Genomic DNA, 57,671 nt, shown 5'->3' on the forward strand with positions numbered 1-57,671 from the left:
CCGAGTGGATAGTGGTAACTGCGCAACCGAGGAGATTTTCCAGCTCCAGAGTCTCGATCAAATCCGAGTTCCAGATCAATGAGCGGTCGCGAACCGCAACATCCTCAAAAGACTTCAGTACTTTGTCCATGCGCTTGCAGCCCTCGTCCAGGACTTCACCGGTGCGGAAGACCGCAGCGTATTGCTGCATGGTATGTTGCATATCATCCCGTATCTGCGCCGTAGACTTGCTGCCATCGGCGTAGAGCAGGCGTTCCAAACGCTCTAGCGCCGGGTCTGCGCTGCCCTCAGGCAGACGCTGGTGCGGTTTGCCGCGACCACCAATGACCTCAGCGGCCCGATGCGCTGCAGCGCGGCCAAAGACGACCAGATCAAGCAGGGAGTTGGAACCCAAGCGGTTTGCACCGTGCACAGAGACACAAGCAGCTTCACCAATCGCCATTAGCCCTGGCACCACCGCATCAGGGTTATCGCCGTCACGGCGCACTACCTCGCCGTAGTGGTTGGTAGGAATACCGCCCATATTGTAGTGGACAGTAGGGATAACCGGTATGGGCTCCTTGGTAACATCAACCCCGGCAAATATGCGGGCCAGATCTGAGATACCAGGTAGGCGTTCGTGGATAACATCCTCGTCAAGGTGCTCAACATGCAGATATATGTGGTCCCCTTTAGCTCCCACGCCCCGGCCTTCGCGGATCTCCATGGTCATTGACCGTGATACCACGTCACGCGAAGCGAGATCTTGGGCATTCGGCGCATACCGCGGCATGAACCTCTCACCCTTGGAGTTGGTCAAGTAACCACCCTCGCCGCGGACCCCCTCACTAATCAAGCAGCCGGCACCATAGATTCCGGTGGGGTGAAACTGGACAAACTCCATGTCCTGCAATGGCAGCCCGGCGCGCAGCACCATACCGTTACCATCTCCAGTGCAGGTGTGCGCTGAGGTGCAGGAGAAGTAAGCACGCCCGTAACCGCCGGTGGCGAGGACCACCTGATGGGCACGGAAGATGTGCACTGTCCCGGTCTCCATATCCAGCGTTACAACGCCGCGGCAGACGCCATCATCCATGATCAAGTCGATGGCAAAGTGCTCAATATAGAACTCGGCCCTGTGCTTGAGGGCCTGCTGATAAAGGGTGTGAAGGATTGCGTGACCTGTCCTATCCGCGGCTGCACAGGTGCGCTGCGCAGTGCCCTGGCCAAAATGGGTTGTCATGCCGCCGAACGGGCGCTGGTAAATCTTACCATCATCAGTGCGCGAAAAAGGCACGCCATAATGCTCAAGCTCAATTATCGCGGGGGCTGCCTCGCGACACATGTACTCAATGGCGTCCTGATCCCCGAGCCAATCGGAGCCTTTCACCGTGTCATACATATGCCAGCGCCAGTCGTCCTCGCCCATGTTCCCCAGCGCAGCGGAAACCCCGCCCTGAGCTGCGACAGTGTGGCTACGAGTGGGAAAGACCTTGGTCACACAGGCAGTATTTAGGCCTTGCTCGGCCATACCGAAGGTGGCGCGGAGACCGGCCCCGCCAGCCCCGACAACGACTACATCGTAGGCGTGCTCAACCGTGTTTATCGCGTGAGTCATGTGCGCTTTAGCTCCCCAGTGCTATTCGAACTACCGCCAGGCTACCGGCTATGGTCAGCAAGAAACAGCCAAAGTGAACCAGGAGTATGCTGGCGGCCTTCAGTCCCTCGGTTTCGACGTAGTCTTCAATAATCACCTGGACACCTACCGCGGTATGGAAGAGCAACACCGCTAGGGTAGCGATCATGAGTACGCTGTTGATCGGATTTGCGATCCAGGCATGGGCTGTGGCGTGATCCGCGCCGGCCAAAAGCGCGACAAAGACGCCCAACCAGAGCAATAACGGGATCAGCAGTACTGCGCTAACGCGCTGGCGCCACCAAGCGATAAAGCCGTTCTTGGCAGAACCGAGACCAAGCGCCCGGTTTACTGCAGTTTGATAGCTACGCATGCTCAACCGACCTCCATTCCAGCGTAGGCTATGCCCCAAATCACTCCGGTCAGGACAAAGCTCATGACTATTACTAGCCAGCCACCCCGATATACCGAAGAGATTTCCAGGCAGCGCCCGGTGTCCCATACCAGGTGACGAATGCCATTACAAAAATGGTAAGCGCTCATCCAGGTGATACCCAGCAGGATCAGCTGGCCCAACCAACTACCCAACAGCTCCTTAGCCAGGGCGTAGGCCTCGGGACCCGCGGCAATGGTCATCAGCCACACCACAAGCAGTACCGCTCCAATACCCAGCGCCGCACCTGTACCGCGGTGAACGATAGAGAGCAACGAGGTGAGTTGGGGGCGGTAGATGAACAGGTGAGGTGAGAGCGGCCGGTCTTTGTTGTTCATGTCTCCTCCGCTTAATGCCCAGCCCCGGGCCGGGCCGGTTTACGGTTGTCTGGCTGTACCGCGTGGCTGTTTCTGAGTCTTTAGTTGCGCTGCACGATAATAATGTTTGTTTGACTCTATAAGCAATAGGCGGAATGGGTTTTCCCATAGTAGCCTCGAAAAACTCCCCACTTAGCCTAGCTGCCTCGGTGTGGAGGACGCCGTGAACCCATCCCTAGAGGCCTCATGGCGCCATCCCTGGCGCCAAGACCTCCACACCGAGGCAGCTAGGCTAAGTGGGGAGTTTTTCGAGGCACCACCACCAGAACCGCCTAGCAATCTCCAGCTGAACGCCCCTCCGGGCGCATCGCCGGAAACATGATTACATCACGTATCGACTCACAGCCGCAGAGCAGCATCGCCAATCTATCAATGCCGATCCCTTCCCCAGCAGTTGGCGGCATGCCATATTCTAATGCTCTTATGTAATCAGCATCGTAATGCATTGCCTCATGGTCACCCGCCGCCAATTCTGCAGCTTGCGCCTTAAAGCGCTCGGCTTGATCCTCGGGGTCATTGAGCTCTGCAAAGCCGTTGGCTATCTCCCGACCCGCCACAATCAACTCAAAGCGTTCGGTAAAGAACGGATCATCATCGCGGGGTCGCGCCAGCGGCGAAACCTCCTTAGGGTAATCGGTAACAAAGGCCGGGCCGACAAGGTTTCCCTCAGCCGTCTCCTCAAAGAGATTGGTTATAATGCGGCCCAACCCATCGGTCGGCTTCACCTCAATCCCGCAGGCCTGGGCGGCAGCAGCAGCACGCTCCCGGTCTTTCAAGTCCTCTACACCCAGCTGCGGGTTATAACGCAGGATTGCTTCACTGAGAGTCAGCCGCTCGAAACTGGCAGCAAAGTCGATCTCTTGCCCCTGCCAACTGATAGTTGAGCTGCCCACAACTTCGAGCGCTAAATGGCGCAGCAACCTCTCGGTCAGGGCCATCAAGTCACGATGATCGGCATAGGCCTGGTAAAGCTCAAGCATGGTAAATTCGGGGTTGTGTCGAGTAGAGACCCCCTCATTACGGAAGTTGCGATTTATCTCATAGACGCTCTCAAAACCACCAACTATCAGCCGTTTTAAGTAGAGCTCTGGAGCTATGCGCAGGTAAAGGTCCCGCCCCAAGGCGTTGTGGTGGGTAATGAAGGGACGCGCCGCAGCACCACCGGGGATGGGGTGCATCATCGGTGTCTCCACCTCCATAAAGCCCTGCCCGTCTAGGTAACGCCGCAAAGCCGCAACGATGCGAGTCCGCAAGATAAAGACCTGGCGGCTGGTGTCATTGACCATTAGATCGACATAGCGCTGCCGATAGCGGGTCTCGGCATCGGTAAGCCCGTGCCATTTCTCCGGCAATGGCCGCAGTGACTTGGTCAGCAAACGGATCTCATCGCAGTGGATCGACAACTCACCCTTTTGGGTCCGGAACAGGACCCCGCTAGCCCCAACAATATCGCCTAAATCCCAGCCTTTAAATTCCTTGTACAGCCCCTCAGGCAGATCATCCCGGCGGACATAGAGTTGGATTTGACCGCTCATATCCTTGATGTGGGCAAAACTTGCCTTGCCCATCACCCGCTGAGTCATCATCCTCCCAGCGACCGTCACCCTTACACCGGCCTGCTTAAGGCACTCGGCGTCATAATCGCCATAAGCCTCATGCAGATCTCCGGCTAGGCTGTCCCGGCGAAAGTCGTTAGGAAAGGCAATGCCTCTTTCCCGGAGTTCACCCAACTTGCTACGGCGTTGAGCGATAAGCTTATTTTCATCAGCGCTAGGGTTCTGTTGAGAATCTGTCATATATCAGCTCAAAGCTCCATTTAAAAACCGGTTAGACACCGGCCTTGAGGCTGGCTTGGATGAAGGGATCCAAATGGCCGTCCAACACTGCCTGCGTATTGCCTATTTCTACCCCAGTGCGCAGGTCTTTAATCCTAGACTGGTCCAGGACGTAGGAACGAATCTGGCTCCCCCAACCAATATCCGCTTTACTATCTTCCTGCTCCTCGGCCTTGGCACGGCGTCTCTGCATCTCAAGCTCATAGAGCTTAGCGCGCAGCTGACTCATTGCAGTTGCACGGTTTTTGTGTTGCGAGCGGTCATTCTGCGACTGGACAACAATACCGGTTGGCTGGTGGGTTATACGTACCGCTGACTCGGTAGTATTGACGTGCTGACCACCGGCTCCTGAGGCACGAAAGACATCAACACGCAGATCAGATGGATCAATCTCGATGTCGACATCATCATCGATCTCGGGCGATACGAACACCGACGCAAACGAGGTGTGGCGCCGATTACCGGAGTCAAAAGGCGATTTGCGAACCAGCCGATGCACACCGGTCTCGGTCCTCAGCCAGCCAAAGGCGTACTCGCCACTGAACTTGATGGTCGCGCTTTTAATCCCCGCTTCCTGACCCGCAGTTACCTCGATTATCTCAGTGTCAAAGCCACGACTCTCGCCCCAGCGCAGGTACATGCGCAGGAGCATCTCTGCCCAATCCTGCGCTTCGGTGCCGCCCGAACCGGCCTGAATATCAAGGAAGGCGTTGCAGTTATCCATCTCACCGGAGAACATCCGCTCCAGCTCCATGGTCTCAACCCGGGTGGTGACGCGCTCTACATCGGCGGCTATGGCCTCAAAGGTCTCAGCATCGCCCTCATCATGCGCCATTGCCAGCATCTCTGCGGCATCATCGAGTACCGCGGCCACCTCATCAATATTCTTTATGACCTTCTGTAGTTGAGACCTCTCCTGACTTAACTTCTGAGCCCGCTCCGGCTCCGCCCATACCTCGGGCATCTCCAACTCGCGGTTGACTTCCTCTAACCGCTCACGCTTTTGAGTTTCGTCAAAGATACCCCCTCAGGGCTTGAAAACGCCCTTGGAGGTCATTGATCTTTTCTAAAAGCGGATTGATCTCCATGATTGCTTACCTCTTGCCTCGACAACAGCACTCCTCGCGTGGAGCGCCGCGCATACTACAATATTTGCACACCTAATTGTGAGGTTCTCGCCCTGGGGCAGTTACTAAAGGCCCTCTCGGCGACCAACCAGCCCCGCTGCAGAGAAACTGCAAACCCTTACGCAGGAGTCCTTAATAGCGGCTTCCCTGAAGCCATTCAGCTGCCCCGGTGAGGAGGTCTTGGCGCCATGGATGGCGCCTTGAAGCCTCCAGGGATGGATTCACGGAGTCCTCCTCACCGGGGCAGCTGAATGGCTTCAGGGAAGCTTTCAAGGCACCCTAACCTTGCAGAGAGATTTTTTCTATGCACTTATCGGTATAGAATAAAAGGCATAGGATCCCGCAATGAGGCGCTTCTAACATTGCCAACAAGACAGATCAGCCCAGACTGGGAAGCCGTTGTAAACGCCATTGAGGACCCCGTATTCGTCCATGACGTCGAATACCGTCTAGTAGGTGCCAACAGCGCCTACCTCGAACAGGCCAACCTTAGCAGAGAGCAGGCCTTAGGGCGCCCCTACTGGGAAGTTTTCCCACAGCGCAACGGCCCCCTGCCCTCATGCCAAGAGGCTATGGCAGAACAGGATTCTCTGGCAACCAAGCAAGAACGCCTCGACTGCGGCCTTCACTCTACCGATAGGATAAAAAATCACCAAAATGGCCGAGTTTTCCTCTCGCGGGCATACCCACTAGCGGACCAACAAGGCAATTACAACTATTCAGTCCATGTACTGGATGACATCACCGAACGCGAAAACGCTCGCCACTCCCTGCAAGAACGAGACTGGCAATTCCAGCAGCTACTTGCCAACACTAGTGAAGGGATAATTATCACCGACAGCGAGGGCATTATTATATACGCCAACGCCGCTGCGGGCGAATTTTTCGGCAACTCGGCAAGCGCCCTTATCGGTGAAACATTCGCCAGCGAGACCGGCAAGGTCCAACCGCAACAGATCGAGCTGCAAACCCCTGGCTCTGGCACCAGAACGGTTGAGATCCGCGGTCGAGCAATTGAGTGGGAAGGCAAAAAGGCGTGGATGACCAACCTCCACGACGTAACCAACCGCGAATCGCTGCGCCTGTTATTCCAAGATCGCATCTCCCAAGCACTGCGCGCACTCCCCAGCGAGCAAAACAAGCTGGCGGTACTATTGATCGATATCAATGATTTTAAGAGCATCAATGACAGTTTCGGCCAGCTCGTTGGCGATCTCGCCCTCAGACAGGTTGCAGACCGCTTAACTAGGGTGAAAAGTCCCCTTGGATTGGCGCCAATCGACTATATTGCCTCGCGCTTAGGCGGCGATGAGTTCGGCGTACTAATTCCCCACATCCAGGACGTTGGTGACCTGTCAGCAATAACCGAGCAGTTTGCACGCGCAGTAGAAACGCCAATAACAGTTGACGATAACGAGTTGCATGTCTCTGTCCGCATTGGCGTTAGCGTCTACCCGAATACGGCCAGCAGCGCCGCGGAGCTCATGCAACAGGCCGATACAGCGATGTATCAAGCCAAACGCGAGCAGTCCCGCCACCGCACCTTCAGCGAAGACCTGACAGTGGAGGCGCGCGAACGCTTGGAGCTTGGTGGCCACTTGCGTCAAGCCCTAGCCAACTCCGAACTGCACCTCGAATACCAGTTACAAGTAGACATGCAAAGCGGCTGCTGGGTAGGTAGTGAAGCCCTGTTGCGCTGGAATCATCCGCAGCGTGGCAGGATATCTCCAGGCCACTTCATCCCCATTGCCGAGCGCATCGGACTGATCGACCAACTCGGCCAGTGGGTGCTGGAACAGGCCTGTCAGCAGGCCCACGCATGGCGCTGCGCCGGTTTGGACATGGCGAGCATATCGGTGAACATATCAGCACCACAGATGACCCGCGGTGACCTGCCTGAGCAGGTAGAGAGGGCCCTTGAAAAAAGCGGCTTACCTGCGAGTGCGCTTAAACTTGAGATAACCGAGAGCATCTTAATGGAGCAGGACTCTTGGGTAGTTGACCAATTACAGAGGCTTCGGGCCCAGGGGGTAAAGGTATCGCTCGACGACTTTGGCACCGGCTACTCCTCGCTGAGCTATCTAAAAGACCTGCCTGTAGATCAACTCAAAATCGACCGTTCGTTCATAAATGGCTTAGACACTGATCAGCAACTACTGAAGATAAACCGCGTTATCATAAATCTCGCAAGTAGTCTTGGCTTCTCATTGATCGCCGAAGGCATAGAGACCGAGGAGCAGGCCAGGATACTATTGGCTGAAGGCTGCCGTTATGGGCAGGGTTTTTTCTACGCCCGCCCCTGCCCCACTCATGATATAGAGAAAATGCTCAAGGAACTGCTGCATGCAACGCATTCCCGAACCTGAGTTAATGGACGAGGAAAAACAGGCCCTAGCTTATGCCCAGGCCGATTTCGAAGAACCCAACAACCAGTTTGTTGAGACCTTCTTGAGCCTCTTTGGCCAGCCCAGCGGAACAATGCTCGACTTAGGCTGCGGGCCGGCCGATATCCCGCTGCGCTTTGCCCGCCAAGCGACCGAACTGCATATCATCGCGGTAGATGGCGCACCAGCCATGATTAAGTTAGCTAACCATACGCTGAGCCAAGATGCGGATGCCAAGGCTCGCATAGAGACGGTGTGCGCCAGCATTCAAGAACTACGATTACCGCCCCAGTCTTGCGACGCGGTAATCAGCAACAGTCTCTTACACCACCTGCATGAACCCTTAGCGTTCTGGGATACCATTCGCCATTGTGGTCGTACCGGGGCTGCGGTCTTGGTTATGGATCTCAGCCGCCCACAAGGCCGAGCCGAGGCGCAGGATATAGTAGACACTTACGCTGTTGACGAGCCCGCGGTACTGCGTAAAGATTTCTTCAATTCGCTGTTGGCGGCCTTTACCCCCGAAGAGGTGGAGCAGCAACTTACTGCGACTGGGCTTTGCGAACTGAGCGTAAAGCAGGCCAGTGATAGGCACTGGATAGCTTATGGAGTACTGCAATAAATGCCCCTAAAACTTCCCCTGAGTCAATCAGCTGCCCCGGTATGGAGGACGCCGTGAATCCATCCCTGGAGGCTTCATGGCGCCATCCCTGGCGCCAAGACCTCCATACCGGGGCAGCTGATTGACTCAGGGGAAGTTTTAGAGGCATCTCAAGGCAGGCGCCTTAAAATAGGTTTAGACTCATTGTCTTCCGAACAACAGCATTGTATGAGGAGTATAGATAATGCCGACATACGATTACCGCTGCCCTAGTAACGGTGAGGTTATAGAGGTGCGTCACTCAATGGATGAGCAGTTGACCACTTGGGGGGAGCTCTGCCAAGCCGCTGAACGCGACCTAGGCGACACCCCGGCGGATGCCCCGGTAGAGCGGCTTTTGTCCGCAGCATCGGTACTTAGCAGCGGCGCCCGCACCGAAACTGAACAGCCAGCGTGCTGCAGCCCCGAGGGAATGTGTGGCTGTCGCTAATGAGCCGCCCAGGGATGAGCAGGATTAGAGCGCTAATCATCGCACTAGGGGTTTGGCTGCTCGGCGGGCTGAGCACAACAAGCGCTCACCCGCACTCCTGGATTGATCTACGGGTCATCGTGAAATTCAATGAAAATGGCGAAATAACGGCCCTAGAACAGCGCTGGCTGATGGATCCTTTTGCCAGCGCACTCTGGCTTGATGGCATGGACAGAGACATGCCTGAGGCGGCGCGCGAGGAGAAGCTCGATCAAGCTGCCGCAGAGGCTCTGGAGAGGGTATCCAGGCACGACTATTTCACTAAAGTTAAGCACGGCGACGAAGAGATCCCTCACGCCAAAGCCAGGAACCCTAAACTTGAATCCGACCAGCGGCAACGTTTGCAGCTCCAATTCGAACTCGTCCTAGAAGAGCCAGTAGACCCCGGTAAGGCACCGTTACGTTACGCCGTATATGACCCGACCTATTACATCGAGATTCTTCATGCCGAGTCCGATTCGATTAGGCTGCAAGGCGGTGGACTGCACTGCGATCTGCATATCGACTCGCCCTCCCCCGATCCCCAGAAGGTAGCCTACGCTGCATCTTTAGGAGTTGATGTGCAGCCTGATAGAGACCTCGGCCAACACTTCGCAGAGTGGGCAGAGATATCATGCGCGCAGTGATACTTGCCATCCTGCTCCTGCCGGCACTTGCTTGGGCCTCGCCCTTGTTTGAAGAGAGGCCAACCCAATCACCTGATGATGATGCTGCTAGCGAGCAGCGGGAGCAGGACGCTGCGCCACGCCCTGACCAATCATCAGGCCAGCAACTGATCTCCTGGATAATTGTTCAGCAGCGCAAGCTCCACCGCCAGCTGGCTGAGGGGATTGAGCAGTTGCGCGACGCACCGACTGCAGCTGCGGCCGCCACACTTATCCTGACCAGTTTCCTGTATGGCGTTTTCCATGCCGTCGGACCTGGGCACGGCAAAGCGGTGATAACCACTTACCTGTTAACTCACCGTCAGCACCTGCGCCGCGGGATTGCGATGTCTTTCTTGGCCGCCCTGTTTCAAGGGTTAACCGCTATAGTTGCGGTAGGCCTAGTCCTATTCGTAGCCGGCCGAGCTGCAGGGGACGCCCTTGGCCAGACAGCCACGCTGGAGCAGGTGAGCTTTGCCCTCTTAACCTTGCTGGGGCTATGGCTAAGCGGCCGGGCGCTGCGCTCGCTCTGGCACCTGCGCGGGAAATCGACCGCAGATAAATCCCGTTCCACACCGGCCTGCTGTTCGGGCCATAACCACCACATTGACCCGCACTCAGCCGCTGTAACCGGCAACCGAGCAACTATGGCAGCAACCGTGCTTGCAGTAGGTGCAAGGCCGTGTGCTGGAGCTATATTAGTGCTGGTGGTGGGCCAATTAATGGGCATCTGGGCCGCCGGGGTGGCTGCTGTGATTGCTATGTCGGTGGGTACCGGTCTTACTGTCGCGGTGCTCGCCTCATTGGCCGTATTGGCCAGACAGTGGGTTAGTAGCTACGCTAAAGAGAGCAGCGCGAAGGTTGCAGTTATCGCCCACGGATTTGCTCTGGCAGGAGGACTGCTTATCCTCGGTCTAGGTCTAATCCTGCTAACCGGTAGTTTCACTATACCCGCGCCACAGCATCCGCTAGGGAATTTCTAAAACTGCCTCAGTCACAACTATCCAACAGCCCGTTGAAGTCGCATATACAAAACAAGGGAGGAACGATGTCTGCTGACCTCGCCACCGGCCGGCAAAAACTCGCCTGGGCCCGTGCTCACATGCCCGTCCACAACGCCTTACGCGAGCGCCTCAGCAAAGAGCGCCCCCTAGCTGGCGAGTGCATTGCCGTCTGCTCGCACATCGAAGCTAAGACCGGGGTGCTTCTAGAGACCTTGGCCAGGGCAGGGGCAAGTGTTGTATTTACCGGCAGTGAGCCTGGCTCCAGTCAAGATGATGTGGTTGCCGCCTTGAACGAGCAGGATGGCATAACTGGTTACGCCGAGCGCGGCATTAGTGAGGAGCGCCTCGCCGAACTGCATAGCCAAGCCCTTGTCCACGCCCCGACAATGATCCTCGATGACGCCGCGGAATTGACCGCCCGCATGGTCAACGAACGGCCCGATCTGCTCAGTGGTGTAAAAGGGGTCTGTGAGCAGACTACAACCGGGGTACAGCGAATTCAGGCAATGCTCGGCGACGGCGCCCTCTCCTTCCCAGCTTACGCGGTCAACCACACACCGATGAAGCACGAATTCGATAACATCCACGGCACCGGCGAATCGGCACTGACCAATCTACTGCTTACCACTAACCTGCTGTTAGCCGGCAAGCAGGTGGTGGTAGCCGGCTATGGCGACTGCGGAGTGGGGGTTGCGCACAAGGCGCGCGCGCTCGGCGCTCAAGTCACCATCACCGAGATTGAACCCCGTGCCGCTCTGCGCGCCCACATGAACGGCTTTGCCGTACTCCCGATGCTCGAGGCTGCAGCGATAGGTGATTTTTTTATCACTGTTACCGGCAACCGCGACGTCATCCGCCGCGAACACATTGAAAGGATGCAAGATGGCGCCATTCTAGCCAACGCCGGTCACTTTAATGTCGAGATCAATTCCGCCGATTTGGCCGATCTAGCCGTGGCAAGGCGTCAAGCGCGCCCCGGCATAGAGGCGTTTGAGCTGGCCGATGGGCGGCAGATCAACCTGGTTTGTGAGGGCCGTCTGGTCAACCTTGCCGCCCCAACAGCGATGGGCCACCCCGCAGAGGTAATGGATCAGACCTTTGCCATGCAACTGATGGCAGCACTCCACCTGTTTACCAACCACTCCAGCCTGAAGCCGGGGGTGCATCCGGTACCTGATGACGTCGATCGACAGGTCGCTGAGATCAAGCTCGAAACGCTCGGCATCCAGACCGATCAGCTAACCACTGAACAGCAGCGTTTCCTCGACTCATGGCGTGCCAGTGACCTGCTCGACCCCGACTGACAGGGGGGAGCGGGGGCTCACTCACCGCGGTAATCAGCGATCAGCCGGTTAACCATCTCGCGGGTTTCACTCGGCTGATCAACTTGCTCAAGCGGAGTCCACGAGTAGTCCGGTTCTAAGCGGTATGAGCCCTTATAGGCGTGCGGCGGACCATCGCGCCAGTCTTCCGGCGCCAGCATAGAAAAGTAGAGCTCGCCGTCATCGCGCTCATAGAGATGATAGACGCTACCCGGGCGACGCTGAAAGTTGCACTTCGCCCGGTGCAGATCCATGTCGCGCTGGCTCTCCTCTAGGACCTCGCGGGCCTGCTCCTGCAAGGCGCGGATCTGATCGGCTATAACCGATAGCTTGGCGCTGGTGCGATTATTAACCGCCTGGTCAGCCTCCTGGATCTCGCGCGCAGTATCGACTAGATCAATCGGCGCAGACAGGCGGCTGACCGGATAGGGTGAACTTCTATCTGGACCTTGGTGGCGGTCGGGATTGTCGTCGCGTTTATATTCTGCCATAGACCGGGATTCTACGAATTATGGCCGAGCGTGGCAACATTCACTCGCAATATGTACGGCGCGTATCGCGTCTCGATAAATTCCCCCTGGGGCATCCCTGGGGCATTAGTGGACCTGGAGTTGAGGACGCCGTAAATCCATCCTTGGGGGCTTCATGGCGCCATCCCTGGCGCCAAGACCTCAACTCCAGGCCCGCTAATGCCCCAGGGTAATTTTGCCAGGTCTCCTGCAGCCTTAATCAATCCTAATCGCCGCTCGAGCTCCCCTCGCCAAGCTCTAAAACCCTCTCCCGCAAGGCGTTGGCAATCCGCTGTTCGCGAGTATCGCCCTCACCCTCCTCCTCCAAGGTGTGCGGCATCACCGGTGCCCCAAAGCGAATACGTAATTTACCGGGTCGCGGCCAGCGCCGTCCGATGGGCATGGCTTGCTCCGTGCCCTCTATCCAGACCGGTACCACCGGCACTGGGTGGGCCTGGAGAAGCAACCCAACACCAGGTTGGAATTGCAGCACCTCATTGCTCGGAGCACGCCGCCCCTCAGGGAACCAGACCAGGCCATAGCCGCGCTGCAGCGCTGCAGCGCCCAAAGCCAAACTGGTCCGCGCACCAGCTCGCGGGTCAACCGGCAGAACCTGGGTACTGCGGCTAAAGTAACGCACCCCAGCATTCTTAAATAAAATGCCGGTAAAACCACCCCAGTAGATTCGCTCTAGGCGGGCATACGGCAAAGTCGAACCCAAAGCCGGGGAATCCATGATGCTACGGTGGTTAGGCGCCAACAGCACCGGATCAAAGAGCGGTATCTGATCAACGCCCTCAACCTCCAATGGGCAGTACCAGCGGAAGAACAGCCGATCGACACCCAAAATGACACGACCAACCAGACGCTCGGAGAGTGTGCGTGAACTCAACCAGCGCTTATGTTCATCGGTAAGCGCATCATCCGGATTAGCCAACTGCTCGACAAGTGGTAACGCCCCATCATCTTCGTCACTACCGGCCTCGGCGGCATCCGCGGCTTCGCGCAGCAGATCACGCACCGTCTGCACCCGGGAGATTACCTCCTCGCCAATAATTACCCCGCCCTGCTCACGCAACTCCAGAGTCAAGTCAACCCAACCTAGCGAATCTATCCCCAAGTCGAGTCGCAAATCGGTATCAGGGGTTAAGCGCACCGCGCTAAAGCGCTTCGCTAACACATCCCAAACCCGCCGAGCAGGGGTGATCTGCAGCAGCTGCTGATCCTCAACTGCCATGCTTTCGATAGCTACCGGTTGCTGCTCCTGCTTGACCTCGCCACTTTCTATCCGTTCGTAAAGCTCGCGCAGCTTGTGGCGGCGCATCTTACCCAAGCGTGTGCGCGGCAACGGATCGGGGCTAATCCGATAATCGCTGATTTGATGGTGGCTCGGCAACTGCTCCTTTCGCTCCTGCAACGCCTCATTGACCTGCTGACGCGCAGTGCCACTATCCATACCGCGCAAGGCCTCGGGGTCAGCAAAGAGCACAGCCACCAATCTGCCATTTTGCTCCAGGACACCGGCATCACGAATCGCCTGCGCTGAACAGAGGACCTTCTCAACCCGCTCCGGATCGATATTCTCCCCGCCGCCGAGGACGATCATCTCCGAGGCCCGCCCCTCCAGATGCAAGTAGCCCTCATCATCGAACCAGCCCAGATCGCCAGTGCGGTAGAAACCGTCCTTAGTGAAGGCCTTATCCGTCTTCTCCGGTAAGTTGTGATAGCCGATAAAGACGTTCGGACCGCGCGCCTGGACCTCCCCTAGCCCGGGTCGAGCATCTTCCGCTTGCTCATCCTGACCCTCGAGCTCGCCGATCCGCAACTCAACCCCGGGTAGCGGCAAACCGGCACTGTCGAGCTTGGCTTGCCCAGGGGGATTGTAGGCCAATATCGGCGAGGTCTCGGTCAAGCCGTAACCGGTCGCCACCTCCCAGCCCAAGCTGCGCAAGCTCTCACCCAGCTCAGGGTCAAGCGGGGCGCCACCCGATACCACCATCCTCACCGACGGTGCCATACGCTTTTGCAAGCCCCGGAATAAGTATTTCCCAATCCGCCAACCGAAACGCTCGCGGGCGTAGCGCGAAGTGCTCTGCATCGCAGCAAAAATCTTCTGCGCCCGCGCCCCGCGCTCAGCAACACGAGTCTGGATCGCGCTATTGAGCGCCTCGTAGAGCCGTGGCACGCCGAGGATGATACTCGCATCCCCCTCTTTTAAGGCGCGCACTATCTGCGGCCCGAGAACGGAATATGGCAGCACGATAGTCGCCCCCAGGGTTAAGGGTGTGAACAGACCTATCGAGAAGGGGTAGACGTGATGGTAGGGCAACGGCACAAAGACCCGATCATCGCGAAAGGCGATTTGCTGCGAGATCAGCGCCGTTAAATTAGCGGCTATATTGCCGTGGGTCAGCAAAACCCCCTTCGGTGCCCCAGTGGTGCCAGAGGTGTAGAAAAGAGTTGCCAAGTCATCGGCGTGGACTTGCGCCGGGGCCGGCTTATTGGCGCGCCGCCAGGCATGCCAACTGTTACTTCCTTGCGGCTCAGCGTCCAACCGAATAGCCTTAGGCGGATTCTGCAAGTCGAGTTGCGCTAAGCGCTGCGCCGGCTCCCCGGCGGTAAAGACATAGCGCACGCCGCTATCGCTGATAGCATGGGCAAGCTCGGCACTCGGCATCTGGGTGTCATAAGGCGTTACTATGGCGCCCGCCTCAATTATGCCTAAACAGGCTACTATCCACTCGGCGGTGTTGGGTGCTAACAACCCTACCGGGTCGCCCTTTTCCACCCCATTCGCTGCCAGCCCGGCGCCTAGCTCACGGGCCGCCTGGGCTAGCTCAGCGTAATTCCAAGTAACCAAGCTCTCGCGAGTGAGCATGCGCACCGCATCGCGATCGCCTTCCTGTTCAAGCCGGCGGACCAGATCTTGCAGTGTATTTAGCTGTGCCACCACATCAACCTCCACTGCTGAGCTGACGGTCGAGTCAGCGTCGCTTTCCTGTTAGTATGTAGCGATTCCTTAAGCAACCACTCATAGAGCATGGCTGATAGCGTAGACACTCCACGTATACGAGAAATTCCATATAACTATACCTCTTTCTCTGATCGCGAGATCGTCTCCCGGTTTCTCGGCGCTGAGACCTGGGAGCTCCTCAATGAGCTGCGCGGCGAGCGGCGCACCGGCATATCTGCGCGCATGCTCTTCGAGGTGCTCGGCGATCTCTGGGTCGTCTCGCGTAACCCCTACATCCAAGACGACCTGATCACTACGCCGAAGCGTCTTCGCGCTTTGGCCAGCTCTATGCACCATCGCATCGACGAGATTATCGCCCGTGCCGATGGGAACGAAAAGGCATTGCGCCTGGCCGAAAAGGCCCGTACTGCTGTTAACGAGTTCACCGCACACTACCAGCAAGTAAAACGCCGACGCCAGCGTATACGCAGCCGTCTAGGCAGATATGCCCGCCGCGACAATATATGCTTCGACGGCTTATCGCGCGTCTCCCACGCCACAGATGCTACCGACTGGCGGGTGGAGATACCCTTTGTCGTTCTCACCCCGGACAGTGAGGAAGAGATAGCCCCGCTGGTCGCCACTTGTATTGAGGAGGGGTTGACAGTCATCCCGCGCGGCGGCGGCACCGGCTATACCGGGGGAGCGGTACCGCTCGACTCAAACTCAGCGGTCCTTAACACCGAGAAGCTCGATCATATCTCGGCGGTGGAGCGAGTGGAACTACCCGGCGTAGAGCAGCCGGTAACTACGGTCCAGGTCGGGGCTGGGGCAGTTACCCGCCGGGTCAGCGAACGTGCTGAAGAGTCAGGCTTGGTCTTTGCAGTCGACCCTACTTCGCAAGAGGCGTCGACTATCGGCGGCAACATATCCATGAACGCCGGCGGCAAAAAGGCCGTGCTGTGGGGGACCACGCTCGATAACGTCGCCTCCTACCGCATGGTAACTGCTGAGGCGAAGTGGATTGAGGTCGAGCGCATCAATCACAACCTGGGCAAGCTCGACGAGCAAGATCAGGTTGAGTTCCGTATCACCCACTACGACACCGATGGCAAGACTCAGCTAGGCGAGCCCGAAACCCTGACTTTCGCGGGCTCATCTTTTCGCAAGACCGGGCTCGGCAAGGACGTAACCGACAAGCACTTAGGCGGTCTGCCTGGAGTGCAAAAAGAAGGCTGCGATGGGTTAATAACCTCGGCACGCTTCGTCCTCCACCGTATGCCGAGCCATATGCGCACCGTCTGTCTGGAGTTTTACGGCACCGATCTACACCAAGCAGTGCCAGCGATTACCGAGATCCGCGATGACCTTATCGCTGATCAGCAAGTCGCCCTAGCCGGCTTGGAACACCTCGACGAGCGCTACATTCAGGCCGTCGATTACAGCCCCAAGGCCAACCGCCGCGAACAGCCGAAGATGCTGCTGCTCGCCGATCTCGCTGGTGACGATCCAGATGCCGTGGCCGCCGCCGCCGACCGGGCCGTCGAGATGGCCCGCAAGCGTGACGGCGAAGGCTTCATAGCCGTCTCTCCGGAAGCGCGCCGGCGCTTCTGGTCGGAGCGCTCGCGTACTGCAGCGATCGCCGCCCATACCAACGCCTTCAAGATCAATGAGGACGTGGTAATCCCCCTGGAGAGGCTAGCTGAGTACACCGAGGGGATTGAGCGGATCAACATAGAGCACTCGATCCGCAACAAACTGGCCATGATCGATAAGATCATCGACTATCTTGACGGTCCCATGCCGGAGATCCGTGAGGCCCCCGACTTCGAAGAGAGCGAGGAAGGCGAACGGATTATAGCTGACAAGAAAGAATCGGCTAACGCTCATTTGCGCAAGGTTCGTGAGCGGTGGCAAAACCTGCTCGACGCCATGGATGAACCGGCGACGGAGCGCGAAGATCTGCTCGACGATAAGGCACGCGCTGACCTGCGTGATGGCGACAGGATTCTCGATCTGCTGTTGCGCCGTAGCCTGCGCGTCTCCTTCCGCGAGGAAGCGGAGCGCCCCATCGATGAAACCTTTAACGGCCGTGACCTGCAGCCAGTCCGGGCACGTTTTGCCAAGATCCATGATCGGGTACTGCGTAGCCGCCTGTTCGTGGCCCTGCACATGCACGCCGGTGACGGCAACGTCCATACCAACATCCCGGTCAACTCCAACGACTACGCGATGATGCGCGAGGCAGAGGGGATCGTCGACCGGATAATGGATCTGGCTGTCTCGTTAGGCGGGGCCATCACCGGCGAACACGGCGTCGGTCTGACCAAGATCCAGTACCTTGACCCGCAGCAGGTCGAGCGTTTTGCTGAGTACAACGAGCGAGTAGACCCCGAGGGTCGTTTTAACCGTGGCAAGTTGCTGCCTGGCTCCGGTTTGGATAGAGCCTATACGCCGTCGCTTCGCCTAGTAGAGCAGGAAGCTCTGATCCTTGAGGAGAGCGAGCTCGGTGACCTCAACTTCCAGATCAAGGACTGCCTGCGCTGTGGCAAGTGCAAGCCTAAGTGCAATACCCATGTGCCCGGAGCCAACCTGCTCTATTCGCCGCGTAACAAGATACTCGCCGCCGGCCTATTGATTGAGGCCTTCCTCTATGAGGAGCAGACGCGACGTGGGCTATCGCTGCGCCATTTCGAGTCGATGAACGACATCGCAGACCATTGCACCATCTGTCATAAGTGTCTTCAGCCCTGCCCGGTAAACATCGACTTTGGTGACGTTACCATTCGTCTGCGTCAGATCCTTGAAGAGCGCGGTAAACGGCGCAAACGTCTAGCCGCAAAGTTGTCGCTGAAGTTCCTTAACACCCAAGACCCGCGGCTAGTCAAGGCTATGCGGCTGGGCCTAGCCCGCTTTGGCTTCGCTGCCCAAGCCAAGGTCTCCCATTGGCTGCGGCGCCTGGGGGTATTACCGATAACTCGCCGCCCCAGCGCAACTACCGGCACCTCAAATACGGTTACCCAGGCCATAAACTTCGTTGACAAGCCGATGCCCGAGAACCTTCCCCCGCAGACAATGCGCGGGCTTATCGGCGCCGAAGAGAGTGATCAGATCCCCATAATCCGCGACCCGGAACTATCCCAGGCCGATGCCGAAACGGTCTTCTACTTCCCGGGTTGTGGCTCGGAGCGCCTGTTTAGCGACGTCGCCCTTGCCACCCTGGCCATGCTCCATCACTCCGGAGCGGAAGCAGTATTGCCCCCCGGCTATTTATGCTGTGGCTTTCCGCAGAACGCTGGCGGATCGGTCTCCCGCAGTCAGGCGATCAGCACCGCCAACCGAGTCCTGATGCACCGGGTAGCTACTACCCTTAACTACCTCGATATTGAGAAAGTGGTGGTCTCCTGCGGCACCTGCATGGACCAGCTGCAGAAGTACGAACTACAAAAGATATTCCCCGGGAGTCGTCTGCTTGACATCCATGAGTATCTCGCCGAGAAGGGGTACGCGCTTGACGGCAGTCAACAGGTCGAATACCTCTACCACGATCCCTGCCATACCCCCATGCGCACCTATAAGCCTACAGCGACGGCAGCAAAACTCATGGGTCGGCAGGTCACGCTCTCGGATCGCTGTTGCGGCGAGGCTGGCTCATTTGCCACGGCCAGGCCGGACATAGCTGCGCAGGTACGCTTCCGCAAGGAGGCCGAGATTCGCCAGGCCGTAAGGCAAAACCAAGGTCAAGACAAGGCCGAGCCGGGCAGCATGCGCATGCTGACATCCTGTCCGGCGTGCGTGCAGGGACTGTCAAGATACCGTGATGAAACGGGAATCGAGACGGATTATATTTTGATCGAACTCATCGAAAACCTGCTCGGCGATAACTGGCAACAGGAGTTCTTGACCAGACTCCAGCAGGGCAGCTTGCATAAGGTTATTCTGTGACTTTGCAGTCAACCCTATGAGTCCTGCGGAGATTCTATGATTGACATAGTAAATACCATCACAAATCTACTTGATGATCTGCTCTGGCGCACAGGGGCCTGGGTGAACGGCTACGCTAGCGAAGTCGCCCTGGCCCTTGTTGCAACACTGCTAGTCCTTTATGGCGATGATATTAACCGCACCTTCGCCCGCTCAGTGCGCCCCTACCCGTGGATAGTGCGCGTCATATCTTTCGTACTTATGTGTGCATTAGGCTATGGCGCCATTACCGTACTCGTAACCCCCCTAATCGCCGAGGCTATTGTATCTATTGAGGCGCGTTGGGTCGGTCTACTGACCATTATCGCTTTCATCGCTATCGGCACCCTCGCCGAGCGCAAGCGGTATATCTAAGGGCGAGCCTCTGCAAGGGCGCCTTGAATCTATCCGCGGAGTCATCAAACGGTGCGGCGAAAGCGCGCCTCCTGTTGTACTAGAAGGGGTTACCGTCACATCCTATATGTGACGCCACGGAAGGGATCCGGCAACCAAAATGGCAGCCGGGTTACGGGAACAATAAGGAGTCCGCGACAGGGGTGATCCCGGGTCGCGGAAGGTAGCAAAGAAGGTTGTAGCGAAATCCCAGCCGCGCGTCTTGCAAAGCACGGCACAGGATGGTCCAAGTAAAAAAACGGAGGTAAGAGGCTATGACTGATATCCGCACTGGTCTCACTGACGAAGAGTGCCAAGAGATCCATGAGATGAACATGCTCGGCATGCACGCGTACTGGTCGATCGGCCTGATCGCCAACGCGCTGGCCTATGCCTGGCGTCCGTTCCACCAAGGCCGTGCCGGTAACCGCCTTGAGGACCATGCGCCGGATTACGTCCGCTCTGCTCTGACCTCGGTCCAAGAGCAAGCGAGCAGCGTAACGGCCGCTGTTCAACAAACTCCGGTAATCGGCTAACCCCGGTAACGGTAAAGGCAAAACGGCTAAGGAGACTGAACCATGTGGAAACTGTGGAAATTTGTTGACTTTCGCATGACTGCGGTGGGCTTCCACCTGTTCTTTGCGCTGCTGGCGTTTGCAGTGCATTTCGCCTGCATCAGCTCAGAGCGCTTTAACTGGCTTGAAGGTGCACCAGCAGCCGAGTATTACATGGATGAAGATCCCGGCATCTGGAAGCGTACTTCTTACGACGGCTAAGTGACGTCGGAGAGAAGTACATGGACGGGAGGTTTGTGCAATCTTGCTGAGTAAACGGGAGACAGACAGACTGATCTCGTTGAAGGGTTCGCACAAACGGGCCCGCCGGTCCAGGGGGGATCGTTTCGGCTGCAGAAGAGCATCCGGGGCGGTCCCCCTTTTTTGGGTCGGAGCCCCGAAAATGGGAAGCCATGTCAAGATGAGGGGATTCAGCCATGGCAATGCTTGACTTTGAACGAAAGTACCGCGTAAGGGGAGGAACACTCCTCGGCGGCGACCTATTCGATTTTTGGGTAGGTCCGTTTTACGTCGGTTTCTTCGGTGTAACAGCGATCTTCTGTGCCGTATTCGGCTTTTTGATGATCGGGCTGAAGGCGGCGATATCAGAGACGTGGAGTATCTTCCAGCTAGTGTTAGCGCCACCGAACCTAGAGAACGGTTTTGCGCTAGCGCCGCTGGATGAAGGCGGTTTATGGCAGATAGTCACCGCCTGTGCAATAGGTGCGTTTGTGAGCTGGGCGCTACGCGAGGTGGAGATCAGCCGTAAGCTAGGTATCGGCTACCACATTCCGTTTGCGTTCGGTGTAGCGATCAGCTTCTTCGTGCTGGCGCAGTTGGGCCGTCCGCTGCTGCTTGGCGGTTGGGGCCATGCGTTCCCGTACGGGATCATTGCGCACCTGGACTGGGTCAATAACGTCGGTTATCAGAACCTGCACTACCACTATCACTGGGCGCACATGCTCGGTTGCAGTCTGTTCTTTGCGACGTCGTTCGCATTGGCGCTGCACGGTGGTTTGATCCTGTCGGTAACGAACCCGAAGAAGGGCGAGGTGGTGAAGACGGCCGAGCACGAGAACACATTCTTCCGTGATTTTGTCGGCTATTCGATTGGTAGCTTGGGCATTCACCGTTTGGGTCTTGCTCTGGCGCTGAGCACCTCGATCTCGTGTATCTTCGGGATTCTGACGACTGGCCCGTTCTGGTCGCGCGGATGGCCTGAGTGGTGGTACACGTGGTGGCCACAAATCCCAATCTGGAACTGGGGGGTAAGTTAAAATGGCCGAGTACCAAAACGTATTCACCCGTGTACAGGTTCGTGGTCCAGCTGAGCAGGGTCTAGAGGTACCGGGCGGTAGCTGGAATCGGGTCGGACGTCCCCGTTTCTCGTACTTGCTGGGTAAGATTGGTGATGCTCAGGTTGGGCCGATTTACCTGGGAGCGACAGGTGTCGTAGCTAGCTTAGGTTTTTTGATCTTCTGCCTGATGGTGGGTTTCAACTGGCTAGCTGCGGTTGACTGGTCGGTTCGCGAGGTATTTCGCCAATTCTGGTGGTTGGCGGTAGAGGTACCGCCGCCGGAGTATGGACTGCGCATTCCGCCGTTTAACGATGGTGGCTGGTTCCTTTGGGGGCTAGCGATTTGTTCGCTGTCGTTGCTGATGTGGTGGGCTCGCACGTACATTCGTGCCCGTGCCCTTGGGCTTGGCACGCATGTGGCGTGGGCCTTTGCGGCGGCGCTGTGGTTCTACTTCATCATCACCATCATCCGTCCGGTTGCGATCGGCTCTTGGGATGAGTCGCTGCCGATCGGCATGTTTGCTCACCTTGATTGGTTGGTAGCGATTTCGGAGCGTTACGGCAACTTCTACTACAACCCGTTCCACATGCTGTCGATAGCGTTCTGCTTTGGCTCGGCGCTGCTGTTTGCTGCGCACGGTGCGACCATATTGGCGACCGGGCGTTATAACAGTGAGCGTGAGATAGAGCAGATCACTGACCGTGGTACGGGCTCTGAGCGTGCTGCGCTGTTCTGGCGCTGGACGATGGGCTTTAACGCGACCATGGAGTCGATCCACCGCTGGGGCTACTGGATGGCGATTCTTGTCCCGCTTGTGGCCTCGATTGGTCTATTCCTTTCCGGTACGGTGATAGAGAGCTGGTACGAGTGGGGGCTGAAGCATAACTTGGTCCCGATTTATGAAGAGCTCTCCGATCCGGCACGGAATCCGGCTGCACAATAGGGGGTAGGAATTATGGATGGACGTTACCTGACGCGATCGCTAGCGGTAGGGGCGTTGGCAGCCGGCTTCCTGGTAGTTGCTGGTTGTGAGCGTCCGCCGTTTGAGCAAGAGCAGACGGGACCGCGTGGTACAGGCATGTACGTGCTTGATAACCCGCGGATTCTGGAGTCACGGTTGGATCTGCACACGGCGCCGGAGGCGCGGCCGATGGCATCAGAGGACGGTGAGCGAGCTGGGGATGTTCATGAGAACGTCCAGGTGCTTGCCGACCTGAGTGATGAGCAATTCTGGCGCATCAAGGAAGAGATGACGGACTGGGTAGCCGGAGATGAGGGCTGCACCTATTGTCATACGGATGATCTGGCCAGTGATGAGAAGTACCAGTACCGTGTCTCCCGTGACATGATCGAGATGACGCGGTACTTGAACGCCAACTGGGCGGATACCCACCTGACTCACTCGAATGAAGCCGGTGTAACCTGTTACACCTGCCACCGTGGTGAGCCGATACCGCCGGCCTCGTGGCACTCCGAGGAGGAGTCTGGTGAGACGCGGTTCATGACCGGTATGGGTGATCTGCAGCTGCAGAACAAGATCAGCTCCAAGACCGCCTATACGGCATTCCCGCGTGATGCCCTGGACACCTTCTTGGTTGGCCATGAGGGTGAGCTGGCGATCGTCGGTGAGGGTGAAGGTGGCTTGCGCACTGCGACTACGGAGGGTGTAAGCCTGCGTGAGGCCTACGAGGCGGTAGGTCTGATGATGCACCTGAGCTACTCACTCGACGCTGGCTGTACGCTTTGCCACAACGTCAGCCGTTGGGCGAGCTGGGAGGATAGTCCGAAGGAGCGGGAGACCGCTTGGCACGGTATCCGCATGGCTCGTGATATCAACGTCAACTGGATCAACCCGTTGATTGACGAGTATCCTGAGGACGCGGATGTTCTCGGCCCGACCGGTGACGTAGGCAAGGTCAGCTGCCAGACTTGCCACAACAAGGAGCGTCGTCCGCTCTACGGCGAGGAGTTCCTGGAGCTCTATCCGGAGCTCGTCGGCGAGCCGGACCCTGACTTCGACTACCTGCAGTTTGGTGACCTTGGCACCGATCTGCTCAAGGGTGTGAATGACTAAAGGCTAGCTGAGAATCGGTCCTATTGAGGGGGCACCCAGCCCCCTCGGATCCAACATAACGCGAAGCCGATAGACTCTTCATTACCCGAAGAGGTCAGGATATAAAACAACGGCGCCATGCTTGAAAGCATGGCGCCGTTTTTTGTGCGGGGGGGAAGAGGGGGGGGTTAAAACTGCACCGCGAGTTATTCGCTGATCATCTTTTTGGCAACGTCCTGCCACTCAGGATGACCATATTCACTAGCCACCTCGAAAAACTTCTGCCGCTCAGAGTCACTCATTTCCTGAATCATGGCAACGAGAATACCTTCCGCAGGGCGGCTTACACTTGTGTCATCGTTTAACTCAGCTTTTAATAGCCATTTATAACCCGACTCTAGGTCCTGCTCTACAGCCTCGTACCAATCATCCCTAATTTGAATCATCTCTTCTAAATCACGGCCACGGTTAATTTGTAAGTAGGCTTCAGATAACATCAGCTGCGCTCTACCATGGCCCTCCTCCGCTGCTGATTTGAGGTACTCTAGAGCCTTATCAATATCCTGATCGGTACCCAAACCTCTGGAGTAGGCATAGGCGAGATCGAAAATGCTGTCCCTATCGCCCTCCTCCGCCATCTCTAAGCTTTGCTGATAGGCCTCGCTGGGAGAAAGGCGTTCGTCCTCAAAATCACAACCGCTTACGATTACGGCAGATACTGCGCAGAATGCGCAAGCTGCAATTACTCTGGGGCCGCGCTGCTCAATCATTAGTAACTACCTCCCTAACGCTGATTTAAGGTATTATAGCACGGCACTTAATCTTGTTCCTGTCAACTCTATACCCCGTAAAAAGGGTATATCCCAAGGATGCATCCAAAAACTCCCGGCCCCATCTTAGCTACCCCGTTATGGAGGACGCCGTAAATCCATCCCTGAAGGCTTGATGGCCCCTACCTGAAGCCAAGACCTCCATACCGGGGCAGATGGTGGCGCCGGCAAAGTTTTAGAGGCACCCCCTAGCGCCAAGATCACAATACGAAGCAGCTAGTCGGCGGCGGTGGAGTTTTGGAGGTTCATTCGAGGAACGAGAAATAGCATTAGGCGTCTACAATCCGTAAAATCTACCGTAATAATATCGTGACAAGTTGGGATCAATTATGACATCACCTTCACAAGCGCCTAAAAATAAAATTGTCTCCAAGTTTTTCAAGGCCATTACTGCCGGGTTGACGAAACGTTACTCTGCCCCGCCTCAGGGGGTTGAACCGGTGTCCGGTTTCGAGCCGGAGCGCTATCTGGGCAGATGGTACGAGATCAAACGCCTTGATCATAGCTTTGAGAGGAACGCAACGAGGGTCTATGCAGAGTATTCACTACGCGATGACGGTAAGATTAAAGTCGTTAACACTGCTTACAGCACGGCTAAGCAAGATTGGGTCTCCATAGAAGGATATGCACGGTTCCAAGGTGATCCGAACATTGCGAGCCTATCCGTGACCTTTTTCTGGCCGATAACGGCTGGATATCACGTGATAGACCTTGATCACGACAACTATCAATGGGCTTTAGTGACCGGTCCTAGTCGCGATTACTTGTGGATTCTTGCACGTAAAACCACGCTTCCAACTGAAATCACTGAACGTTTGACTAATTATGCAAAAGAGTTAGGCTATGATATCAGCACCCTGATTGATGTGGATCACTCCTAAGCTATATGTTTATCGGCATCAAATAACATGAAAGTACTCATATACAATGAGCTAGAACCGGAATACATTGATGGCTTTGACAAGGTATATAACGCACTCCAATCTGGCAATTTCGCTCAGGCTGATGTTCGCAAGATAGGCGACAATTTATACAGGGCTAGACTCAACCGCAGCGATCGCTTACTCTTCACCCTAAGAAAAGCTGCCGGTGAAAAATGCTGCTTAATCCTCGAACACATCCCCAACCATAACTATGACAAGTCTAGATTTCTTCGGGGCGGGGCTGTAATAGACGAAGATAAAATCCCGCCGGTAAAAAGTCCCGCAGAGACATCGCCTGAGAGTTCGGAACATTTAAACCCGAATAAAGATAGATTTAACCTTCTAGATAAGGTAATAACATTTGATGACCAACAAGAAGATATTTATTACCTTCAACCACCGATCATAATGATCGGCTCAGCCGGCAGCGGTAAAACCGCCCTGGCGATTGAAAAACTAAAAGAAATGCAGGGCGCTATACTTTATATCAGTCAGTCGCCTTTCTTAGTTGAACATTCTCGAAACCTCTACTATTCACATGGATATTACAACCCTAACCAAACGCCCAAGTTCTTATCCTATAAAGAGTTTATAGAATCAATACGTGTACCCGAAGGCACAGAGCTATCTGCAGAAGAGTTTTGTGACTGGTTTTATCGCCAACCTGAGTCAAAAGACCTTAAAAGCCCCCATAAGGTTTTTGAGGAAATACGCGGCGTGATTGCTGGACAAGCCTACTCCTCCCCTTACCTAGATCGGGCTTCGTATAACGGCTTAGGAGTAAGGCAGTCGATATTCAATCACAATGTTAGAGATAAAGTTTATGATGTCTTTGAAAAATACCTCAACTATTTAAAAAAAGAGGGGCGCTATGATCCGATCATTCTAAGTCATCAGTACTTACCAAAAATTAATAAGCAATACGACTTTGTAGTAGTAGATGAGCTGCAGGACCTCACAAACATTCAGATTTTGCTAATCCTTAAATCGCTGAATCGGCCCCATAATTTCTTGTTTTGCGGCGATGCCAACCAGATCGTACACCCTAATCACTTTTCTTGGGCTAACATTAAAAGCCTTATAAGAAGTTTACAGTACCCCATAAGTAGTGGTCGGTTGGTTAACGTTTTGCATAACAACTACCGCAATTCATCAAACATAACAGAAATCGCCAATCGCGTGCTTAAAATCAAACAAAAACGCTTTGGCTCTATAGACAAAGAGAGCAATGTCTTTGTCACCAACGCCAAAAGAGACAGCGGTAAAATACAGCTACTTGAGGATAAACCCCCTGTACGACAAGCTCTCAACGAGTTTACTGGGTTGTCGGCAAATGTAGCGGTAATCGTATTGCACCCATCTCAAAAATATGATGCCAGAGGAAAGTTTGAGACCCCCCTCATATTCTCTATTCAAGAGGCCAAGGGGCTTGAGTACGATAGCATAATCTTTTACAACATAATCAGCGATGAGGCAGAAATCTATGAAGCCATTGCTAGTGGTATTGATAAGCAAGATCTAGATTCGGATAACATTGGTTTTGCAAGAAGCAGAGACAAGACAGACAAATCTATCGAGACCTATAAGTTTTACATTAATGCCTTGTACGTGGGCATAACCAGGGCTGTCAAAAATATTTATTGGGTCGAATGTGACCAAAACCATAAATTTCTTCACTTGCTCGGCTTAGTGGAGCGCCTCGATAACAAGGTAGCGGGTAAAAAAGAGCGATCAACTTTAAAGAAGTGGCGCAGTGAGGCTAAACGTTTGGAGTTGCAAGGACAGGAAGAACAGGCAAACGAAATCCGTCATAAGATTTTACAGCATAACCAAGCACCCTGGCACACAATCAACCGAGAAGAGTTTGAATCACTCCGCGACCAAGTATTCAACAGAGGGATCAACAAATATCGGCTCGAACTCTTCGAGTATTCACTGCTTCACTGCCATCTACCAACGCTATGCGCACTCTCGCGAGAGCGATTCGGCCCTGCCACTCAGAATGAAATTGATGCCGTTCGCCAAGTTCATCGCAATCATTTCATGGGGTATAATCAAAGGAACTATCAGACTGTTATCAAGCAAACAGATAAATTTGGTGTAGACCACCCTACCCGCTACAACTTAACTCCATTGATGATCGCTGCAAGAATGGGCAACTATCAGCTACTCGAGGACCTGATTAACCTTGGCGCTGATCCTGCTGTAGTCGCCGATAATGGCTTTAACCCCGTTCACTTTGCGCTAGAGCAAGCCTACTTAGATACTGATTTTGCCGCCCATAAACTCACACCCGTATATCAGCTCTTAGCTCCACTAAACCTATCTCTTCAAGCAGACAGCAAACTCCTCATGCTTGACCGCCAGCAAATGGAGTTCTTCCTTTTTTACTGGCTAAGCATGCTATTTTATCGGGGCCTCGGTCCGCTTGTTGGCAGCGGGGAGAACGGCTTTACCGCAGACTGGATATCATCAACTTTGGCCCATCTGCCCAACGACATACTCCCCGAATCCTGCAAACAGCCATCATTCATCTTGGATGTTCTGTATGCCAACGAATTCAGGCGCAGCTCTGACAATAGTCTTCGGCTCTTCCGGCGCACTACAGGTAACAGCTTTGTGATCAACCCGGGGGTGCAAGTACGTCCAGGCAAAGGGTGGACACCCTACTACCATCTCTTCCAACCACACGATCTCGACCCTGGTGTGACGCCAGAGAGGATATATCAGGAAAAAATTACTAATAACAAAAAGATAAGAGAACCTATCGACGCCAAGCAACTGTACGAGATACACATGCAGCGCGACCGCAACGTTGGTATATTCCGGAACTGGCTGATTGAACAAACCAGAACCTGGACAATGTGAAATACGCAGGAACCTCCAAAACCTCCCCTGATTTCACCGCAAAGCTTAACCAAAAGAGGCAGCCGGTTCCGGCACGTGAAACAAGAAGCCCTGACCTTGCCGGCAACCTGCGTCCAAAAGCGCCTTGCGCTGCATTTCGGTCTCCACACCCTCAGCTATAATACGTATACCCAAACCTGTTCCTAAGGCTATTATGGCCCGCGCAATAGCAGCAGCATGTCGGTCACCTGGATAATCACGAATAAACGAGCGGTCTATCTTGAGCTTATCAACTGGTAGATCCTTCAAATAGCTTAATGCGGAGTACCCGGTGCCAAAATCGTCTACTGCAACCGCAACCCCTAAGGCGCGCAACTCGCTCAACCCTTTAGTTACACAGTCCATTCTTTCAACCAGCAGGCTTTCGGTTATCTCTAACTCCAATTTATGGGGCGGAAGTCCAGTACGCTCCAGCGCCTCTTTAACCTTCTCAGCCCAGCCCTCCTCTGCCATCTGCGGGGCAGCCACATTGACACTGATGCGGCCAAAATCAATGCCTTGCTGTAACCATATCACTGCCTGCGCACAAGCTGTATCAAGCACCCACTCGCCTAAACGGTCGATCAGACCCGAACGCTCAGCAACAGGAATGAAGCGCGCTGGAGATATCCAACCCTGCTGCGGATCGAACCACCGCGCCAAGGCTTCAACTCCTACCCAAGAGCCACTTTTAAGATCAACCTGCGGTTGGTAGTGCAGTAGAAGCCGATTATTGGCTAGGGCACGACGTAAATCAGCCGCCAATTTCAGCCTTTCATGGGCCCTGTCAGTTAACTCGGCGCTGAAGAACCGATACCTGACACCCTCCCTTTTAGCCTCATGCATTGCGGTATCGGCTTGCTCAAGCAGCCTGGTTACAAGGTTCTCCTCGCTCCCGCTGGTTGGATAGACGCTTATCCCGACACGGGCTACGAGGCATATCTCTTGGTCGCCGACAAATAACGGCTCCTCAACCCAATTTACTAACCGCTCCACCAACTCAACCGAATCGTCAGCAACACCAAGCCAGGGCAATAAAATGCCAAACTCGTCGCCACCTAAGCGTGCAACCGTATCGCCAACCCGCAGAACTTGCTTCAAGCGCCTACCTAGATTGATCAACACCTGATCGCCAAAGTCTTTACCGAGACTGTCGTTTATCGCCCTGAAGTCGCGCAAATCCAACACTAAAACGGCTAATGCTGCCTTATCTCGCTTGCGTCTCTCTACTGCTTGCGCTAGCCGATCGTGCAGTAGGAGCCGATTAGGCAGTTCAGTTAAGGGGTCGGTATGTAAAAGCTCTTCCAACTGACTTCGGTAGTAGATCAACTCTGACCGATCAGTCCGGTTCTGCTCTTCGAGTTCTACTCTCTCGGTAATGTCGTTGATGTACCCGAGCCCGGCAACCACATCTCCTCGGCCATTGCGTTCGAACACCGATGTCTCTTGCACCCAGCGATATGCGCTATCGGCAGCTTTTACCCGATACGGGGTATAATCAAAATAGCTATCCACTGCAACGCTGAGCGCTCTACTATCTTCGCGTATCAAGCGCGGATAGTCTTCTGGGTGAACAAGCTCAGCAAACGGCCGCCCTATGAGCTGCTCAGGAGAGTAGCCAAGAACCCTTTGCACATTGGGAGAGACATATCTCACAGGCCACTCACCGCTTTTTTGATCCCAGGCAAAAACCACGGTCGGACCACCTGCAAAGCGCCTTAGTTCAAGCTGACGCTTGGCACTTTGCAAACGCAGCTCCAGCTCATCTACTACCAAGGCTGCAAAATCTTGCAAACTTTGTAGGCATATAGCATCGGATTTACGCGCTTGCGGGTCCTGGATTGACAGAACCCCAATATGATAGCCAGATGGGGTGGTCAGCGGCACACCAGCGTAAAACCTTATGCCCCGCTCAGAGGTAACCAACGGATTATCGTGGAAGCGCTCATCAGCGGTTGCGTCCTCGACAATAAGCGGCTCTCCAGAGGCAACAACATGCCCACAAAAGGATATATCTCGCGGGGTTTGGCAGTCATCTAGGCCGCGATAGGACTTGAACCACTGACGGTCATTATCGACCAATGTGATTGTGGCTATCGGCAGATCAAAAAAATTGCACAACAGGGTAGTAATGCGCTCAAAGGCATCTTCCGGGGGCGTATCGAGCAGCCCGTATTCGTGCAAAGCGGCAAGACGCTCGTCTTCGTTCTCTGGAATGGGGGCAGGACGCATTTCTTGGTCCTTGTATATAGGTTACAGGGTACGATGAGGTTTCTAGTCAGATACCGCCAGCTAGTTTGATGAGATTTTTTATTTATTCTACCCTTAACCGTGCACATAGCAACACAATTCACATTGTCTTATTGAACCGGAACACCTCATAGGTAAATCAAAGACTGACCCTCGAGCCAGCTAGCTGCCCCACGTGTGGACGCCGCTGTTAATCCATTCGCCGTTAATCCATCCCATGGGGCCCCATGGCGCCATCCCTGGCACCATGAGCTCCACACCGGGGCAGCTAACTGACACGGGGGATGTTTTAGAGCCCCCCTATCTGGCACCTCATAAAACTTCCCCGGAGCCACCATCTGCCCCGGTGTGGAGGTCTTGGCGCCAGGGATGGCGCCATGAAGCCTCCAAGGACGGATTCACGGCGTCCTCCACACCGGGGCAGATGGTGGCTCCGGGGAAGTTTTAGAGGTGCCTGCTAGGGCATCTCTAAAGATGCATGAGAGCAGTCAGGTAAGGTATTATGGAGCGGTAACAAATTGGCGCCACCTATCGCCGCCAGGGGCTTTAGGCCTCCCTGTTGCTCCACCCGTCCCCGGTTCTGGAAGGTGCCACGGGCCTTGTTCAGGAGTCTTTATGGCGCCATCTCGTTGCCAGGAACTCCACAACGGTGGTGCAAATAGCTAAAAATAAGGGGTTCTGAGCAGTTCCAGAAAGTTAGTAGCGGGTGCAGCAATACCGCGAAAGCATGATGTAACAGAAAATTTGCGGCTTAAGCGCGCACCTGCCATATTTGAACGGGCTAAACTAGTGCATAATGAGTAGCAAGCTTTAGAATGTCACTTGAACCAAACGGAGGTCCGGTATGCTTCATGATCCACTTCTATATGTAGCCATTGGTATAGCAGTAGGAGGCGCGGCTGGCGCGCTATTTGGTCGTTCCCTTGGGCCCAACGCTCAAGATGTCCGCGACGCGGATCGGATCGCCAAACAAAAGCGTGATGAGGCCGACGCTGTCCGCCGCGAGGTAGATTCGCACTTTGAGCAAACTGCTCAAATCATGGGTGAGGTAACCAAGGCTTACCGCCGCCTCTACGAGCACATGGCTAAGAGCACGCAGCGTCTTGCCCCACGTCGTACAGAGGACTTGGTCAAGTCGCTAGGTGACCAGCGCCTGCTGCCGCGCGATATCTCCAATCGGGAGCTGCGCAACGACTCCTCCAAGCGCGGGCGCGGACGTTAAGCAGCGATTCTAGGTTCTGCCCTGTCAGCTAACAGGATTAGCGAGACTACAGGTATTGCTGAGGAGAGGCCAGTGTACTGTCACCGGCGAGACCTGGAGCCTCTGGCCTGACTGACTGAGAAGGCAGCAGGATCGTGGCTGGTAAGATGCCCGGGGTGATCAATGATCCTCCGGGCGTTTGTTATTGGAGAACACCCTTAACTATATGGCAAAAAACGAAGCTTATAAGGGCTTTACCAACTCCGAATGCCCCTATATGCCATGTCATGAAGGAGTCGAGCGAGCGTTTAACTGCCTATTCTGCTACTGCCCGCTCAATGCCTACCTTTGCCCCGGCCCGTATCGAGTAGTAACTGATCGCAATGGCATTAAACGCAAGGACTGCAGTGCCTGCAACCTTCCGCATAACGGCTACCACCAATCGTGGGGCTTCATTCAAAAATGGCTGAAAAAGCCGGTAATCTGGCAGGGGGAAGAACAGCGGCGGAGCAATTCACCCAGCCTCCCGGAAGATGCCGAACCATAGCTACAAACCCCGTGCGGACAGCTTGCGCCGCGGCTGGACTACCGGGGCATGTGCTGCGGCTGCAACTAAGGCAGCATGCTCGGCACTAAAAACGGGACAGTTCCCGGACCCAGTTCAAATCAACCTACCCCGCGGCCATAAACCGGCATTCTCCCTAGCCTTCCAAGAAATAAGCCTGACGAAGGCGAAGTGCTGGAGCAGCGCAGCGATAATCAAAGACTCGGGGGATGACCCCGACATCACCAACGGCGCAGTTATAACTGCCACAGTCGCCGCCGGCGAGCCCGGATCGGGAATCACTTTAAAAGCAGGCAAGGGTGTCGGCACCGTTACTCGCCACGGCTTGCCTGTTGCAATCGGCGAACCGGCAATCAACCCAGGGCCGCGAGCATATATATTAGACGCTGTAGGCGAAATCTTTCCTTACCAAAGCGATCTAGCAATAACCCTCTCGATTAGTGATGGTCACCAGCTAGCTACCCACACTCTCAACCCCAGACTCGGCATTCAAGGCGGACTCTCAATACTCGGTACTACAGGGGTACTGGTGCCATTTTCCTGCTCGGCCTGGATAGATAGCATCCAACGCGGTATAGACGTAGCCCGCGCCGCAGATATAAAACATCTAGTGGCGAACACCGGGCGCACCTCCGAACAAGCGGTAAAATCAATCTACTCTCTTGCCGATGAGGCGCTGATCGATATGGGCGACTTCGCCGGCGGCACGCTCAAATACCTGCGCCGCTACCCAGTGCCATACCTTACGATATCCGGCGGCATGGCAAAGATCACCAAGCTTGCACAAGGATTTATGGATCTACATTCACGCCGCGGTCAGGCCGATACCCAACAGTTAGCCGCAATAGCAGCGCAACTAGGCGCCTCGACGGGATGCCAAGAGCGGATCGCAGCCGCCAACACTATCGCCGAGGCATTTAGTTGCGCACTTGCAGAGGGCTTACCAATCGGCGATACAGTTGCCGAGGCCGCCCGCAAGCGTGCTGCTGAGATACTCCGCAGCGATCAGATACGGCTAGAGGTCCTCATCTTTGACCGCAATCAGGAGTTAATCGGCAGGGCTCCATTTTAGTCAAACCTTCTATCGCCTCCTATAATGGGCGCCTCTTACCACTCCCCGGAGTCATTATTCCTTCTGGGATATTCTCTATATATGAGAATTCGCAAACAATACATGAATGGTCAGGCAATCATTTTGGAACCCCTAACGACTGCGCATCAGCTAATTGGCTGCTTCACTTGATCAGACCACTCAAAAGCTCTTACCCGCAAGCTGGCTATAGAGGATATAATACGGCAGATGCAACACTACCCTATCTTTCTCAAACTCCACGGCCGCCGCTGCCTGGTAATAGGCGCCAACAAGGCCGCCGCCCAGAAGAGCGAGGATTTGCTCAGGGCGGGCGCGTTTGTAACCATCGTTGCCCCTAACCTAGATAGCAGCTGCATTCGGGTCATAGAGCGTAACAAAGGACGTGCCTACCACCGAGCGGAGGAATTTTGCCCGGGCATGGAGCATGGGGCTGCCTTAGTCCTATCGGTCAGCGATGATGATGCCACCAACCAAGCAGTCCACGAGTCCTGCTGCCGCCAAGGCATACCGGTTAATGTTGTCGATCAACCCGCCCTGTGCAGCTATATTACCCCCTCGGTAGTGGACCGCTCGCCCTTACAGGTGGCGGTGACTGGTGGCGGCGCTGCCCCGGTCCTAGCCCGTCAAGTCAGGGCACAAATCGAATCCCTGCTCCCTTCCGCCTACAGCCGCCTTGCCTCACTAGCCGGGCGGCTACGCGAGCGCGTACGTAGTGCCTTACCGGATAATGAACAGCGCTTGCGCTTTTGGGAGAGGGTTTTTTCCGGCTCCGCCAGCCAATCGATCCTCTCCGGACGTGAACACGAGGGCGAAGCCGAGATACTGCGCCTGCTGCAGGAGGAGAAGGAAAACCCGAACCACCAGGGCGAAGTATTTTTGGTCGGCGCCGGACCAGGCAACCCCGATCTGCTGACATTCCGCGCCTTGCGCCTGATGCAGCGGGCAGATGTAGTCCTTTACGACTCTCTCGGTGCATCCGCCCTACTCGACCTAGTGCGTAAGGATGCCGAGCATATCCCGGTCGGTAAACGCTGCGGCAAACACACCCTGCCGCAGGAACAGATCAACTCACGGATCATCGAGCTTGCCATGCAGGGTAAGCGCGTATTGCGCCTTAAAGGCGGCGATCCGTTCATCTTCGGTCGCGGCGGCGAAGAGATAGAGGGATTACTCGAGCTTAACATCCCCTTTCAGGTGGTCCCCGGCGTAACGGCGGCACAGGGAGCGGCCACCTTCGCCGGCATCCCGCTGACTCACCGCGACTACGCCCAAAGCTGTCGGTTTCTCACCGGACACCGCCGTGATGGCCGAGTCAACCTCGACCACTGGGCGCCCTTCCATACCGATGAAACCTTGGTCATCTACATGGGCCTGAAGAACCTTAGTTCGGTATGCACCCAGCTGCGTTCGGCCGGATTACCCGCTAATCACCCCGCAGCGGTAATCGAGCAGGCCACTCTGCCAAGCCAGAAGATTGTCGAGGGGAGTCTCAAGGACCTAGCCGACAAAGCCGCCACTCACAACCTCAGCGGCCCAGCTATGATCGTGGTAGGCCCAACTGTGCCCCTGACCTCACGGCTAGCCTGGTACGATGCCATAAGCGAGGAGATCGACAGCGAGCCGGTCTGCGGTGCTAAGCCCGAGCCAAGCACCGCAAGCACCAGCAGCAGCCCCTGTTAGACCTGCTAGATCCGCTGTTCAGCGTAATAGAGCCTAACCGCATGGCGCGCTTCGGCGAAGAATAGCCACCGCTCCAGCACCGCCCCGCCAAGCGCTAGGGCCAGCGCCAGAAACGCCCACAGCCAGCTGCCCCCGGCCGCCACCACGCCCAGCAAAATAGCCGGCAACAGCAAACCGCCCGCGACCACCGCCGCCCGATAGAGCCACGCCAACCCCCCCTTAAGATGATTATTGGCCATTAGCTCATGATCGAGAAAGGTCGGCGCCGCATGGCCCTCATAGTGCAATCTGACTTTGCCGTTAGTCAGCCCCAAGGCCGTCCCCGGGGTCGAGTTACCGGCGCTGAGCTTGCCCCAGTACCAGGCACTCTTCGCGGCCACAGCTACGGCCAGGACTGTCGCCCCCACCGCGGCTAAGGGCTGAGGATCAGCGCCGGCGGCAAAGCGCACCAAGACCAGCAAGGCGGCACCGCTGCCCAGCCCCAGCAGCAGAAAATTAACCGGCGTCAGGCTCTGGTTCCAGTCGCGCACCGCCCGCACACAGGCGTAGATCATGCCGGTTGTGAGCATAGTGCCTAGGGCCAGGGCCGCGGTTAACAGCGCCAGGATCACGGTAAAGGCGCTATGCTCGGCCCCGGAGAAGGCGTAGAAGAGGACATAGAGCAGCGCCACCGGATAAAACAGGCCGGCCACAGCCGCTTCCCGCGACAGCCATGAGCTGCGGACCCGAGCCAAGGCCCGCCAGCCTTGACGCGGCTTGGTCAAGTGCCCTGTAGAGAACAGCAAGCCGGCCGTTACCACTACCAAGCCCAATACGCTAGCCCCGAGCAACTCGCCGCGCTCGACCGCCCCGCCGACCGCAAACAGATCGGCGAAGATAAACAGCGCTACAAACCCGAATCCAGCCCCCGAGAGGACAGTAAAAAGCACAACCGATAGAGGTGCGTGCATGATCTTACCTCTTGCTATTAGTCGTTTTGTATGGAACTAATCGCTACCTCGACCTGCCCACCTTCGGGCCTCAGGTAAGCGGTCGCAGCCTCCTGTTGGGAACCTCTGCTCCCCCGTGCCACTAATCTGCCCCGTTGTGGAGGACGCCGTGAATCCATCCCTGGAGGCTTCATGGCGCCATCCCTGGCGCCAAGACCTCCACACCGGGGCAGTTTGAGTGGCCCAGGGGGAGCAGAGGTTCCTAGAGACAGGCCGGCTTTTTAGAGTTTCCCCCTATGAAAGCCCCCTCACACCTCCTAGCGATAGACCTTACGGTTGATCCACTCACTAACCGGAGGTAGGCGTTTGCGGTCAGACGTATCTACACCAGCTGGACTGGTTGGACCGGCAGCCCCACCTTCACCGGCGACCCCATCTGCCCCGTGAGCCGTCACAGAAACTGGCGCATGCCCAGCACTGCCGTCACTGTCATGCGGCCGCTCCAGCGGCTGCGGGCGGCTAGCCGCCGAAGGCCGTAACGGCAGGTAGCGGTTTACCGGCTCACAGCCCATCTCCGGCAACAGTTGATAGCCGCGCCGCTCGCGCACGAGCTCGGATACCGGCGAATCGGGATCGGCTAGATCGCCGAAGTGGCGAGCCCGTGCCGGGCAGGATAAGACACAGGCGGGCTGGCGCTGCTCTTCCGGCAAGCGGCTATCGTAGATACGGTCGATGCACAAGGTGCACTTTTTCATCGACCCGCTCGCGCAGTCGAGCTCGCGGGCGCCGTAGGGACAAGCCCAGGCGCAGTAGTTACAGCCGATGCACTTATCCTGATCGATAAGCACAATCCCGTCCTCGACGCGCTTATAGGAGGCCCCGGTAGGACAGACATCGACACACGGTGGGTGCTCGCAGTGCATGCAGGAGAGCGGGACATTGACCGTCTTACTCTGCGGATAGTCGCCCTCTTCATAGTGGCGCACCCGATTGAGCCAGACCCCGCTCGGCTGCTCACCGTAGGGCTGATACTCGCTTAGCGGACCGATAGTGCCGGAGCTGTTCCACTGCTTACAGGCCACCGCGCAGGCATGGCAGCCGACACAGGTATCGAGATCGATGACCAGACCCAGCTTCATGACGACCAACTCCCTCGGTTTAATATATCGCGCAGCGAGCGTTGCATACCGACAGCGCGGTGTGTGGCATAGCGCAGCAGGGCCAGCGGCCCATTATCTATCCCCGGCGGCGGCTTCAAATCGGGCCAACTCGGAGACGTTTGCGCCGGCTCAGTCGGATCGGCCTTGCGCACCCGCACCCGCACGTCGTACCAAGCCGCCTGCCCAGTAATGGGGTCGGAATTACTCAGCGGCTTCTCGCCTTCACGACGCGGCAGCCGGTCATCAATCACATGGTTAAGCAGAAAGCCGATGGTGGCCTCCGGGCCCTGCGGCTCGAGTCCCCAAGCTCCCGACATCTTGCCCATGCCGTTCCAGGTCCAGACCGTATCCTCCTGCGTGCCCTCCATCAGCCGTAATTCGCAGCGCACCCGCCCGGCGTGTGACTCTACCCAGACCCAATCACCGTCAGCAAAACCGAGCTCTTCGCCGCGGCGCCGGTTCATATAGAGGTAGTTCTGGGCCAGAATCTGACGCAGCCAGGCGTTTTGACTATCCCAGGCGTGGTAGTGGGTCATCGGCCGCTGCGTTATGGCGTGGAAGGTGTACTGCGCAGTATCGGTCCGCGTCTCTTCGAGCGGGGTGTAGAAAAACGGCAGCGGATCGCAGTAAGTCAAGACCCGCTCCCGGTCGGTCTCATCAGGCGGCTGCGGGCCATCGTAAAGGCCTTGAGCAGCTAGGCGAAAGCGCTGCAGCGGCTCCGAGTAGACAGACATGACAATCTGCTCGGCCGAGGGGTTAAAGCCTACCTCCTGCGCCCAGTCGAGATACTCGCGGTTAGCGAATTTGTAGAACTGCTTGGATAATGGCAGTTCGTACTTAAAGAAGGCTCCGTTCTCGATATAGCGCTGCCACTGCTCAGGATTGGGCTCGCCGCGCATCGGCTTACTGCCATCAGCGCCCCGCCATCCGGCCAGAAAGCCTATCCCCGGCGCCTTCTGGTAATTGATAATAAAATCTTCGTAGCCCTTATACTTAGGCGTACCGTCGGAGTTGGTGAACTCCGGCAGCCCGAGCCGGGCCCCGAGCTCTATCATCACCTCTTGCCACGGCCGGACATCGCCGTCCGGTTCTAGCAACGGCTGACGAATGGCATCAGCCGGGCCGTCGGGCTCAGAGATCGGCCGATCGAGCATGGAGATACAGTCGTGGCGCTCCAGATAGGTGGTATCGGGGAGCACCAGATCGGCGTAGTGCACGCTCTCGGAGTGGAAGGCATCGACCACCACCAGATACGGCAGCTTATATTCGCCCTGCTCATCCTTGGCCAGCAGCATATCCAGCACCGAATCGGTGTTCATGGTCGAGTTCCAGGCCATATTGGCCATGAACAGGATCAGCGTATCGATCGGATAAGGATCGCCCTCTACGGCATTGGTGATAACGGCGTGCATCTTGCCGTGGGTCGATAACGGCGCCTGCCAGGAGAAGGCTTTATCAATCCGCCGCGGCTGACCGTCTGCATCGATTACCAAATCCTCCGGCCCCTGCGGGAAACCGAGCGGCGAGGCCGCGAGTGGCGTGTTCGGCGCCGTCTGCTGCGCCGGGCGCAGCGGCGGCGGCACATGGCGCGGGTACGGCGCCTTAGCGCGGTGGCCGCCAGGACAGTCGACTGAGCCGAGTAGCATCTGCAGCAGGTGCAGCGCCCGCCCCGCCTGAAAGCCGTTAGAGTGGGCAGCGACACCGCGCATGGCGTGCATCGACACCGGCCGCCCGATAAACCGATCGTGCTTACGCCCAGCCCAATCGGTCCATTCGCACTCTATCTCGATCGTCTCCTCGAAGGCGACGTGGGCTAGCTCGGCAGCGAGCCGCTCGATGGTCTCCGCCGCCACCCCGCAGATCTCCGCCGCCTGCTCCGGGCTGTAGGAGTCGTCGATAAACCGCTCCGCGGCCAAGGTCATAGCGGTCTTCACCTGCCGGCCGTCGGGGCCGACGAAGGAGCCGAACAGGGCCGGGGCGACATCGGTGCGCGAGGCCTCAACAAAGGCGCCACGCTCAATATCGCGGATCTGCGCCTGACCATTATCATCGCGGAGAAAGAGGCCGTCACCCGGCTTACCCGGATCCTGTACCACCAGGTAGGGGGCGTTGGTGTAGCGAATCAGGAATTCCCAGTCGAAATTTCCATCACGCAGCAAGCAGTGGATGAGCGCCATGGCCAGCGCCCCATCGGTCCCGGGGCGGATAGCTACCCACTCATCGGCGACCGCCTGATAGCCGGTACGGACCGGGTTGACCGCGACGAACCGAGCCCCGCGGCGCTTAATCTCCTCAATGCCGCGTTTGAACGGATTGGAGGCATGATCCTCCGCGGTCCCCCAGAGCATGAAGTAGCGCGTGCGCTCCCAATCGGGATCACCGAACTCCCAAAAGGCGTGGCCGAGCGAATAGAGCCCGGCGGTGGCCATGTTCACCGAGCAAAAGCCGCCGTGGGCCGCCCAGTTGATGGTACCGAACTGAGTCGCCCAGAGCCCGGTAAGGGCCTGCATCTGATCGCGCCCGGTGAAATAGGCGAGCTTGCGCGGATCGTCGGCGCGGATAGCGCGCAGCCGTTCGGTAAGCTCGTCCAGGGCCTCATCCCAGGAGATCTCTTCGAACTCACCACTACCGCGTTCGCTGCCCGGTTTGCGCCGCAACGGGGCGCGCAGCTTGGCCCGCGAGTACTGCTTCATTATCCCGGCGTTACCCTTAGCGCAGAGCACGCCGCGATTAACCGGGTGATCCGGGTTGCCCTCTATGAATCGGACCTTGCCATCTTCTAAGGTGACGCGGATGCCGCAGCGACAGGCACACATATAGCATGTGGTGTAGCGCACCTCTTGCCCCTCGCGGGGCTCAAGATCGAGCGCCTCCTGCTGCTGCGACACCCCGGTTGCTGGGGTGGCGCTCATTTTCTGATTAACTCCCTAGCCTGGTGCGACCTGCAGCTCGGTGCCGCGGTTTATCTGGTGCTGATCGCAGCTCGTACTGCCCGGGCCAACCCTTAGGCGCAGCGCAGATAGAAGTGGAATTTGCCCTCTTCCTCACCCTGCTCGATCAGCTCGTGCCCGGTCTGCTTGCTGAATGAGTCGAAGTCCTGCACGGAGCCGGGGTCGGTGGCGATAACGTGCAGCACCTCACCGCTGTTCATGGTGGCGAGAGTCTTTTTGGCTTTGAGAATGGGCATCGGGCAGTTCAGCCCGGTAGCGTCAAGCTCTTGATCGAAGTCGGCCATGGTCTGCTACTCCTGTATCTATCTGGTTTGACTAGTTACGCGCTGTCGGTGTTACCGGCACAGCCGTCGGCGTAACCGGCCTCGTAGCGCTCGGTTAGACGCTGCTCCTCGCGCTGGGGATTGCGCAAGTAGCCGCCGGCCCAGCCGTTGATGTAGTCCTGATCAACGCCGCGCTGTTCGAGATCGCGGATTGTTGTGTAGTACGTCTGATCCATCTGCCCTCCCGGTTATTTCTGTTGCCATGCGGTTGGTGAGCTTCGCGCCCACCGGCGGGCGCAGTTAACGGGTGTACCTGTCGGCTGCGTCACGGAGCACCCGCCGATTTTCCGCAGCATGCGCCTCCGGCCCTGGCAACGCCTAGCATGCTAACCCTAGCAAGGATGCCCACTTTTTGATATGAGTCACAATTAGCCTGAGGGGAGAGCTTGCGGGGAGTTGGTTATCTCTTTGGGGATATGGATCAGTGGGGAGGTAGGAGTAATTGCTGGGGTATGGGGAGCGTAGAAACTTTCGAGCTGCGGAGCTGCCGCGGTGGAGGGGTTCTGTAATGCTTTCCAGGGGGCTTATGGCGCCGTCCCTGGCGACAGTTGTTCAGCTGCAAGGGCATCTTGCCCCCCCGGAGTCATCATCTGCCCCGGTGTGGAGGACGCCGTGAATCCGTCCTTGGAGGCTTCATGGCGCCATCCCTGGCGCCAAGACCTCCACACCGGGGCAGATGATGGCTCCGGGGAGGTTAGAGGTGCCCACAAAGAATCTGTAGTTAAGCGGGACAAACTGCCCGGTTTATTCGAAGGTATATGCCACGCCGACGTGGAAGGCGTTTTCGACTAGGTCGTCTGTTTCTGCCTCTGGTGCAAAAAACTCGTCTTCTCCAGATGGGTCATACTTACTTCCAGGATCAAACTCTGAACCGTTAGCTTCCCATTGATCAACAGATTCACCGCCTAAGTCAGACCTCGACCCCTCAGCACGTACGCTAACCGGCACCCCTGTTGGACGGTACTCCATGCCTACGGCTGCACGGTAGCCAGAAAAGTCGTCGCTCCACTCAAGATCTTCATGCGCTACCACTGTAAACTCGCGCTCGGCATAACCCAGGCTGCCATAAAGCATTACAGTGCCGTCATACAATAAGCTACCCAGACGAGCCGACACAGAGTAACCTTCGCCAAGCTCACCCTCACCTATATCACCTTCACCACCAGCAAGGTGTTTTCCATCACGATCACCTAAGGTATAGCGAGCCTCTAATCCATAAAAGAAACCGCCCTCTTGATCACCCCAACCGGCAAAAACACTGCCACCAGATAAGGGATCCTCAATTGCAAAATCACCTTCTATTACACCTTCATCACCATCTTCATCGAGATTCCAATCCTGCTCAAAAGTGACCGCCGAAGTCACATCGCCCTCTACACCAATATAAGGGCCACTAAAGAACTCAGACTTCGCCGGCCCCGCAAAGACAAACCCCAAGCCGCCAGCTGCGGCTATCGCTACATAGGAGCTTTGCCGTAGCATATGCACCTCCCGCCTGCTATCCACCAACACACTTAACGCTAAAAACAGGGGCTAAATAAGCGCCTCGACACACTCCTTCGCCTCGTTTATAAATTTCCCACTTAAACTTTGAAATTGTCAATCTATTTTCCAGGGGCCTCCGATACTTCCCCTGAGCCACTTAGCTGCCCCCGGGGTGGAGGTCTTGGCGCCAGGGATGGCGCCGTGAAGCCTCCAGGGATGGATTCACGGCGTCCTCCACACCGGGGCAGCTAAGTGTCCCAGGGGAAGTCCTATGGGCGCCCCAGAAAACGGGGTTGCGAAATACCAAGCGCTGTGTAACAACTCCCCCACAGGGAAGAGATTACGCCGCCCTCCACAGAGTTGTCGGCAAGTCTTAAAAGCACTTTAAATACCCCAATTCAGTGCAATGGAGCAAAAAATGGGCTTATTAATAGAAGGCCAATGGGTCGATCAAGCTTATCAGCGCGATGAGGCGGGCCGTTTCCAGCGCCAGCGCAGCACATTCCGCAACTGGATCGGCCATGACAGTGAGTTTCCTCCTGAGCCGGGGCGCTACCACCTCTACGTCTCCTACGCCTGCCCCTGGGCTCAGCGCATACTCATAGCCCGCCACCTTAAGGGGCTGGAGGATGCGATAACGGTATCGGTTGTCCATCCGTTGATGCTCGATAACGGCTGGGAATTGAGCGACGACTTCCCCGGCGCTACCGGCGACCCTATCCTCGGCGCCAAATACCTCTACCAGGTCTATACCCAGGCAGATCCAACCGCAACCACCCGGGTAACCGTTCCGGCGCTGTGGGATAAAGAGCAGCAAACACTGGTCAACAATGAGTCACGCGATCTGCTGCGCATGTTCGACCACAACCTCGCCGAGCTCGCCACCCGCAACATTGACCTGGCGCCTGCGGAGATCAGAGAGCAGGTCGATACAACCATCGATGCCATTTACGAGCCGATCAACAACGGCGTTTATCGCTGCGGCTTTGCGGCCACACAACAAGCCTATGAGGAGGCAGCGGAGCAGCTGTATGCCGCCCTCGACTACTGGGAAGAAGTGCTCGGCAGACAGCGCTACCTATGCGGTGAGCAGCTTACCGAGGCCGATATCTGCCTCTACACCACGCTGATCCGCTTTGACGCCGTCTACGCCGTCCACTTTAAGTGTTCACAGCGCCAAATCCGCGAGTACCCCAACCTTATGGGCTACCTGCGTGAGCTCTATCAAATGCCAGCATTCGGCTCCACCACCAACTTCGAGCACATCCGCCACCACTACTTTCGCAGCCACGGCTTCCTCAACCCCAACGGCATCATCGCGCGCATGCCTGAATTGGGGCTTGATAAATATCACGGGAGAGAGTAAACCTGTAGGTTACAAAAGGCTTCTCAAGAGGCAGTAACAGCGTCCTCCCCACGGGGGATATGCAACCACAAGAAGTTTGCTTTAAGCGACCCTCAGGGGGTGGCCTCTAAAAACCCTCCCTGGAGTCACTCAACTGCCCCAGTGTGGAGGTCTTGTCACCAGGGATGGCGCCATGAAGCCTCCAGGGACGGATTCACGGCGTTCTCCACACCGGTGGCGGTTGAGTGGCCCCAGGGAGGGTTTTTGGAGGTGCCCTCAGGCCCGTGACCAAGTAAGCTAGAATGCCCCGGTTAGCAGATAACCCGCTCTCTGCGCTTATCTTTATGATAAGCCCGGCAAGCCTTGAAGTGCTGAGGATGAGTACGAAAGAACAACTCGAATATCAACTACTGCGACTTTGGCTGCCCCTAGAGACAGACTTACAGGCCTTTCTCAGTGCTTGCGCAGAAGCGGTTGCCTGGTTAGACGGCGAGCGCATGAAATCGGCACAGGGCTTATTGCAACTTAGTGAACTATTGCGCGATTCGGGAGCAGCGTCGGGGAAACCATTAAGTGCCGCCTTGATCTGGGATCAAGACTCATTACAGGTCCACTGGGAGGGCCAGAGTAACCCATCTGTACTGCTCAAAGCAGAATCATACCGGGTAGAGAAGGAGCAACTTGAGAGGCTACGAGAGTACCTTAGCGCGCGCTTCGAGGTCATAGATTCTGAAACCCTGCGCTGGCAAAACCAGCAAATGGCAGCGCATTACCGCCAAACCAAGGAGGATATGGAGGCGGAGCTAAACGAATTACAGCAGGCTTTGGATAGCCGCCAACTCGAACTGGCGAAGAGCATCATGGCAGCAGAGACGGACTCTTTAACCAACGCCCTGAATCGCCGCGCCTTCGATGATTACGCCCCGAAGGCCTATTACCACGCCAAGCGCCAGCGCCAAGAGGAAATGTCACTGCTTTTGATTGACCTCGATTATTTCAAAGAGATCAATGATGAGCATGGCCACCGGCAAGGCGATGAGTACCTTCGCCACGTAGTTACAGTGATGGAGTCTTTGATCCGCAGCGGGATAGACCGCGTCTACAGGATCGGCGGCGATGAGTTTGCCATACTGTTTCACGCTGGAGCAAAGGCAGCCTGTAGCAAAGCATTGAAATTGCTGGAACAGCTTGACTGGTCGGTCAGCATCGGAATTGCTTCCTTAGATCTTCTAGAGGGCGATAACAGCTTCGTAGAATTTTACGAGCTAGCCGACAGTGCCTTGTATGATGCAAAAAATTCGGGTCGCGGGCGCGTGGCTGTTGCCGGATGTCGAGAACGCGGTGAAAAGGGATGTCGGCAACCGTGCATGCTTTTACAGGAGCCAAGCGATTGAAGAGTGTCATAGCGAGCTCTGAGCATGTACGACTTGTAGCCGAGCTGCCGGCGCAGCGGGAGAGCGATCGGATTGCCCTGCGCGCCCGCATGTTATCCGTGGCTCAACGGCTAGGTTACGGCGAGTCGCGCCGCAGCGATATGAGTTTGGTGGTATATGAGCTGGCAACCAACATCAGCAAATACGCCCAAGGCAAGGGATTTATCCAGGTGTGGTTACAACCGGGACCGAGCATAGACATATTTGCTCTCGACTATGGGCCAGGCATATATGAATTAGAACGTGCCCTAGGTAACGGTTATTCAACAAGTGGCACATTGGGCAAAGGGCTGGGCAGCATCGCCCGGCTGTGTGATCACTGGGATATTTATAGCCGCTCGGCACCCCCCGGTGGCGACAACACCAACTGGCACGGAACCGCGGTATTAGCGCGTTTTTCTACTCCAAGCCTGCTGACTCAGCATGGCATAGGGATTTACGTGCGCAGCCTTAACGACGATAGTTACTCGGGGGACACAATCTTCCTCTATTGCAACGACCAACATATACGCTGGTTTCACGCCGATGGCTTGGGCAGCGGCAAGACAGCTCAGCAATCTACCGAGCCGCTGGGCAGGGCCCTGCTCCACTCGCCAAGACCAACAGAGATACTTGAATTTTCCCGGACCCTGATCGACAGTGGCAAGGGAGCAGTGGCTATTGTCGGGGCGTATCAGCCGCACCCAGAGCAACTGGTAGTGTGCGGGATTGGCGACATGCACCTAGATGTATGCAATACGGATTCAGACAACAAGGACAAGGAACAGATCAAATTCGCCCCAGGCATCTTGGGCAAAGATGTCTATGCTACAACTCCGCACAACATAACTATGGGTAAGAGAACAGCAGTCCTTTCGGCAAGTGACGGCATCAGGAGAAATTGGGACCCGCAACGCTATGCCGGACTAATGAGCCGTGATCCACAGTTGATCGCATACTTTCTTGGCAGCGAAGCGGGACGTCTCTCTGATGACCGTTCCCTGTTTGTGCTCTCTCCCCCTAGGTGTAACTAAAATGGCCTCTTCTCTGCCCAAGGCAACCTACACACTATCCCCGGGGCTACTCAACTGTCCCGGTGTGGGGGTCTTGGCGCCAAGGATGGCGCCATCAATCCTCCAGGGATGGATTCACGGCGTCCTCCACACCGGGGCGGATGGTGGCGCCGGCGAAGTTTTAGAGGCACCCATGCAAGTTGAACAGATCAGGAGTTAACCACAATGAATGCCCAATCACAGAAAGTCTCCGAGCGTGTCGGCCAACTATTCCAGGCTGATGTAAACGGTATTGCCAAGCATATTGAGGAGCCAGCTCGAGCTTACTTCGGGGGCAGTCATGGCTTACTTGATGACACTGAAATCACCGAGATCAGCTTTGAGCTTGAGCATCTGTTCGGCGAATTTCTCGGCTGTGAAGACCCACTAAGCACCGAGTCACCCGCTTATGAGGCACTGCAAGGCTTCTTTGTCAACCTTGCCAAAAAGATACTCTCCAGGGGAGGAGACATAGATAATCTGGTCCGTTATACACAATCTCTTCAACGCGCACTGATAGCTGCTGTCGAAGAGGTAAATGACATCCCCTTTACCAGATCGCGTTCGGTACTAGCATTTGTTTCCGAACGATTTACTGAATTGATGCTGGTTATTTTCCGTACATATTTAAATCAGAAAGATGCTACTATCCAGGCACAAGAGGACGAGCTACGCGAGAAAGCGACCCCTATTACAGAGATCTGGCAAGGCGTGATAGCGCTACCCTTGATCGGCACATTAGATTCAAGTCGTGCCATGCTGATCATGGACTCACTATTGAATCGAATCGCTAACCACAAGGTTAAGGTTGTAGTTATGGACCTAACCGGGGTTGGCAGCATCGACTCGCAGGTATCTCACCACCTGATTCACATGGTTAGAGCAGTAAAATTAATGGGAGCGGAAGCTGTTTTGACCGGGATCAGCCCGGAGATAGCGAGGGCCCTCACTCAGCTTGAGATTGATCTCGGCGAAGTGCGCACCCGGTCTAACCTGGCCGACGGCCTTAGTGATGCGTTCAAACATATCGGTGTGAAGGTGGTGCCAATAGATGGATCTTGAACCTTATGCCTAAACACGGCTTTAGAATGACCTCCCTGGCCGATAACAGCGCCCTTTTCGAGCCTGGGAATGGGGTAAATGTCTCGGCACCTGAGTCGCTTATTGATGAGGTGTTGGCAGAGTTGCAGAGGCTCGGCGCGAAGAAAATCTATTTTGATTTAGCTGAGGTGGAGATCATCGATTCAGCCTATCTGAGCTTTTTGAATAGGCTAGCGCGCGCCTGTAAGTGTGTCGGCGTGGAGATGGTGTGCATCCACATGCAACCTATAACTGCTTGTGCTTTAGCCAAGATCGATAGTGCGCGGGTAGAATTCTCCACACAACACAATATTGGTTTCGATAATCAATACTAAGGACTAACTTCAATTCGTAGGAGGCAGATGGGTGCCTCTAAAACTTCGCCGGCGCCACCATCCGCCCCGGCGTGGAGGTCTTGGCGCCAGGGATGGCGCCGCGCTATCACCCCGCCCGATTAGGCGGGGCCATTAGCGCGACTCGATAACTAACTATTAATAACGCTCGCGCAGGAAGCTGTCACCGCTCCAGCGGCCAGCACCAGCAGCCATAAATGGCAGCATTACGGCAGCAAAGAGCAATGCCAGCTCCTTATCCGCAAACGGATCCCCGGCATGCGCTATAAACCCTGCAGCCAGCATCGTTACCAAGATGGAGAAAGCTGACACCCGGGTCAACGCCCCGGCTGCAAGCAGCAAGCCGCCGAAAAACTCCACTAGACCAGCAAGCCAGGCAAAAAGGGCCGGTGCCGGAAAGCCCATATCACCGACCATGCCGATGAAAGGCTCCTGCGGCGGCACCTTATCGAGACCATGACCGAAAGCCATAAACAATCCGGCAACCACACGTAGCGCCACCCAACCGGCGTCAACCAGGGTAGAACTCGGTGTGTATCCCCCGATAAGTATCTCGCGAGCATTTACCTGCATATTTGCAAACTCCTTCAATTAGCTGTCATTGAGCGAGGATAACCCAGCTCCCTCGCAAAAAATTTAACCGCTTATGCGTCTCTTAGCGAGGCTGCCGAAGGGAACCTCTAAAACTTCGCCGGCGCCCACCATCCGCCCCAGTGTGGAGGTCTTGGCGCCACGGATGGCGCCATGAAGCCTCCAGGGATGGATGCACGACGTCCTCCACACCGGTGCGGATGGTGGGCGCCGGCGAAATTTTAGAGGTTCCCCCGAAACACTATAAGTTTCTACCACTCTCGACAGCTTAACCTAGGTATACGTTCACTTTTTACCAAAGCTGATCTAGCCTAGCAGCACTTGATAAGTCCTTGACGAGGTTGCGGCGACCACCATCCATACGCAATAGAGCGAGGTCTGTACGTGCTCCACCAAAACGGCGAACAGATAGAGGTGCGGAATCCGGCGCAATTCACCCCTGAAGAGTGGTAGCAGGAACAGCAGCTATCGGGCGCCTCCAAAAGCTCCCTATTGAGAGGTATTAGCAGGCCCCTTGTGCGGCACAAAAAGACCACAACCCCACTGCCGCCCCTGCCCTAACCCACATTCCTGCAGCCGCAACCCCGCCTCCTGAGCCATACCGTCAACCAGCAAACTGCGCGTCACCACCCACCCCTCCGGGGTACTTAACCACTCCCGGCGACCACACAACATCCGCCGTGGCCGCACCCCGAGTTCGTACAACTGATCGCGCATAGCGAACATAAAATCCTTCTCCTGCTCATCACTGTCATCGCTATCACCCACCGAACAGACCGGATCTATCACCCGATGGGCATAGAGCGTCTCAGCCTTCTCCAGCTCATGCGCGCGCACCGCGCCCAAGCGCAGGCGCATCTCACCAAGCTCCAATTGCGCCCCACTCAGCTGCTCCAAATGCTTCGCCAAAGAGCGCTCCGCTCGCAGCAACAACCGCGTTCGCCGCGAGAGCAGCACCGGCTGCTGCTTATCGCGCCACCAACCATGCCCCGAGTCGGGGATGTGAGTGACCCTCACCCCAAGCTGCTCAATAGTCACATACCCGCTGACATGCGGTTCCAGAGCTGTGGCCAAAACGGAAGCATACGCTGACGGCAGGCATCTACCGTGCAGAGCAAAACTTAGATCAACCGCCGCCGCCTGCCTTTGATCTGATTGAGGCTGATCATCATCTTCCCAGAACATCGATCGCCGCTTCCTTAAATAAGACTAAGAGAGCTTTTAAACAACCTATCACAGCGCGCCAATCCCAATATAGGTAACCGTCTAGCGCCTTTAAAAGTCCCCAGAGCCAAACGGTCCCCCGGTGTGGAGGACGCCGTAAATCCATCCTTGGAGGCTTCATGGCACCATCCCTGGCGCCAAGACCTCCACACCGAGGTTAACCTGTTGGCTCGGGGGACTTTAAAGGACGACCGCCGTGAAACTATCCCGTCGATCTTCACCAGCGCCATGCCGCCAAAACGGGAGTGTTGCCTGAAAAAAGGCGTCTGTCTAGAGAAAGCCAGCTAATAGATGAAGAGCAAAGATTGACAAATCAGCACCGCCCCGCAAAACACTCCCTGCGGGTGCCTCCGGAAACTCCCCTGAGCCATCTAGCTGCCCCGGTATGGAGGTCTTGGCGCCAGGGATGGCGCCATGAAGCCTCCAGGGATGGATTCACGGCGTCCTCCATACCGGGGCAGCTAGATGGCTCAGGGGAGTTTCCGGAGGCACCTCCTACACCTATCCCAAAAGAGATACCCAAACCCTCCCATTCGCCCCCGTGAATAGATATTCCCTAACCGCATTGCAGCGGCTAAATTGACGCAAGACAATTAGCCGGGAAAACACAGCAACCGGCCCCGAGCCAACAAACCAAGGGTGAAACCACCATGGCAAACAAGACCTATGACACCCCCAAGCTCGACGAACTCGAAAGCGGCCCCTGGCCCAGCTTCGTCACCGGGCTCAAACGGCTCGCCGCAGACAAACCGATGATCGCCGGCGTACTCGGCCAGCTCGAACAGTCCTACACCGACCGCAAAGGCTACTGGAAAGGCGGCACCGTCGGCGTCTACGGCTACGGCGGCGGCATCATCCCCCGCTTCACCGAACTAAAAGATGCCGACGGCGAGCCCCAATTCCCCGAAGCGCAAGAATTCCACACCATGCGCTTCATCCCCCCGGCCGGCATGCACTACTCAACCCAAACTCTGCGTGACATCTGCGACATGTGGGAGAAGCACGGCTCCGGGCTAATCGCCCTCCACGGCCAAACCGGCGACATCATGCTCCAAGGCACCACAGCAGATCAGGTCCAAGAGTGCTTCGATGAGTTCAACGAGTACGGCTTCGACCTCGGCGGCGCCGGCCCCGCCGTGCGCACCGGCATGTCATGCGTAGGCGCCGCCCGCTGCGAACACTCCTGCTGCAACGAGCAGAAGATCCACCGCATGCTCATCAACAACTTCCTTGATGACATGCACCGCCCGAGCCTGCCGTACAAATTTAAATTCAAGGTCTCCGGCTGCGCCAACGACTGCATGAACGCCATCGAGCGCTCCGACTTTGCCGTCATCGGCACCTGGCGCGATGCAATCGAAGTCGACCAAAGTGAAGTTCAAGCGTTCGTCGCCCGCAAAGGCCGGCAGTACACCATCGACAACGTCATCACCCGCTGCCCCTCCGGCGCGCTCAGCTTGACCGATGACGATCAGCTCGAGATCGACAACTCCAGCTGCGTGCGCTGCATGCACTGCATCAACGTCATGACCAAAGCGCTCTCACCCGGACAGGAGCGCGGCGTCGCCATCCTCGTCGGCGGCAAACGGACCCTGCGCATCGGCGACCTATTCGGCAGCGTAGTCGTCCCCTTCCTGCCCCTGCGCAACCACGAAGACTACGAAAGGCTCCTCGAGATAGCCCAAGAAGTGGTCGACTTCTTCGCCGAGAACGCCCTCGAACACGAGCGGGTCGGCGAGATGATCGAGCGCATCGGACTGCCCAACTTCCTTGAGGCAGTAGGCCTAGAGGTCGATCCGAACATGATTCGCGAGCCGCGCTCCATCTCCTACGTGCGCATGGACGATTGGGATGAACAGGCCGAGAAATGGCACCAACGCCAACAAGAAAGCGCGGCCTCTTAAGCCGGCAGCCAGAACTGGAGGAGAGATATAATGGCCGAAGCACAAACTCAGCCCCGGCGCCCGATTGAGAGCGGCACCCCGGACCCGTTCCCGCATATGCACCCGACTCTGCGGCGCAACTTCGGGCTGTGGAAGTACCACGACCGGCCCCGCCCGGGGGTACTCCACCACGTCTCCCACACCGGCGAAGAGGTCTGGACGGTGCGCGCCGGGACCCAGCGGCAGATGGATCTAGCCACCATACGCAGCCTCTGCGATATAGCCGACGAGTACGCCGACGGCTATATCCGCTTTACCATCCGCTCCAACGCCGAGATCAGTGTCGCCGACGAGTCCAAAGTCGAACCCTTGATTAAAGCGCTGCAGCAAGCCGGCTTCCCCGTTGGCGGCACCGGCCCATCGGTGACCATGATCTCCCACACCCAGGGCTGGCTGCACTGCGACATCCCGGCAACCGACGCCTCAGGGGTGGTCAAGGCGCTGATGGATGAGCTGCACGAAGAGTTCATCAACGAGCGCATGCCCAACCGCGTGCACATTACGACCTCCTGCTGTCAGATAAACTGCGGCGGCCAAGGCGATATCGCCATCAACATCCAACACACCAAGCCACCGAAGATCCAGCACGATCAAGTCGCTAACATCTGTGAGCGGCCATCAGTAGTCGCCCGCTGCCCGGTTGCCGCGATTCGCCCGGCGGTGGTCAACGGCAAACCCTCGCTGGAGGTTGATGAGAGTAAGTGCGTAGCCTGCGGCGCCTGCTTCCCGCCCTGCCCGCCGATGCAGATTAACGATCCTGAGCACTCCAAGCTCGCCATCTGGGTTGGCGGCAACCACTCCAACGCCCGCGGCGTACCAAGCTTCCATAAGATGGTGGTGGCCGGTCTGCCGAACAATCCACCACGCTGGCCCGAAGTCGCCGAGCAGGTTAAGAAGATCCTCTACACCTACCGCGATAACGCCCGCGATTATGAACGGGTCGGCGAGTGGATCGAGCGCATCGGCTGGGTGCGCTTTTTCGAGATGACCGGACTGCCCTTTACCAAGCACCATATTGAGAATTGGCACGGCTCGCGGGCTAAACTGAACACCTCCGCCCACCTGCGCTTCTAAGGAGGATAGCAATAGATGCAATTTGCAATCTTGGTAAACGAGGCACCCTATCAACACCAGGCCAGCGACAGCGCCTATCACTTCGCCAAGGCAGCGCTGGAGATGGGCCACTCCGTGCCGCGGGTGTTCTTCTATATGGACGGGGTCCACAACGCCAATCGCCTGCAGGAGCCGCAGCAGGATGACCGCAACATCGTCCGGCGCTGGTCGCAGTTGGCCGAGGAGCACGATGTCGATTTGGTTGTCTGTGTCGCCGCCGCCCTGCGCCGCGGCATCAAAGACGAGATCCTAGCCCCCGGCTTTCGCATCTCCGGACTCGGGCAACTCGTCGAGGTCGGCATCCAGGCCGACAGACTGGTCACCTTTGGCGACTGAGCCGCGCCGCGGCGCGCAAGCCGTGGCTAGCGCCCCAGGTAACCAGATAAGACCAACCAGGCTCAAACAGTAGGCGCGAGCGCCCCTTACAGCCGAACACAGGAGGGCTAACCGTGGAAGACGAATTCGACAGCGGAGAGATAAAGCGGTTTATGTTCGTTAACCGCAAGGCACCCCATGGCACCATCTACGCCCTCGAGGCGCTGGAGGTGGTCCTGATCAGTGCCGCCTTCGATCAAGATGTCAGCCTAGCGTTTCTCGACGACGGAGTGCTGCAGCTACGCCAGGGGCAGAACGCCAACGCCATCGAGATGAAAAACTTCGCCCCGACCTACCGCGCCCTCGAGGGCTACGACATCGAGAAGCTCTATGTCGAGCGCGAATCTCTTGAAGAGCGCGGCATGAGCAGCGATGACCTGGTAGTGCCGGTAGAGGTGGTGGATCGCAACCGGATGAGCGAGTTGATGCAAGGGCAAGACGTGATCATGTCGTTCTAGCTAGAAAGTGTTGGATAAAGTCACAACCCGACTCAGCTGCAACTATTTGTGCAAAGAGGCCAACAATGCTGCACACCGTAAACAAATCACCGCTACAGACACGCGATTTGGACTCGTGTCTGGCCCATCTCGGCGACGGCCGTCTGCTCTTAATTGAAGACGGCGTCTACGCCGCCCTTGCCGCCGCCCCGAGTGCTAGTCAGCTTGCCGATGCCGCTGCGGCGGGGCGGGTTTATGCCCTCGGGCCGGATATGGAGGCACGCGGCTTAGCTGCAGATCACTTAGCCGCAAATATCCAAGTGGTTGACTATCAGGGCGTCGTACAACTGGTTATCGATCACGGGCCCCACCAGGCGTGGGTCTGAGGAAACTGGGCGCCTAAGGAAATAGGCAACTTATAAAAAATCTCGTTAGACGTGCTGCATTGAGGAGAGAGGAGAAGCAGTTATGGCAATCGAAGTAAACGGCACCACAATCCCCACCGATGAAGAGGGCTACATTGAGGATCTCAGCCTATGGAGCCCCGAAGTAGCTGAAGTAATGGCCCAAGAGGACGGTCAAGAGCTAACCGAACAGCACTGGGAAGTCATCAACTTCCTGCGCGAATACTACGACGAGTACCAGATCGCCCCCGCGGTGCGGGTACTAACCAAGCAGATCGGTAAGCGCATGGGCCCGGAGAAGGGGAACAGCAAGTATCTTTATGAGTTATTCCCTTACGGCCCAGCCAAGCAGGCGTGCCGCTATGCCGGCCTGCCTAAGCCGACCGGCTGCGTCTAAGTAAGCTCGTAATAACGCCCTGCAGAGACTCTTGAGAGGTAACGGGCGAGCCACTCGAGGTAGCTCGAAGATGGGGCTCAAGAACCTCTGCAGGGCCCCAGACCAGCTGAGCAGAGCGGAGTGGGACAAGGCGCCGAGGGATGGCAAAGCGCATCGAACAGGTCGAATGAGGCAGGTTAGATGGTTAATAGACACGACTTGGCTGTAACGAACCGGGGCTCAGGTAACTGGGGGTGTAAGCCGTGCTGACCGTAACCTTCGCCCTACTCTTCTACGCTGCCACCGCCGTGCTAGTTGGCGGTTTGGTAGCGCGCCTCGCCCTGTATGCTGAGACACCGGCGCCGCTGCGCATCCCTACCACCCCAGCCCCGACCACTAAAAGCGGGGTGGCCCTGCGGGTGGCTAGCGAGGTGCTGGTCTTTTACAGCCTGTTTCGCTCCAACAAATGGATTTGGCTGCTCGGCTGGGCCATGCATATCGCCCTGCTGTTGGTAGTATTGCGCCACCTGCGCTACTTCCTCGAGCCGGTACCGCAGTGGGTAGTCTGGATCCAACCACTCGGGATCTATGCCGCCTACGCACTGATTGTAGCTCTAATCGGCCTGTGGCTAAGGCGCGTGATCATAGATCGGCTGCGCCATATCAGCAGTGTATCTGACCATTTAATGCTCGCCCTGCTACTCGCCATAGCCCTGAGCGGCCTGGCGATCAAGCACCTGCAACCGACCGATATCGTCGCGGTTAAAGAGTTTTTCATCGGCCTGATTCGCTTTAACTGGCAGCCGCTGCCGGCCGATGCGCTGCTGCTCGGTCACCTGAGCCTAGTCTTGCTGCTGATGGTCATCTTCCCGTTCAGCAAACTACTCCACGCCCCGGGGGTCTTTTTCAGCCCGACGCGCAATCAGCCCGACAACCCCCGCGAGCAGCGCCACCTCGCGCCGTGGGCTGCCGCTATCGAGCGTCAAGGCAATTCCGCCAGCGCCGCATCCAGCAACGCTGCCACAGCCAACGGCGCAGCGCGCGCCGATTCACCAAAAGCCCCAGGTAACCCTGGTAATCCTGGCGGCTCGGACGACCAAAGCAGCAACGCCGCCCCAGGCAATTCAGGGCAGCCAGCGCAAGGGAGGCAGTCGTGAGCCAGGAGACCTTTACTGCACCTCAAGTCCCGGAGGACCCTCAGGATCTGCTCACCCCACCCAATCAGCCGGGGGCGCGCGCCGACAGCCGCCCCCACATGGCCAGTGCCGAACACCAGGAAGCTCTCGACTTCCCCGGCGCTCTCCCGAGCAATTGGCAGGATATTGCCCTTGAACACTTCGAGAAGCTGCTCGAGCGCAGCCGCTCGTTGCGCGTCTATTTAGACAGCTGTGTCCGCTGTGGGGCATGTACCGACAAGTGCCACTTCTACCTCGGCACCGGCGACCCGAAGAACATGCCGGCGGCCCGGCAAGATCTGCTGCGCGATGTCTACCGCCGCCACTTCACCCCCGCCGGACGCAACTTCCCGGGCTTAGTACGCGGCCGCGAACTGACCAAAGAGGTCCTCGACGAGTGGTTTGTCTACTTCCATCAGTGCTCTCAGTGTCGCCGTTGCTCGGTATTCTGCCCCTACGGCATAGACACCGCCGAACTGTCGATGGCCGCGCGTGAACTGCTCGACGCCGTCGGTTACGGCCAGAAATACACTAACGAGATCATCGGTAAGGTCCACAAGATCGGCAACAACCTCGGCCTCCCCGGTCCGGCCCTAGAGGATACCCTCGAGGGATTAGAGGAGGATCTTAAGGACGATACCGGGCACGATATCCGTATCCCCCTTGATGAAGAGGGGGCCGACATACTCTTAGTCACCCCGTCGGCCGACTTTTTCGCCGAGCCGCACGTCGACGGCCTGATGGGCTACGCCAAGGTCTTCCACCAGGCCGGGCTGTCCTGGACATTGAGCAGTTACGCCTCCGAGGCCGCCAACTTCGGCATGTTTATCGGCAATTACGAGCAGATGCGTGCGATCGCCGCGCGCATCCGCAAGGCGGCGGTGGATCTCGGCGTTAAGCGTATAGTTATCGGCGAGTGCGGCCACGCCTGGCGGGTTGCTTACAGCTTTTGGAATACCCTGGTGGGCATCGGACAGGGGGCGGCAGAGGACGATGAGTACGCCCGCGCCCTGCAGGATCAACTCGATCCCAACTACCCCATCCCGCAGCATATCTGTGAGCTAACCGCCGACCTGCTCGAGTCAGGAGCCCTGCACCTCGACCCGAGTGCTAACGAGCATTACGGCGGGGTGACCTTCCACGACTCCTGCAATGTCGCCCGCGCCTCGCGCATGGGCGCACGCCCTGGCGGTCAGTTCGAGATACCGCGACGACTGCTGCGCGCCAGTGTACCGCGTTTTTACGAGATGGCCCCAGGCACTACCGGCGATGCCACCTTCTGCTGCGGCGGCGGAGGCGGCCTGCTCACCGACGAGCTGATTGAGCTACGGGTCCAGGGCGCGCTACCGCGCGTGAGCGCATTACGCGAGAGCATGGAGACTTACGGCGTCGATCGCATGGTCGCGATCTGCGCTATTTGCAAGGCTCAGTTCACTAAGGTTTTGCCCTACTACGACATCCCCCGCGACACGGTCATGAGTCTGCACGAGGCGGTAGGCAACGCCGTTCGCCTAGATCGCGGAGAAGGCTAGCAACAGCGCACAGGTTTATAACGGGAGATAACAAGATGGCGAGCAACGCTGAGCAGATGTACACCTTCCGCCGCTATGAAGAGGGCGCTAAGGGGCCGCGGTCATGGCGCGAGCAGATCTTCCACGCCGGCAGGTCACACCAGTGCCCGACCTACGTCCACCGCACCCCGCCCTGCCAGAGCAATTGCCCGGCCGGAGAGGATATCCGCGGCTGGCTACAGATCGCCCGCGGCCTGCAGCGCCCCGATCCAGAGCAGGACTGGCAGGCCCTGGCCTTTACCCGGCTCAGTGAAGCCAATCCGTTTCCCGCTATCATGGGCCGGGTCTGTCCGGCACCTTGCCAGCAGGGCTGTAACCGCCGCGTAGTCGACGATCACATCGCCATCAACGCCATCGAGCACACCATCGGTGACTACGCCCGCGAGCACGGCCTCAGCCTCGGCCAACCGGGACCTGACAGCGGTCAGCATGTTGCTATCATCGGCGGCGGTCCAGCCGGACTGGCTGCGGCCTATCAACTACGCAAACGCGGCCACCGCTGCACGATATTCGAGGCCCAAGCCGAACTCGGCGGTATGATGCGCTACGGCATCCCCGGCTACCGAGTGCCGCGCCAAGTTCTCGATACCGAGATCGAACGTATTCTTGCCCTCGGCGTTGAAGTCCGCTGCAGCACCCGGGTCGGCTCTGATATCAGCCTTGAGCAGCTTGACAACGACTACGCTGCCGTAATCTGGGCCCTCGGCACCCACGAAGGCCGCCCGTTACCGGTTGAGGGGTGGGACGACACCCCTAACTGCCTCACCGGGGTCGAATTCCTGCGCGCCTTTAATGAGGGCCGGCTAGCCGCGGTTAGCGATCGCATCCTAGTGATCGGTGGCGGTGACACCTCGGTCGATGTCGCCTCGGTTGCCCGTCGTCTCGGTTACAGCGCCGATCTGCCCGATGAGGACAACCCCGAACACGCCGTGCTCGGCTATACCGCCCACGATGCCGCGAGCATAGCAGCGCGGGGAGGAGCCGAAGTGACCTTGACCTCGCTCTTTCCGCGGGAGCAAATGACCGCCTCCGAACACGAGATAGAGGACGCGCTGCGCGAAGGTGTCGATCTACGTGACGGTGTCATGCCCATCGCCATCATCCACGATGATGACGGCCGCGCTAAGGCGCTACGCTTTGCCCAGTGCCAGATCGATAAGGGGCAACCGCAGCCAATCGACGGCACCGAATTCACCATCGAGGCAGATCTGATTATCGCCGCCATCGGCCAAAAAGGTAATCTTCAGGGGGTTGAGGAGCTAGATAACGGCCACGGCTTTATCGACGCTGGTAAAAACTACCAGGTCCCCGGTCGCCCGGGCCACTTCGTCGCCGGCGATATCATTCGCC

General features: G+C 56.8%; 48 protein-coding genes and 2 pseudogenes (2 of these 50 cut by a window edge). 33 read left to right on the forward strand and 17 right to left on the reverse strand.

All coding sequences use genetic code 11. The features are described from left to right. From sdhA to prfB, 5 genes are all read right to left on the reverse strand, one after another. On the reverse strand, window positions 1-1,597 hold the 5' portion of the coding sequence (gene sdhA, locus HH1059_RS08080) for a succinate dehydrogenase flavoprotein subunit (protein WP_096409704.1). Its footprint begins 194 nt before the window's first position; the window shows 1,597 of its 1,791 coding nt (coding positions 1-1,597); the start codon lies at window positions 1,595-1,597; its stop codon lies beyond the left edge, outside the window. A 7-nt stretch (window positions 1,598-1,604) separates the two neighbouring features. Next, on the reverse strand, window positions 1,605-1,988 hold the full coding sequence (sdhD, locus tag HH1059_RS08085; protein ID WP_096409705.1) for a succinate dehydrogenase, hydrophobic membrane anchor protein: 384 nt from the start codon (window positions 1,986-1,988) through the stop codon (window positions 1,605-1,607). Window positions 1,989-1,990: 2 nt separating this feature from the next. Further along, entirely contained in the window at window positions 1,991-2,386 is a 396-nt protein-coding gene (gene sdhC / locus HH1059_RS08090) for a succinate dehydrogenase, cytochrome b556 subunit (RefSeq protein WP_096409706.1), read from the reverse strand. 311 nt (window positions 2,387-2,697) lie between these two features. Beyond that, window positions 2,698-4,221, reverse strand: a complete 1,524-nt coding sequence (gene lysS / locus HH1059_RS08095) for a lysine--tRNA ligase (RefSeq protein WP_096409707.1) — start codon at window positions 4,219-4,221, stop codon at window positions 2,698-2,700. Window positions 4,222-4,252: 31 nt separating this feature from the next. Next, window positions 4,253-5,348, reverse strand: a protein-coding gene (gene prfB / locus HH1059_RS08100; protein ID WP_096409708.1) for a peptide chain release factor 2 whose coding sequence is annotated in 2 segments (ribosomal slippage) — window positions 4,253-5,275 and window positions 5,277-5,348 — 1,095 coding nt in all. Because the reading frame shifts where the segments join, the coding sequence is not laid out codon by codon here. A gap of 401 nt (window positions 5,349-5,749) precedes the next feature. On the opposite strand from prfB, the gene HH1059_RS08105 reads away from it, so the two are divergent. The 6 genes from HH1059_RS08105 to HH1059_RS08130 all read left to right on the forward strand — a co-directional run bounded on the left by HH1059_RS08105 (window position 5,750) and on the right by HH1059_RS08130 (window position 11,853). After that, window positions 5,750-7,753, forward strand: a complete 2,004-nt coding sequence (locus HH1059_RS08105; protein ID WP_162549454.1) for a sensor domain-containing protein — start codon at window positions 5,750-5,752, stop codon at window positions 7,751-7,753. Beyond that, entirely contained in the window at window positions 7,731-8,393 is a 663-nt protein-coding gene (locus HH1059_RS08110) for a class I SAM-dependent methyltransferase (protein WP_096409710.1), read from the forward strand. Before HH1059_RS08105 ends, HH1059_RS08110 begins: the two co-directional genes overlap by 23 nt. Window positions 8,394-8,616: 223 nt before the next feature. After that, the gene (locus HH1059_RS08115; protein WP_096409711.1) at window positions 8,617-8,862 is read left to right on the forward strand and encodes an FmdB family zinc ribbon protein; all 246 of its coding nucleotides are present in this window, start codon (window positions 8,617-8,619) and stop codon (window positions 8,860-8,862) included. 14 nt (window positions 8,863-8,876) lie between these two features. Further along, a complete protein-coding gene (locus HH1059_RS08120; RefSeq protein WP_162549455.1) occupies window positions 8,877-9,527 on the forward strand; it encodes a DUF1007 family protein in 651 nt (216 codons plus the stop codon). Then, on the forward strand, window positions 9,515-10,528 hold the full coding sequence (locus HH1059_RS08125; RefSeq protein ID WP_096409713.1) for a nickel/cobalt transporter: 1,014 nt from the start codon (window positions 9,515-9,517) through the stop codon (window positions 10,526-10,528). The genes HH1059_RS08120 and HH1059_RS08125 overlap by 13 nt, the downstream gene beginning before the upstream one ends. Before the next feature lie 65 nt (window positions 10,529-10,593). Beyond that, entirely contained in the window at window positions 10,594-11,853 is a 1,260-nt protein-coding gene (locus HH1059_RS08130) for an adenosylhomocysteinase (protein ID WP_096409714.1), read from the forward strand. Between the two features lie 17 nt (window positions 11,854-11,870). On the opposite strand, the gene HH1059_RS08135 is transcribed toward HH1059_RS08130, so the two are convergent. Both HH1059_RS08135 and HH1059_RS08140 read right to left on the reverse strand, forming a co-directional pair. Continuing rightward, window positions 11,871-12,362, reverse strand: a complete 492-nt coding sequence (locus HH1059_RS08135) for a C1orf50 family protein (RefSeq protein ID WP_096409715.1) — start codon at window positions 12,360-12,362, stop codon at window positions 11,871-11,873. Between the two features lie 244 nt (window positions 12,363-12,606). Further along, window positions 12,607-15,330 (reverse strand): AMP-binding protein, encoded by a 2,724-nt coding sequence (locus HH1059_RS08140; RefSeq protein WP_231901911.1) that lies wholly within the window; start codon window positions 15,328-15,330, stop codon window positions 12,607-12,609. Between the two features lie 90 nt (window positions 15,331-15,420). Here HH1059_RS08140 and HH1059_RS08145 point away from each other — a divergent pair, with 90 nt between their 5' ends. From HH1059_RS08145 to pufC, 7 genes are all read left to right on the forward strand, one after another. Continuing rightward, entirely contained in the window at window positions 15,421-19,278 is a 3,858-nt protein-coding gene (locus tag HH1059_RS08145) for a DUF3683 domain-containing protein (protein ID WP_096409716.1), read from the forward strand. 36 nt (window positions 19,279-19,314) lie between these two features. Then, window positions 19,315-19,671: a DUF3392 family protein gene (locus tag HH1059_RS08150; RefSeq protein WP_207148221.1), complete on the forward strand. Its 357-nt coding sequence runs from the start codon at window positions 19,315-19,317 to the stop codon at window positions 19,669-19,671. A gap of 293 nt (window positions 19,672-19,964) precedes the next feature. Further along, the gene (locus tag HH1059_RS08155; RefSeq protein ID WP_096409717.1) at window positions 19,965-20,225 is read left to right on the forward strand and encodes a hypothetical protein; all 261 of its coding nucleotides are present in this window, start codon (window positions 19,965-19,967) and stop codon (window positions 20,223-20,225) included. 42 nt (window positions 20,226-20,267) lie between these two features. Beyond that, entirely contained in the window at window positions 20,268-20,465 is a 198-nt protein-coding gene (gene pufA / locus HH1059_RS08160; protein WP_096408207.1) for a light-harvesting antenna LH1, alpha subunit, read from the forward strand. A gap of 215 nt (window positions 20,466-20,680) precedes the next feature. Further along, window positions 20,681-21,520 (forward strand): photosynthetic reaction center subunit L, encoded by an 840-nt coding sequence (gene pufL / locus HH1059_RS08165; RefSeq protein WP_096408209.1) that lies wholly within the window; start codon window positions 20,681-20,683, stop codon window positions 21,518-21,520. Window position 21,521: 1 nt separating this feature from the next. Beyond that, a complete protein-coding gene (pufM, locus tag HH1059_RS08170; protein WP_096408212.1) occupies window positions 21,522-22,484 on the forward strand; it encodes a photosynthetic reaction center subunit M in 963 nt (320 codons plus the stop codon). 12 nt (window positions 22,485-22,496) lie between these two features. Continuing rightward, complete coding sequence (pufC, locus tag HH1059_RS08175; protein ID WP_096409718.1) at window positions 22,497-23,615, forward strand: photosynthetic reaction center cytochrome PufC; 1,119 nt, start codon at window positions 22,497-22,499, stop codon at window positions 23,613-23,615. A gap of 185 nt (window positions 23,616-23,800) precedes the next feature. Here the strand turns inward: pufC and HH1059_RS08180 are convergent, their stop codons facing one another. Continuing rightward, window positions 23,801-24,364: a tetratricopeptide repeat protein gene (locus HH1059_RS08180; RefSeq protein WP_096409719.1), complete on the reverse strand. Its 564-nt coding sequence runs from the start codon at window positions 24,362-24,364 to the stop codon at window positions 23,801-23,803. 389 nt (window positions 24,365-24,753) lie between these two features. Here HH1059_RS08180 and HH1059_RS08185 point away from each other — a divergent pair, with 389 nt between their 5' ends. Continuing rightward, window positions 24,754-25,305, forward strand: a complete 552-nt coding sequence (locus HH1059_RS08185) for a lipocalin family protein (protein WP_096409720.1) — start codon at window positions 24,754-24,756, stop codon at window positions 25,303-25,305. Window positions 25,306-25,332: 27 nt separating this feature from the next. Beyond that, complete coding sequence (locus HH1059_RS08190) at window positions 25,333-28,215, forward strand: UvrD-helicase domain-containing protein (protein ID WP_096409721.1); 2,883 nt, start codon at window positions 25,333-25,335, stop codon at window positions 28,213-28,215. 45 nt (window positions 28,216-28,260) lie between these two features. Here HH1059_RS08190 and HH1059_RS08195 read toward each other — a convergent pair whose 3' ends face one another. Further along, a complete protein-coding gene (locus HH1059_RS08195; protein ID WP_096409722.1) occupies window positions 28,261-30,465 on the reverse strand; it encodes a putative bifunctional diguanylate cyclase/phosphodiesterase in 2,205 nt (734 codons plus the stop codon). Between the two features lie 862 nt (window positions 30,466-31,327). Between HH1059_RS08195 and HH1059_RS08200 the strand changes: the two genes are divergently transcribed. The 4 genes from HH1059_RS08200 to cysG all read left to right on the forward strand — a co-directional run bounded on the left by HH1059_RS08200 (window position 31,328) and on the right by cysG (window position 35,022). Beyond that, window positions 31,328-31,705 (forward strand): ZapG family protein, encoded by a 378-nt coding sequence (locus HH1059_RS08200; protein WP_096409723.1) that lies wholly within the window; start codon window positions 31,328-31,330, stop codon window positions 31,703-31,705. A gap of 205 nt (window positions 31,706-31,910) precedes the next feature. Continuing rightward, window positions 31,911-32,231, forward strand: coding sequence for a cysteine-rich small domain-containing protein (locus HH1059_RS08205; RefSeq protein WP_096409724.1), 321 nt, complete (start codon window positions 31,911-31,913; stop codon window positions 32,229-32,231). Continuing rightward, window positions 32,218-33,321, forward strand: coding sequence for a cobalt-precorrin-5B (C(1))-methyltransferase (locus HH1059_RS08210; protein ID WP_096409725.1), 1,104 nt, complete (start codon window positions 32,218-32,220; stop codon window positions 33,319-33,321). The genes HH1059_RS08205 and HH1059_RS08210 overlap by 14 nt, the downstream gene beginning before the upstream one ends. Before the next feature lie 228 nt (window positions 33,322-33,549). Then, window positions 33,550-35,022 (forward strand): siroheme synthase CysG, encoded by a 1,473-nt coding sequence (gene cysG / locus HH1059_RS08215; RefSeq protein WP_096409726.1) that lies wholly within the window; start codon window positions 33,550-33,552, stop codon window positions 35,020-35,022. 5 nt (window positions 35,023-35,027) lie between these two features. Here the strand turns inward: cysG and HH1059_RS08220 are convergent, their stop codons facing one another. The 6 genes and pseudogenes from HH1059_RS08220 to HH1059_RS08245 all read right to left on the reverse strand — a co-directional run bounded on the left by HH1059_RS08220 (window position 35,028) and on the right by HH1059_RS08245 (window position 41,867). Beyond that, complete coding sequence (locus tag HH1059_RS08220; protein ID WP_096409727.1) at window positions 35,028-35,972, reverse strand: dimethyl sulfoxide reductase anchor subunit family protein; 945 nt, start codon at window positions 35,970-35,972, stop codon at window positions 35,028-35,030. Window positions 35,973-36,451: 479 nt separating this feature from the next. Then, window positions 36,452-37,090, reverse strand: a pseudogene (locus tag HH1059_RS08225) (4Fe-4S dicluster domain-containing protein); the annotation flags it as partial. Continuing rightward, window positions 37,087-40,023, reverse strand: a complete 2,937-nt coding sequence (locus HH1059_RS08230; RefSeq protein WP_096409729.1) for a molybdopterin oxidoreductase family protein — start codon at window positions 40,021-40,023, stop codon at window positions 37,087-37,089. The gene HH1059_RS08230 and the pseudogene HH1059_RS08225, both read right to left, overlap by 4 nt. A gap of 92 nt (window positions 40,024-40,115) precedes the next feature. After that, window positions 40,116-40,346: a sulfurtransferase TusA family protein gene (locus tag HH1059_RS08235; protein WP_096409730.1), complete on the reverse strand. Its 231-nt coding sequence runs from the start codon at window positions 40,344-40,346 to the stop codon at window positions 40,116-40,118. Window positions 40,347-40,381: 35 nt separating this feature from the next. After that, on the reverse strand, window positions 40,382-40,561 hold the full coding sequence (locus tag HH1059_RS08240; RefSeq protein WP_096409731.1) for an Alvin_2107 family globule sulfur oxidation protein: 180 nt from the start codon (window positions 40,559-40,561) through the stop codon (window positions 40,382-40,384). Between the two features lie 568 nt (window positions 40,562-41,129). Then, a complete protein-coding gene (locus HH1059_RS08245) occupies window positions 41,130-41,867 on the reverse strand; it encodes an outer membrane protein (protein WP_096409732.1) in 738 nt (245 codons plus the stop codon). Between the two features lie 421 nt (window positions 41,868-42,288). Between HH1059_RS08245 and HH1059_RS08250 the strand changes: the two genes are divergently transcribed. The 5 genes from HH1059_RS08250 to HH1059_RS08275 all read left to right on the forward strand — a co-directional run bounded on the left by HH1059_RS08250 (window position 42,289) and on the right by HH1059_RS08275 (window position 47,094). Further along, on the forward strand, window positions 42,289-43,236 hold the full coding sequence (locus tag HH1059_RS08250) for a glutathione S-transferase family protein (protein ID WP_096409733.1): 948 nt from the start codon (window positions 42,289-42,291) through the stop codon (window positions 43,234-43,236). 356 nt (window positions 43,237-43,592) lie between these two features. Further along, window positions 43,593-44,609 (forward strand): GGDEF domain-containing protein, encoded by a 1,017-nt coding sequence (locus tag HH1059_RS08255; RefSeq protein ID WP_162549458.1) that lies wholly within the window; start codon window positions 43,593-43,595, stop codon window positions 44,607-44,609. Then, complete coding sequence (locus HH1059_RS08260) at window positions 44,606-45,661, forward strand: ATP-binding protein (protein ID WP_096409735.1); 1,056 nt, start codon at window positions 44,606-44,608, stop codon at window positions 45,659-45,661. Before HH1059_RS08255 ends, HH1059_RS08260 begins: the two co-directional genes overlap by 4 nt. Window positions 45,662-45,865: 204 nt before the next feature. Continuing rightward, window positions 45,866-46,741 carry an STAS domain-containing protein gene (locus tag HH1059_RS08270; protein WP_096409737.1) on the forward strand — a complete coding sequence of 292 codons (876 nt, stop codon included), beginning with the start codon at window positions 45,866-45,868 and terminating at the stop codon, window positions 46,739-46,741. Window positions 46,742-46,746: 5 nt separating this feature from the next. Beyond that, window positions 46,747-47,094 (forward strand): STAS domain-containing protein, encoded by a 348-nt coding sequence (locus tag HH1059_RS08275; protein ID WP_096409738.1) that lies wholly within the window; start codon window positions 46,747-46,749, stop codon window positions 47,092-47,094. A 156-nt stretch (window positions 47,095-47,250) separates the two neighbouring features. Here HH1059_RS08275 and HH1059_RS08280 read toward each other — a convergent pair whose 3' ends face one another. Then, window positions 47,251-47,685: a DoxX family protein gene (locus HH1059_RS08280; protein ID WP_096409739.1), complete on the reverse strand. Its 435-nt coding sequence runs from the start codon at window positions 47,683-47,685 to the stop codon at window positions 47,251-47,253. A gap of 507 nt (window positions 47,686-48,192) precedes the next feature. After that, entirely contained in the window at window positions 48,193-48,888 is a 696-nt protein-coding gene (locus tag HH1059_RS08285; protein ID WP_096409740.1) for a type I-MYXAN CRISPR-associated protein Cas6/Cmx6, read from the reverse strand. A 689-nt stretch (window positions 48,889-49,577) separates the two neighbouring features. On the opposite strand from HH1059_RS08285, the gene dsrA reads away from it, so the two are divergent. From dsrA to HH1059_RS08330, 9 genes and pseudogenes are all read left to right on the forward strand, one after another. Beyond that, entirely contained in the window at window positions 49,578-50,831 is a 1,254-nt protein-coding gene (dsrA, locus tag HH1059_RS08290; protein ID WP_096409741.1) for a dissimilatory-type sulfite reductase subunit alpha, read from the forward strand. A 30-nt stretch (window positions 50,832-50,861) separates the two neighbouring features. Continuing rightward, window positions 50,862-51,944, forward strand: coding sequence for a dissimilatory-type sulfite reductase subunit beta (gene dsrB / locus HH1059_RS08295; RefSeq protein ID WP_096409742.1), 1,083 nt, complete (start codon window positions 50,862-50,864; stop codon window positions 51,942-51,944). Window positions 51,945-51,959: 15 nt separating this feature from the next. Then, window positions 51,960-52,319, forward strand: coding sequence for a sulfurtransferase complex subunit TusD (gene tusD / locus HH1059_RS08300; protein ID WP_096409743.1), 360 nt, complete (start codon window positions 51,960-51,962; stop codon window positions 52,317-52,319). 152 nt (window positions 52,320-52,471) lie between these two features. Then, window positions 52,472-52,816, forward strand: coding sequence for a sulfurtransferase complex subunit TusC (gene tusC / locus HH1059_RS08305; protein ID WP_096410383.1), 345 nt, complete (start codon window positions 52,472-52,474; stop codon window positions 52,814-52,816). A gap of 65 nt (window positions 52,817-52,881) precedes the next feature. Continuing rightward, window positions 52,882-53,181 (forward strand): sulfurtransferase complex subunit TusB, encoded by a 300-nt coding sequence (gene tusB / locus HH1059_RS08310; RefSeq protein WP_096409744.1) that lies wholly within the window; start codon window positions 52,882-52,884, stop codon window positions 53,179-53,181. Window positions 53,182-53,263: 82 nt separating this feature from the next. Continuing rightward, window positions 53,264-53,596 (forward strand): TusE/DsrC/DsvC family sulfur relay protein, encoded by a 333-nt coding sequence (locus tag HH1059_RS08315; RefSeq protein WP_096409745.1) that lies wholly within the window; start codon window positions 53,264-53,266, stop codon window positions 53,594-53,596. 242 nt (window positions 53,597-53,838) lie between these two features. Further along, window positions 53,839-54,573, forward strand: a pseudogene (locus tag HH1059_RS08320) (respiratory nitrate reductase subunit gamma); the annotation flags it as partial. A gap of 155 nt (window positions 54,574-54,728) precedes the next feature. Continuing rightward, window positions 54,729-56,282: a sulfate reduction electron transfer complex DsrMKJOP subunit DsrK gene (gene dsrK / locus HH1059_RS08325; RefSeq protein ID WP_231901912.1), complete on the forward strand. Its 1,554-nt coding sequence runs from the start codon at window positions 54,729-54,731 to the stop codon at window positions 56,280-56,282. A gap of 35 nt (window positions 56,283-56,317) precedes the next feature. Further along, window positions 56,318-57,671, forward strand: partial view of an NAD(P)-binding protein gene (locus HH1059_RS08330; RefSeq protein ID WP_096409747.1) — the 5' portion only. It continues 587 nt past the right edge of the window; 1,354 of the gene's 1,941 nt are visible here — the first part of the coding sequence; its start codon is at window positions 56,318-56,320; its stop codon lies beyond the right edge, outside the window.

It is taken from the genome of Halorhodospira halochloris (genome assembly GCF_002356555.2).
Classification (GTDB): domain Bacteria; phylum Pseudomonadota; class Gammaproteobacteria; order Nitrococcales; family Halorhodospiraceae; genus Halorhodospira; species Halorhodospira halochloris.

Excerpts from the sequence above, each read along its gene's own strand:
- HH1059_RS08185 (WP_096409720.1), top strand. The coding sequence starts at position 24,754 with ATGACATCACCTTCACAAGCGCCTAAAAATAAAATTGTCTCCAAGTTT.
- HH1059_RS08210 (WP_096409725.1), top strand. The coding sequence starts at position 32,218 with ATGCCGAACCATAGCTACAAACCCCGTGCGGACAGCTTGCGCCGCGGC.
- HH1059_RS08220 (WP_096409727.1), bottom strand. The coding sequence starts at position 35,972 with ATGCACGCACCTCTATCGGTTGTGCTTTTTACTGTCCTCTCGGGGGCT.
- pufM (WP_096408212.1), top strand. The coding sequence starts at position 21,522 with ATGGCCGAGTACCAAAACGTATTCACCCGTGTACAGGTTCGTGGTCCA.
- tusB (WP_096409744.1), top strand. The coding sequence starts at position 52,882 with ATGCTGCACACCGTAAACAAATCACCGCTACAGACACGCGATTTGGAC.
- HH1059_RS08235 (WP_096409730.1), bottom strand. The coding sequence starts at position 40,346 with ATGGCCGACTTCGATCAAGAGCTTGACGCTACCGGGCTGAACTGCCCG.
- HH1059_RS08280 (WP_096409739.1), bottom strand. The coding sequence starts at position 47,685 with ATGCAGGTAAATGCTCGCGAGATACTTATCGGGGGATACACACCGAGT.
- HH1059_RS08110 (WP_096409710.1), top strand. The coding sequence starts at position 7,731 with ATGCAACGCATTCCCGAACCTGAGTTAATGGACGAGGAAAAACAGGCC.
- HH1059_RS08150 (WP_207148221.1), top strand. The coding sequence starts at position 19,315 with ATGATTGACATAGTAAATACCATCACAAATCTACTTGATGATCTGCTC.
- HH1059_RS08130 (WP_096409714.1), top strand. The coding sequence starts at position 10,594 with ATGTCTGCTGACCTCGCCACCGGCCGGCAAAAACTCGCCTGGGCCCGT.
- HH1059_RS08115 (WP_096409711.1), top strand. The coding sequence starts at position 8,617 with ATGCCGACATACGATTACCGCTGCCCTAGTAACGGTGAGGTTATAGAG.
- HH1059_RS08205 (WP_096409724.1), top strand. The coding sequence starts at position 31,911 with ATGGCAAAAAACGAAGCTTATAAGGGCTTTACCAACTCCGAATGCCCC.
- pufC (WP_096409718.1), top strand. The coding sequence starts at position 22,497 with ATGGATGGACGTTACCTGACGCGATCGCTAGCGGTAGGGGCGTTGGCA.
- lysS (WP_096409707.1), bottom strand. The coding sequence starts at position 4,221 with ATGACAGATTCTCAACAGAACCCTAGCGCTGATGAAAATAAGCTTATC.
- sdhC (WP_096409706.1), bottom strand. The coding sequence starts at position 2,386 with ATGAACAACAAAGACCGGCCGCTCTCACCTCACCTGTTCATCTACCGC.
- sdhD (WP_096409705.1), bottom strand. The coding sequence starts at position 1,988 with ATGCGTAGCTATCAAACTGCAGTAAACCGGGCGCTTGGTCTCGGTTCT.
- tusC (WP_096410383.1), top strand. The coding sequence starts at position 52,472 with ATGTTCGTTAACCGCAAGGCACCCCATGGCACCATCTACGCCCTCGAG.
- HH1059_RS08135 (WP_096409715.1), bottom strand. The coding sequence starts at position 12,362 with ATGGCAGAATATAAACGCGACGACAATCCCGACCGCCACCAAGGTCCA.
- HH1059_RS08250 (WP_096409733.1), top strand. The coding sequence starts at position 42,289 with ATGGGCTTATTAATAGAAGGCCAATGGGTCGATCAAGCTTATCAGCGC.
- dsrB (WP_096409742.1), top strand. The coding sequence starts at position 50,862 with ATGGCCGAAGCACAAACTCAGCCCCGGCGCCCGATTGAGAGCGGCACC.
- HH1059_RS08285 (WP_096409740.1), bottom strand. The coding sequence starts at position 48,888 with ATGTTCTGGGAAGATGATGATCAGCCTCAATCAGATCAAAGGCAGGCG.
- HH1059_RS08180 (WP_096409719.1), bottom strand. The coding sequence starts at position 24,364 with ATGATTGAGCAGCGCGGCCCCAGAGTAATTGCAGCTTGCGCATTCTGC.
- HH1059_RS08315 (WP_096409745.1), top strand. The coding sequence starts at position 53,264 with ATGGCAATCGAAGTAAACGGCACCACAATCCCCACCGATGAAGAGGGC.
- pufL (WP_096408209.1), top strand. The coding sequence starts at position 20,681 with ATGGCAATGCTTGACTTTGAACGAAAGTACCGCGTAAGGGGAGGAACA.
- HH1059_RS08195 (WP_096409722.1), bottom strand. The coding sequence starts at position 30,465 with ATGCGTCCTGCCCCCATTCCAGAGAACGAAGACGAGCGTCTTGCCGCT.
- HH1059_RS08270 (WP_096409737.1), top strand. The coding sequence starts at position 45,866 with ATGAATGCCCAATCACAGAAAGTCTCCGAGCGTGTCGGCCAACTATTC.
- HH1059_RS08275 (WP_096409738.1), top strand. The coding sequence starts at position 46,747 with ATGCCTAAACACGGCTTTAGAATGACCTCCCTGGCCGATAACAGCGCC.
- HH1059_RS08155 (WP_096409717.1), top strand. The coding sequence starts at position 19,965 with ATGACTGATATCCGCACTGGTCTCACTGACGAAGAGTGCCAAGAGATC.
- HH1059_RS08190 (WP_096409721.1), top strand. The coding sequence starts at position 25,333 with ATGAAAGTACTCATATACAATGAGCTAGAACCGGAATACATTGATGGC.
- HH1059_RS08230 (WP_096409729.1), bottom strand. The coding sequence starts at position 40,023 with ATGAGCGCCACCCCAGCAACCGGGGTGTCGCAGCAGCAGGAGGCGCTC.
- HH1059_RS08245 (WP_096409732.1), bottom strand. The coding sequence starts at position 41,867 with ATGCTACGGCAAAGCTCCTATGTAGCGATAGCCGCAGCTGGCGGCTTG.
- HH1059_RS08200 (WP_096409723.1), top strand. The coding sequence starts at position 31,328 with ATGCTTCATGATCCACTTCTATATGTAGCCATTGGTATAGCAGTAGGA.
- HH1059_RS08125 (WP_096409713.1), top strand. The coding sequence starts at position 9,515 with ATGCGCGCAGTGATACTTGCCATCCTGCTCCTGCCGGCACTTGCTTGG.
- cysG (WP_096409726.1), top strand. The coding sequence starts at position 33,550 with ATGCAACACTACCCTATCTTTCTCAAACTCCACGGCCGCCGCTGCCTG.
- dsrA (WP_096409741.1), top strand. The coding sequence starts at position 49,578 with ATGGCAAACAAGACCTATGACACCCCCAAGCTCGACGAACTCGAAAGC.
- HH1059_RS08120 (WP_162549455.1), top strand. The coding sequence starts at position 8,877 with ATGAGCAGGATTAGAGCGCTAATCATCGCACTAGGGGTTTGGCTGCTC.
- HH1059_RS08145 (WP_096409716.1), top strand. The coding sequence starts at position 15,421 with ATGGCTGATAGCGTAGACACTCCACGTATACGAGAAATTCCATATAAC.
- tusD (WP_096409743.1), top strand. The coding sequence starts at position 51,960 with ATGCAATTTGCAATCTTGGTAAACGAGGCACCCTATCAACACCAGGCC.
- HH1059_RS08240 (WP_096409731.1), bottom strand. The coding sequence starts at position 40,561 with ATGGATCAGACGTACTACACAACAATCCGCGATCTCGAACAGCGCGGC.
- HH1059_RS08255 (WP_162549458.1), top strand. The coding sequence starts at position 43,593 with ATGAGTACGAAAGAACAACTCGAATATCAACTACTGCGACTTTGGCTG.
- pufA (WP_096408207.1), top strand. The coding sequence starts at position 20,268 with ATGTGGAAACTGTGGAAATTTGTTGACTTTCGCATGACTGCGGTGGGC.